This window comes from Bradyrhizobium ingae (genome assembly GCF_055791185.1).
Genome location: NZ_JBVUBB010000013.1, coordinates 1 through 54,921 on the forward strand (window position 1 = coordinate 1; position 54,921 = coordinate 54,921).

General features: G+C 63.7%; 58 protein-coding genes and 1 pseudogene (1 of these 59 only partly in view). 36 read left to right on the forward strand and 23 right to left on the reverse strand.

The window, feature by feature from the left end:
- Positions 1–106, forward strand: a 106-nt coding sequence (locus ACV1FX_RS19880; RefSeq protein ID WP_473119414.1) for an integrase core domain-containing protein, incomplete at its 5' end; no start/stop codon positions are given.
- A 31-nt stretch (positions 107–137) separates the two neighbouring features.
- On the opposite strand, the gene ACV1FX_RS19885 is transcribed toward ACV1FX_RS19880, so the two are convergent.
- The gene (locus ACV1FX_RS19885) at positions 138–1,631 is read right to left on the reverse strand and encodes an MFS transporter (RefSeq protein WP_473119247.1); all 1,494 of its coding nucleotides are present in this window, start codon (positions 1,629–1,631) and stop codon (positions 138–140) included.
- Positions 1,632–1,789: 158 nt separating this feature from the next.
- Between ACV1FX_RS19885 and ACV1FX_RS19890 the strand changes: the two genes are divergently transcribed.
- The 3 genes from ACV1FX_RS19890 to ACV1FX_RS19900 all read left to right on the forward strand — a co-directional run bounded on the left by ACV1FX_RS19890 (position 1,790) and on the right by ACV1FX_RS19900 (position 4,984).
- Positions 1,790–2,038 (forward strand): hypothetical protein, encoded by a 249-nt coding sequence (locus ACV1FX_RS19890; protein WP_473119248.1) that lies wholly within the window; start codon positions 1,790–1,792, stop codon positions 2,036–2,038.
- Positions 2,039–2,224: 186 nt separating this feature from the next.
- Positions 2,225–3,721 carry an IMP dehydrogenase gene (gene guaB, locus ACV1FX_RS19895; RefSeq protein WP_473119249.1) on the forward strand — a complete coding sequence of 499 codons (1,497 nt, stop codon included), beginning with the start codon at positions 2,225–2,227 and terminating at the stop codon, positions 3,719–3,721.
- A 288-nt stretch (positions 3,722–4,009) separates the two neighbouring features.
- Positions 4,010–4,984 (forward strand): SphA family protein, encoded by a 975-nt coding sequence (locus ACV1FX_RS19900; protein WP_473119250.1) that lies wholly within the window; start codon positions 4,010–4,012, stop codon positions 4,982–4,984.
- A gap of 68 nt (positions 4,985–5,052) precedes the next feature.
- Here the strand turns inward: ACV1FX_RS19900 and ACV1FX_RS19905 are convergent, their stop codons facing one another.
- Positions 5,053–5,961 carry a LysR family transcriptional regulator gene (locus tag ACV1FX_RS19905; RefSeq protein ID WP_473119251.1) on the reverse strand — a complete coding sequence of 303 codons (909 nt, stop codon included), beginning with the start codon at positions 5,959–5,961 and terminating at the stop codon, positions 5,053–5,055.
- A 168-nt stretch (positions 5,962–6,129) separates the two neighbouring features.
- Between ACV1FX_RS19905 and ACV1FX_RS19910 the strand changes: the two genes are divergently transcribed.
- From ACV1FX_RS19910 to ACV1FX_RS19965, 12 genes are all read left to right on the forward strand, one after another.
- The gene (locus ACV1FX_RS19910) at positions 6,130–7,287 is read left to right on the forward strand and encodes an alpha/beta hydrolase family protein (protein ID WP_473119252.1); all 1,158 of its coding nucleotides are present in this window, start codon (positions 6,130–6,132) and stop codon (positions 7,285–7,287) included.
- A gap of 26 nt (positions 7,288–7,313) precedes the next feature.
- Positions 7,314–8,267, forward strand: a complete 954-nt coding sequence (locus tag ACV1FX_RS19915; protein WP_473119253.1) for a VOC family protein — start codon at positions 7,314–7,316, stop codon at positions 8,265–8,267.
- Complete coding sequence (locus ACV1FX_RS19920; protein WP_473119254.1) at positions 8,251–8,616, forward strand: Rieske (2Fe-2S) protein; 366 nt, start codon at positions 8,251–8,253, stop codon at positions 8,614–8,616. The genes ACV1FX_RS19915 and ACV1FX_RS19920 overlap by 17 nt, the downstream gene beginning before the upstream one ends.
- Before the next feature lie 43 nt (positions 8,617–8,659).
- On the forward strand, positions 8,660–9,790 hold the full coding sequence (locus tag ACV1FX_RS19925) for an FAD-dependent oxidoreductase (protein WP_473119255.1): 1,131 nt from the start codon (positions 8,660–8,662) through the stop codon (positions 9,788–9,790).
- A gap of 34 nt (positions 9,791–9,824) precedes the next feature.
- Positions 9,825–10,988, forward strand: a complete 1,164-nt coding sequence (locus ACV1FX_RS19930) for an MFS transporter (protein ID WP_473119256.1) — start codon at positions 9,825–9,827, stop codon at positions 10,986–10,988.
- A 15-nt stretch (positions 10,989–11,003) separates the two neighbouring features.
- Positions 11,004–11,582, forward strand: coding sequence for a cupin domain-containing protein (locus tag ACV1FX_RS19935; protein ID WP_473119257.1), 579 nt, complete (start codon positions 11,004–11,006; stop codon positions 11,580–11,582).
- A complete protein-coding gene (locus tag ACV1FX_RS19940) occupies positions 11,579–12,586 on the forward strand; it encodes a fumarylacetoacetate hydrolase family protein (protein ID WP_473119258.1) in 1,008 nt (335 codons plus the stop codon). The genes ACV1FX_RS19935 and ACV1FX_RS19940 overlap by 4 nt, the downstream gene beginning before the upstream one ends.
- A gap of 4 nt (positions 12,587–12,590) precedes the next feature.
- A complete protein-coding gene (locus ACV1FX_RS19945) occupies positions 12,591–13,484 on the forward strand; it encodes an NAD-dependent epimerase/dehydratase family protein (RefSeq protein ID WP_473119259.1) in 894 nt (297 codons plus the stop codon).
- A gap of 91 nt (positions 13,485–13,575) precedes the next feature.
- Positions 13,576–14,346 carry a cyclase family protein gene (locus ACV1FX_RS19950; protein ID WP_473119260.1) on the forward strand — a complete coding sequence of 257 codons (771 nt, stop codon included), beginning with the start codon at positions 13,576–13,578 and terminating at the stop codon, positions 14,344–14,346.
- Between the two features lie 195 nt (positions 14,347–14,541).
- Positions 14,542–15,564: an NADP-dependent oxidoreductase gene (locus ACV1FX_RS19955; protein WP_473119261.1), complete on the forward strand. Its 1,023-nt coding sequence runs from the start codon at positions 14,542–14,544 to the stop codon at positions 15,562–15,564.
- Positions 15,565–15,737: 173 nt separating this feature from the next.
- On the forward strand, positions 15,738–17,612 hold the full coding sequence (locus tag ACV1FX_RS19960; protein WP_473119262.1) for a DUF3857 domain-containing transglutaminase family protein: 1,875 nt from the start codon (positions 15,738–15,740) through the stop codon (positions 17,610–17,612).
- A gap of 144 nt (positions 17,613–17,756) precedes the next feature.
- Positions 17,757–18,044: a hypothetical protein gene (locus tag ACV1FX_RS19965; protein WP_473119263.1), complete on the forward strand. Its 288-nt coding sequence runs from the start codon at positions 17,757–17,759 to the stop codon at positions 18,042–18,044.
- Between the two features lie 3 nt (positions 18,045–18,047).
- Here the strand turns inward: ACV1FX_RS19965 and ACV1FX_RS19970 are convergent, their stop codons facing one another.
- Positions 18,048–19,112: a LacI family DNA-binding transcriptional regulator gene (locus ACV1FX_RS19970; RefSeq protein ID WP_473119264.1), complete on the reverse strand. Its 1,065-nt coding sequence runs from the start codon at positions 19,110–19,112 to the stop codon at positions 18,048–18,050.
- Between the two features lie 41 nt (positions 19,113–19,153).
- Positions 19,154–20,182: a succinylglutamate desuccinylase/aspartoacylase family protein gene (locus ACV1FX_RS19975; RefSeq protein ID WP_473119265.1), complete on the reverse strand. Its 1,029-nt coding sequence runs from the start codon at positions 20,180–20,182 to the stop codon at positions 19,154–19,156.
- Between the two features lie 421 nt (positions 20,183–20,603).
- Between ACV1FX_RS19975 and ACV1FX_RS19980 the strand changes: the two genes are divergently transcribed.
- Both ACV1FX_RS19980 and ACV1FX_RS19985 read left to right on the forward strand, forming a co-directional pair.
- Positions 20,604–21,026 (forward strand): MAPEG family protein, encoded by a 423-nt coding sequence (locus ACV1FX_RS19980; RefSeq protein ID WP_473119266.1) that lies wholly within the window; start codon positions 20,604–20,606, stop codon positions 21,024–21,026.
- A 9-nt stretch (positions 21,027–21,035) separates the two neighbouring features.
- Positions 21,036–22,337, forward strand: a complete 1,302-nt coding sequence (locus ACV1FX_RS19985; RefSeq protein ID WP_473119267.1) for an RsmB/NOP family class I SAM-dependent RNA methyltransferase — start codon at positions 21,036–21,038, stop codon at positions 22,335–22,337.
- Between the two features lie 227 nt (positions 22,338–22,564).
- Here the strand turns inward: ACV1FX_RS19985 and ACV1FX_RS19990 are convergent, their stop codons facing one another.
- Both ACV1FX_RS19990 and ACV1FX_RS19995 read right to left on the reverse strand, forming a co-directional pair.
- Positions 22,565–22,774 carry a cold-shock protein gene (locus ACV1FX_RS19990; RefSeq protein WP_473119268.1) on the reverse strand — a complete coding sequence of 70 codons (210 nt, stop codon included), beginning with the start codon at positions 22,772–22,774 and terminating at the stop codon, positions 22,565–22,567.
- Positions 22,775–23,277: 503 nt separating this feature from the next.
- Positions 23,278–23,649 carry a nuclear transport factor 2 family protein gene (locus ACV1FX_RS19995; protein ID WP_473119269.1) on the reverse strand — a complete coding sequence of 124 codons (372 nt, stop codon included), beginning with the start codon at positions 23,647–23,649 and terminating at the stop codon, positions 23,278–23,280.
- Positions 23,650–23,800: 151 nt separating this feature from the next.
- On the opposite strand from ACV1FX_RS19995, the gene guaA reads away from it, so the two are divergent.
- Positions 23,801–25,399 (forward strand): glutamine-hydrolyzing GMP synthase, encoded by a 1,599-nt coding sequence (gene guaA, locus ACV1FX_RS20000; RefSeq protein WP_473119270.1) that lies wholly within the window; start codon positions 23,801–23,803, stop codon positions 25,397–25,399.
- Positions 25,400–25,473: 74 nt separating this feature from the next.
- Positions 25,474–26,373, forward strand: coding sequence for an HNH endonuclease (locus tag ACV1FX_RS20005; RefSeq protein ID WP_473119271.1), 900 nt, complete (start codon positions 25,474–25,476; stop codon positions 26,371–26,373).
- Positions 26,374–26,510: 137 nt separating this feature from the next.
- Here the strand turns inward: ACV1FX_RS20005 and ACV1FX_RS20010 are convergent, their stop codons facing one another.
- From ACV1FX_RS20010 to glnH, 7 genes are all read right to left on the reverse strand, one after another.
- Positions 26,511–26,921 carry an NUDIX hydrolase gene (locus tag ACV1FX_RS20010; RefSeq protein ID WP_473119272.1) on the reverse strand — a complete coding sequence of 137 codons (411 nt, stop codon included), beginning with the start codon at positions 26,919–26,921 and terminating at the stop codon, positions 26,511–26,513.
- 89 nt (positions 26,922–27,010) lie between these two features.
- Positions 27,011–27,508 carry a peptide deformylase gene (locus ACV1FX_RS20015; protein ID WP_473119273.1) on the reverse strand — a complete coding sequence of 166 codons (498 nt, stop codon included), beginning with the start codon at positions 27,506–27,508 and terminating at the stop codon, positions 27,011–27,013.
- 81 nt (positions 27,509–27,589) lie between these two features.
- Complete coding sequence (locus ACV1FX_RS20020) at positions 27,590–28,507, reverse strand: SIS domain-containing protein (RefSeq protein ID WP_473119274.1); 918 nt, start codon at positions 28,505–28,507, stop codon at positions 27,590–27,592.
- A 16-nt stretch (positions 28,508–28,523) separates the two neighbouring features.
- Complete coding sequence (locus ACV1FX_RS20025; protein ID WP_473119275.1) at positions 28,524–29,582, reverse strand: C45 family autoproteolytic acyltransferase/hydolase; 1,059 nt, start codon at positions 29,580–29,582, stop codon at positions 28,524–28,526.
- Positions 29,572–30,300, reverse strand: a complete 729-nt coding sequence (glnQ, locus tag ACV1FX_RS20030; RefSeq protein ID WP_473119276.1) for a glutamine ABC transporter ATP-binding protein GlnQ — start codon at positions 30,298–30,300, stop codon at positions 29,572–29,574. The genes ACV1FX_RS20025 and glnQ overlap by 11 nt, the downstream gene beginning before the upstream one ends.
- Complete coding sequence (gene glnP / locus ACV1FX_RS20035) at positions 30,297–30,953, reverse strand: glutamine ABC transporter permease GlnP (protein ID WP_473119277.1); 657 nt, start codon at positions 30,951–30,953, stop codon at positions 30,297–30,299. Before glnP ends, glnQ begins: the two co-directional genes overlap by 4 nt.
- 57 nt (positions 30,954–31,010) lie before the next feature.
- The gene (gene glnH, locus ACV1FX_RS20040) at positions 31,011–31,763 is read right to left on the reverse strand and encodes a glutamine ABC transporter substrate-binding protein GlnH (protein ID WP_473119278.1); all 753 of its coding nucleotides are present in this window, start codon (positions 31,761–31,763) and stop codon (positions 31,011–31,013) included.
- Between the two features lie 154 nt (positions 31,764–31,917).
- Here glnH and ACV1FX_RS20045 point away from each other — a divergent pair, with 154 nt between their 5' ends.
- On the forward strand, positions 31,918–32,163 hold the full coding sequence (locus tag ACV1FX_RS20045) for a PIN domain-containing protein (protein WP_473119279.1): 246 nt from the start codon (positions 31,918–31,920) through the stop codon (positions 32,161–32,163).
- 162 nt (positions 32,164–32,325) lie between these two features.
- The gene (locus tag ACV1FX_RS20050; protein ID WP_473119280.1) at positions 32,326–34,029 is read left to right on the forward strand and encodes a DEAD/DEAH box helicase; all 1,704 of its coding nucleotides are present in this window, start codon (positions 32,326–32,328) and stop codon (positions 34,027–34,029) included.
- 51 nt (positions 34,030–34,080) lie between these two features.
- On the opposite strand, the gene ACV1FX_RS20055 is transcribed toward ACV1FX_RS20050, so the two are convergent.
- On the reverse strand, positions 34,081–34,422 hold the full coding sequence (locus tag ACV1FX_RS20055; RefSeq protein ID WP_473119281.1) for a hypothetical protein: 342 nt from the start codon (positions 34,420–34,422) through the stop codon (positions 34,081–34,083).
- Positions 34,423–34,609: 187 nt separating this feature from the next.
- Here ACV1FX_RS20055 and ACV1FX_RS20060 point away from each other — a divergent pair, with 187 nt between their 5' ends.
- The gene (locus ACV1FX_RS20060) at positions 34,610–35,830 is read left to right on the forward strand and encodes an MFS transporter (protein ID WP_473119282.1); all 1,221 of its coding nucleotides are present in this window, start codon (positions 34,610–34,612) and stop codon (positions 35,828–35,830) included.
- Between the two features lie 22 nt (positions 35,831–35,852).
- Here ACV1FX_RS20060 and ACV1FX_RS20065 read toward each other — a convergent pair whose 3' ends face one another.
- The 3 genes from ACV1FX_RS20065 to ACV1FX_RS20075 form a co-directional block, all read right to left on the reverse strand.
- A complete protein-coding gene (locus ACV1FX_RS20065) occupies positions 35,853–36,239 on the reverse strand; it encodes an ester cyclase (protein WP_473119283.1) in 387 nt (128 codons plus the stop codon).
- A gap of 56 nt (positions 36,240–36,295) precedes the next feature.
- Positions 36,296–37,168 carry a bifunctional helix-turn-helix transcriptional regulator/GNAT family N-acetyltransferase gene (locus ACV1FX_RS20070; protein WP_473119284.1) on the reverse strand — a complete coding sequence of 291 codons (873 nt, stop codon included), beginning with the start codon at positions 37,166–37,168 and terminating at the stop codon, positions 36,296–36,298.
- Between the two features lie 88 nt (positions 37,169–37,256).
- Positions 37,257–37,940 carry a VOC family protein gene (locus ACV1FX_RS20075; protein WP_473119285.1) on the reverse strand — a complete coding sequence of 228 codons (684 nt, stop codon included), beginning with the start codon at positions 37,938–37,940 and terminating at the stop codon, positions 37,257–37,259.
- 201 nt (positions 37,941–38,141) lie between these two features.
- On the opposite strand from ACV1FX_RS20075, the gene ACV1FX_RS20080 reads away from it, so the two are divergent.
- Entirely contained in the window at positions 38,142–38,777 is a 636-nt protein-coding gene (locus ACV1FX_RS20080; protein ID WP_473119286.1) for a PadR family transcriptional regulator, read from the forward strand.
- Between the two features lie 204 nt (positions 38,778–38,981).
- Here the strand turns inward: ACV1FX_RS20080 and ACV1FX_RS20085 are convergent, their stop codons facing one another.
- A complete protein-coding gene (locus ACV1FX_RS20085; RefSeq protein WP_473119287.1) occupies positions 38,982–39,335 on the reverse strand; it encodes an MmcQ/YjbR family DNA-binding protein in 354 nt (117 codons plus the stop codon).
- A gap of 147 nt (positions 39,336–39,482) precedes the next feature.
- Here ACV1FX_RS20085 and ACV1FX_RS20090 point away from each other — a divergent pair, with 147 nt between their 5' ends.
- The 4 genes and pseudogenes from ACV1FX_RS20090 to ACV1FX_RS20105 all read left to right on the forward strand — a co-directional run bounded on the left by ACV1FX_RS20090 (position 39,483) and on the right by ACV1FX_RS20105 (position 43,656).
- The gene (locus ACV1FX_RS20090; protein WP_473119288.1) at positions 39,483–40,646 is read left to right on the forward strand and encodes an MFS transporter; all 1,164 of its coding nucleotides are present in this window, start codon (positions 39,483–39,485) and stop codon (positions 40,644–40,646) included.
- Between the two features lie 124 nt (positions 40,647–40,770).
- Positions 40,771–42,573 (forward strand): chloride channel protein, encoded by a 1,803-nt coding sequence (locus tag ACV1FX_RS20095; protein WP_473119289.1) that lies wholly within the window; start codon positions 40,771–40,773, stop codon positions 42,571–42,573.
- A 42-nt stretch (positions 42,574–42,615) separates the two neighbouring features.
- Positions 42,616–42,958, forward strand: a pseudogene (locus ACV1FX_RS20100) (Lin0512 family protein).
- Between the two features lie 5 nt (positions 42,959–42,963).
- Complete coding sequence (locus tag ACV1FX_RS20105) at positions 42,964–43,656, forward strand: GNAT family N-acetyltransferase (RefSeq protein WP_473119290.1); 693 nt, start codon at positions 42,964–42,966, stop codon at positions 43,654–43,656.
- 33 nt (positions 43,657–43,689) lie between these two features.
- Here ACV1FX_RS20105 and ACV1FX_RS20110 read toward each other — a convergent pair whose 3' ends face one another.
- The gene (locus ACV1FX_RS20110) at positions 43,690–44,235 is read right to left on the reverse strand and encodes a hypothetical protein (protein ID WP_473119291.1); all 546 of its coding nucleotides are present in this window, start codon (positions 44,233–44,235) and stop codon (positions 43,690–43,692) included.
- Positions 44,236–44,496: 261 nt separating this feature from the next.
- Here ACV1FX_RS20110 and ACV1FX_RS20115 point away from each other — a divergent pair, with 261 nt between their 5' ends.
- On the forward strand, positions 44,497–45,684 hold the full coding sequence (locus ACV1FX_RS20115; protein WP_473119292.1) for a serine hydrolase domain-containing protein: 1,188 nt from the start codon (positions 44,497–44,499) through the stop codon (positions 45,682–45,684).
- A gap of 75 nt (positions 45,685–45,759) precedes the next feature.
- On the opposite strand, the gene ACV1FX_RS20120 is transcribed toward ACV1FX_RS20115, so the two are convergent.
- The gene (locus ACV1FX_RS20120; protein ID WP_473119293.1) at positions 45,760–47,100 is read right to left on the reverse strand and encodes an RtcB family protein; all 1,341 of its coding nucleotides are present in this window, start codon (positions 47,098–47,100) and stop codon (positions 45,760–45,762) included.
- Between the two features lie 149 nt (positions 47,101–47,249).
- Between ACV1FX_RS20120 and ACV1FX_RS20125 the strand changes: the two genes are divergently transcribed.
- The 4 genes from ACV1FX_RS20125 to ACV1FX_RS20140 are packed head-to-tail and all read left to right on the forward strand — an operon-like array spanning position 47,250 to position 49,168.
- Positions 47,250–47,597 carry an ArsR/SmtB family transcription factor gene (locus tag ACV1FX_RS20125; RefSeq protein WP_473119294.1) on the forward strand — a complete coding sequence of 116 codons (348 nt, stop codon included), beginning with the start codon at positions 47,250–47,252 and terminating at the stop codon, positions 47,595–47,597.
- A gap of 11 nt (positions 47,598–47,608) precedes the next feature.
- The gene (locus tag ACV1FX_RS20130) at positions 47,609–48,142 is read left to right on the forward strand and encodes an SRPBCC family protein (RefSeq protein WP_473119295.1); all 534 of its coding nucleotides are present in this window, start codon (positions 47,609–47,611) and stop codon (positions 48,140–48,142) included.
- Positions 48,143–48,176: 34 nt separating this feature from the next.
- Positions 48,177–48,917 (forward strand): DUF899 domain-containing protein, encoded by a 741-nt coding sequence (locus ACV1FX_RS20135; protein ID WP_473119296.1) that lies wholly within the window; start codon positions 48,177–48,179, stop codon positions 48,915–48,917.
- A complete protein-coding gene (locus ACV1FX_RS20140) occupies positions 48,914–49,168 on the forward strand; it encodes a hypothetical protein (RefSeq protein ID WP_473119297.1) in 255 nt (84 codons plus the stop codon). Before ACV1FX_RS20135 ends, ACV1FX_RS20140 begins: the two co-directional genes overlap by 4 nt.
- A gap of 68 nt (positions 49,169–49,236) precedes the next feature.
- Here the strand turns inward: ACV1FX_RS20140 and ACV1FX_RS20145 are convergent, their stop codons facing one another.
- Positions 49,237–50,562 (reverse strand): vWA domain-containing protein, encoded by a 1,326-nt coding sequence (locus ACV1FX_RS20145; RefSeq protein ID WP_473119298.1) that lies wholly within the window; start codon positions 50,560–50,562, stop codon positions 49,237–49,239.
- A gap of 1,134 nt (positions 50,563–51,696) precedes the next feature.
- On the opposite strand from ACV1FX_RS20145, the gene ACV1FX_RS20150 reads away from it, so the two are divergent.
- The 3 genes from ACV1FX_RS20150 to ACV1FX_RS20160 all read left to right on the forward strand — a co-directional run bounded on the left by ACV1FX_RS20150 (position 51,697) and on the right by ACV1FX_RS20160 (position 53,724).
- Entirely contained in the window at positions 51,697–52,356 is a 660-nt protein-coding gene (locus ACV1FX_RS20150) for a DUF429 domain-containing protein (RefSeq protein WP_473119299.1), read from the forward strand.
- Positions 52,357–52,742: 386 nt separating this feature from the next.
- Positions 52,743–52,889, forward strand: coding sequence for a hypothetical protein (locus ACV1FX_RS20155; RefSeq protein ID WP_473119300.1), 147 nt, complete (start codon positions 52,743–52,745; stop codon positions 52,887–52,889).
- A gap of 130 nt (positions 52,890–53,019) precedes the next feature.
- On the forward strand, positions 53,020–53,724 hold the full coding sequence (locus tag ACV1FX_RS20160) for a glutathione S-transferase family protein (protein ID WP_473119301.1): 705 nt from the start codon (positions 53,020–53,022) through the stop codon (positions 53,722–53,724).
- Between the two features lies 1 nt (position 53,725).
- On the opposite strand, the gene ACV1FX_RS20165 is transcribed toward ACV1FX_RS20160, so the two are convergent.
- Both ACV1FX_RS20165 and ACV1FX_RS20170 read right to left on the reverse strand, forming a co-directional pair.
- Entirely contained in the window at positions 53,726–54,508 is a 783-nt protein-coding gene (locus ACV1FX_RS20165; protein ID WP_473119302.1) for a sulfite exporter TauE/SafE family protein, read from the reverse strand.
- A gap of 3 nt (positions 54,509–54,511) precedes the next feature.
- Positions 54,512–54,921, reverse strand: partial view of a TetR/AcrR family transcriptional regulator gene (locus ACV1FX_RS20170; RefSeq protein WP_473119303.1) — the 3' portion only. Its footprint extends 223 nt past the window's final position; 410 of the gene's 633 nt are visible here — the last part of the coding sequence; the start codon falls outside the window, past its right edge; it ends in the stop codon at positions 54,512–54,514.

Genomic DNA, 54,921 nt, shown 5'->3' on the forward strand with positions numbered 1-54,921 from the left:
GTATGTAATCTACTACAATAACTTCAGGCCTCATCAGGCCCTCGGCGGCAAGACACCAAAGGAATTTGCCGAGGTCCAGACCCAGACCATTCGATCAGCGAATTAGTGAACTTGCACAGCAATGACGAGCTGAGGGACTACCCCAGCCGCTGATCCCGCATATCCTGCGTATCTTCCGTCGCCGCCTTGACGGCGGCGCTCGCGGCGCTCTTTGCGGCGCCCTTGCGGCTGGCGATCTCTACCGCCTTGCGGCCCGAGATTTCGTGTCCGGCATCCTGCGGCATCTGCCAGAAGAACCAGCTCGAGGCAGCCGACGTCAGCGCGACGACGATGAAAGCGGGCCAGAACACGGTGGCGTCGAGCTCGGTGACGTGGCGCCACCACATCGTCGATTCGACCGAGAAGGCGCCGACCGCGACGCCGGCGGAGACCGCGAGTTGCTGGTTGACACTGACCAGCGTGGTCGCGCGGCTCATCTGCGGGGCCTCGACTTCCGCATAGGCGACCGTGTTGATCGCGGTGAACTCCAACGAGCGGAAGAAGCCGCCGACCACGAGGATGACCATGATGATAAGCAGCGGGGTCGTCACCGTGAACAGCGCGCACACGCCGAGGAAGAACGCGGAGATGATCGCGTTTGCGGTCATCAGGTTGCGGAAGCCGAAGGCGCGGATGAGACGCGCGGCCAGCGTCTTCATGCCCATGGCGCCGAGCGAGGAGGCGAAGGTCACGAGGCCCGAATGGAACGGCGTCAGCCCGAAGCCGATCTGCATCAGAAGCGGCAGCAGGAACGGCAGCGCGCCGATGCCGAGCCGGAACATGAATCCGCCGATGACGGCCGCGCGCAGCGTCGCGAGATTCAGCAGCGAAAAATCCAGCACCGGCGATCCGGTTTTTCGCGCATGCATGACGTAGAGCGTCATCGAGATCGCGCCGCCCGCGACCAGCGCGAGCACGGTGCTCCAGGGCAACAGATTGAGGCCTGCGACCGACAGGCCGAAGGCGATACCGGCAAGTCCGATGCCGGCGAGCAGCATGCCCTTGAGATCGAACGGCTCCTGCGCCTCGCTCTTGATCGGATCGATGTAGCGCAGCGCCATGAAGATGCCGAGCAGGCCGATCGGCAGGTTGATCAGGAAAATCCAGTGCCACGATGCATAGGTGGTGATGAAACCGCCGAGTGGCGGGCCGACCACGGGGCCGATCAGTGCGGGGACGGTCACCCAGGCCATCGCGTTGACGAGGTCGCTCTTGTCGATCGAGCGCAGCAGCACGAGCCGCCCGACCGGCGTCATCATCGCGCCGCCCATGCCTTGAAGAATACGCGCGAACACGAAGTCGGCGACCGAACCGGACAGCGCGCAGCCGACCGAGCCGACCATGAACACGCCCACCGCGATGGCAAACACCAGCCGCGCCCCGAAGCGGTCTGCGGTCCAGCCGCTCGCGGGGATGAACACTGCAAGCGATAACAGGTACGAGGTGATCGCGAGCTTCAGCGTCAGCGGGCTCGTGCCGATGTCGGCCGCGATCGCGGGCAGGGAGGTCGCGATCACCGTCGAGTCCATGTTTTCCATGAACAGGGCGGTCGCCACGATCAGCGGGATCACGCGTTGCTTGTTGACCGACATGACGGATATTTAATGGAAATCAGAAGGGATAGGGTGCGCGATGCGGCTTAACACCGTCGCTGCTCCGAGACCATTGCGGAACCGCGCATAGCACCTAAATCCTGCGTGACGGTGCGACCTTGACTGTGTCGGGGGCATCGGGCGCCGGAGATCCCGCGATGATCTACATCCTAGCCGTGCTTTTGCCGCCGATCGGGCTGCTCCTGAACGGGCAGCCTTTCTCGGCGATCTTCAACCTCGTCCTGTGCGTGGTTTGCGCGATTTTCGGCCTGTTTTTCCACATTTTGCTGCTGGTCCCGTCAGCGCATGCGGTCATCGCGGTGCACATGAAGCGGGAAGACCGGCGGCATCGGGAGGTCGTGGACGCGATCCGCCAGCACGGCCCGCCACGGGGTTATCCGCGCTAAAGGCGCAAAAAAGCCTGTGCATGGCTGGCAATCGGCCCGAATTGCTTTGATTCGTCACCCGGCCGTGCTATCGACCAGCGTCAACCCCACCGATGGGCTCCGATTCGACGGTGCTGCCGCAAGGTACGCCGAGGGCGGCGCTCATCCATAATCATTTGCGGCACGGCCGCAGGAAGGAGTTGGCATATGGCCACGGTGCAAGGTCTTCAAGGCATCCGCGAAGCCTTTACGTTCGACGACGTGCTGTTGAAGCCGGGCCTCTCGGACGTGCTTCCATCCGAGGTCGACATCCGCTCCCGCGTCACCCGCGCCATCCCGCTCAACATCCCGATCATGGCTTCCGCCATGGATACGGTCACCGAGGCGCGCATGGCGATCGCCATGGCGCAGGCCGGCGGCCTCGGCGTCATCCACCGCAATTTCGATCCGGAAGGGCAGGCCGCCCAGGTGCGGCAGGTCAAGCGATACGAGTCGGGCATGGTCGTGAACCCGCTCACCATCAGCCCCGACGCCACCCTGGATGACGCGCTCAAGCTGATGAGCGATCACGGCATCTCCGGCATTCCCGTCGTCACCGGCGCGGGCAAGACCACGCCAGGCAAGCTGGTCGGCATCCTCACCAATCGCGACGTGCGCTTTGCCACCGACCGCCGGCAAAAAGTCTCCGAGCTGATGACGCACGAAAATCTCGTCACGGTGCGCGAGAATGTCAGCCAGGATGAAGCCAGGCGCATGCTGCACAAGCATCGCATCGAAAAGCTGCTCGTCGTCGACGACCAGTATCGCTGCGTCGGCCTCATCACCGTGAAGGACATGGAGAAGGCGGTCGCCCATCCGCTCGCCTGCAAGGACGCGCAGGGTCGCCTGCGTGTTGCGGCCGCCACCACCGTCGGTGACACCGGTTTCGAGCGCACCGAGCGGCTGATCGACGCCGGCGTCGATCTCGTCGTCGTCGACACCGCCCATGGCCACTCCCGTCACGTGCTCCATGCCGTCAACCGTATCAAGCGTCTGTCCAACTCGGTGCAGGTCGTCGCCGGCAATGTTGCGACCGAGGACGGCGCGCAGGCGCTGATCGACGCGGGCGCGGACTGCATCAAGGTCGGCATCGGCCCGGGCTCGATCTGCACCACCCGCATCGTCGCGGGGGTCGGCGTGCCGCAGCTCACCGCGATCATGGATGCGGTGGAAGCGGCGAAAAAGGCGGACATTCCCGTGATCGCGGACGGCGGCATCAAGTTCTCCGGGGACCTTGCGAAAGCGCTCGCGGCCGGTGCGGACATCGCAATGGTCGGCTCGCTGCTCGCCGGTACCGACGAGACGCCCGGCGAAGTCTTCCTGTGGCAGGGCCGCTCCTACAAGGCCTATCGCGGCATGGGCTCGGTCGGCGCGATGGCGCGCGGCTCGGCCGACCGCTACTTCCAGCAGGACATCAAGGACACCTTGAAGCTCGTGCCCGAAGGCATTGAGGGGCAGGTGCCCTACAAGGGTCCGGTCGGTAACGTCATGCACCAGCTCGCCGGCGGCTTACGCGCCGCTATGGGCTATGTCGGCGCGCGCGACATGAAGGATCTGCATGAGAAGGCGCGTTTCGTCCGCATCACGGGCGCGGGCCTGCGCGAAAGCCACGTCCACGACGTGACCATCACGCGCGAAGCCCCGAACTATCCGGGCGGCGGCTAGGTTCACTCCGCCATTGCGGGACGATGCAAGACATAGAACCCGCAATCTCGATATGCCTCACTCATCTCGCGACCTCCCAATGCGCTATTGCGCATTGGGTTTTCGCGTCGCTAGCGTACACATTGATCTCATTAATACCTGAGATCATAAGGATCAATTTTACCGATAGTTCGGCCTGGGCCAATAATCACCGAGTCGATCTTCCGACGATGGAAGGTCGGTCCAAAAGGGGATGGTCGGCGCGCCGCTCGCGAAGCGACGCATATGCGCCGATTGCTTGGGGGAAACATGAACAGGCTACGGAATCTTTCTGCGGCATCGCTGCTGCTTGCGTGCGCAACGACCGGTGCATTTGGTGCTGAAAACGGCGTGATGAACTATCCTCCGGGAGCGCCCGGCGTGTTCATCGGCACTTTTCCGCCGATCCCCGGAATATTCATGCTCAGTCAGACCAACTACACGAGCGGAAGCGGGCTCTATGACGGGAGCGGCAACAAGGCTGCGATTCCGTTCAGCGTGTCCTCGTTCTCCGAGACGGCCCGAATCCTCGTGAGCTATCCGGCCGAATTTCTCGGGGCTCATGTCTACACGCAATTCGTGCTGCCTTATGTGCATCTGCACAGTTCGAATCCGGGCGGCACGTTTTCCGCCGACGGCTTTGCCGGCCTGACCGTATCCCCGGTGATTTTGCAGTGGTCGCTTTCGCAGTACCAGAGCCTCACGCTCGGACTGGATATCGCGACGAATACCGGCACCTATTCGCCCTGGGCGCCGCTGAACGTGGGCACCAACTACAACACCATCATGCCGACGCTGGCCTATCGCTACTTCGATCCCAAGGGATTTGAGCTGGGCATTTCGCCAAGGCTGATGTTCAACGACACCAACACGGCGTCGCTCAACACGTTCACGCAGTCGCTCCAGCGTTATCGAAGCGGCGACGCCCTGGTCGTCGACTTCAACGCCGGATACAATTTTGGTCCGTGGAAAGCCAGCGTCGTCGGCGCCTACACGCACCAGTACGGCGACGACACCGTGAATGGCGTGAAGGCCTTCAACGTGGCGGGTGTGCAGGACGGCAACCGACTCAGAACTTTCGCCCTGGGACCCTCGCTGACCTACGACGCCGGCAAGTTCCAGGTGAACCTCAACTATCAGCACACGTTCCTGGTCGAAAACGGCACGAAGTCGGAATCGGTCTGGGCGAACGTTGCCTTTCCGATCTGGGTGGCGGCTCCGCCTCCGGGCGCTCCCAGGCACTGAGAACGCGTTGACGCCGGCAGGCCTTGGTTGAACCCAAGGCCTGCTGCGCGCCTGCCGCTGTCTGGCGTTCAGCCCAACTCTTTTGCGGCGGCTGCAATCATCTTGCGCAGCCAGATCAGGCCTGCATCGTTCGACCTGTACCCGTGCCACTGCGCCGACTGCTTCATGGTCGGGAGTTGAAAGGGAAGCTCGACGAGCTTGATCGGCAACGTGCGCTGCGCCTCTCTTGCAAGCCGCCGGTGAACCGTCGCGATGCGGTTGGTCCCGGCGACGAGACCGGGCATCGAACAGAAATTGTAAGTAATCACGTCGATGCGGCGTTCGATGCCGCGCTGCGCCATGAACAGCGACTCGATCGACTGGCGCCCCTCCGACGGCTGCATGACCACATGTGGGGCGCTTGAAAATTCCTTTCGGGACAGCTTGCCGTTCGCGTAGCGTCCTTTGCTCCACACCACCGCGCAAAAGCCTTCTTCAAGGACCGTCTCTGAAGGGTGGTGCTTCGAGCAGAATTCGTTCGGGATGATCAGCAGATCGACCGAGCCCTGCTCGAGCAGCCGATCCGGCGCTGCGACCTGGTTGAGAAAATTGAACCTCACGTCCGGCGCGGTCCGCTCGCAACGGGCGAGCAGGGCGGGCGCCAGGACAGCGAGCGTATAGTCGGACGCCAGGATCGTGAAGCGGCGGTCCGATTGCGCGGGGTCGAACTCCGAGGTCGAGGCGACTGTCCACTCGATGCGGACGAGCAAGTCCCGCACCGAATCCTTGAGCGCTTCGGCTCTCGGCGTGAGTTCCATCTTGCGGCCGATCTTCACGAGCAGCTCATCCTCGAAATAGTCGCGCAGGCGCTGCAGCGCACTGCTCATCGCGGATTGCGTCACGTTCATTCGTCCCGCCGCGGCGCTCACGCTGCGCAGGTGCAGCAGGTGATCCAGTGCCACGAGAAGATTGAGATCAAGCCTGTTCTTGAAGCGCATCCGGTCCTCCCTGATCCATCAATTCTATCAATACCAAGAATGCGAACAATCGATTTTTGCAAAGTTCGAGGAGGCGCTAAACAGTATCGAGGGAGAACGCTCATCGGCCGACCAACGCGCCCTTTTGCCATCTCGGCGAAAGGCCCGGGTCCAGCCAGGGACGAGGGAATGTTCAGGTATTTTCCGAAGAACTACGTGTGGAATCTGTCGGTCGATCTCGCAATCGAGATGGGCGCCCGCATCGGCGAGATCGAGGAGATGTGCGCGCCTCTCCAGGCCGCGTCGGAGCAGCCCGACGCAGCCGGCGTGCAGGCCTTTCGCGAAACCTGGTCGCGCATGGCGGACAAGCTTGTCGCGCTTGCGGCCGAGGACGAGGCGTGCGGCCGATTGTTGTCGGCGGGCGAGAAATACAATCGCGCAGCGACGTATCTGATCACCTGCGAGCGGTTGCAGGCGCACGGCGCAGCCGGGCGTCTCGATCTCTATAAGCGCTTTCTCGACGTATTCGCGCGCGGTGTCGAACTCTCCAGGGAGAATTGCGAGCGGGTCGAGATTCCCTATGAAGGTCGGCACATTGCCGGTCTCTTCGTGCCGGCCGAGGGAGCGTCGAAGGCGGCGCCCCTGCTGGTGCAGGTCAACGGTCTCGATTCAACGAAGGAGATGAAGTACCGGGTGGGCCTGCCGGCGTGGCTCGCCAAGCGCGGTGTCTCCTCGCTCGTCATCGACCAGCCGGGCTCGGGCGAGGCCCTGCGCCTGCATGGCATGACGGCGCGCCATGACAGCGAGCATTGGGCCAGCCGTGTCGTCGATTGGCTGGAGACGCGTAAGGACGTCGACGCCAAGCGGATCGGGCTCGAGGGCGTTTCGCTCGGCGGCTATTTCTGTCCGCGCGCTGTCGCGTTCGAACCGCGTTTTGCCTGCGGCGTTGCCTGGGGCGCCAATCACGATTGGCGTGACGTGCAGAGGAAACGCCTCGAAAAGGAAGGCAATTTCCCGGTGCCGCACTACTGGGCGCATGTGCGCTGGGTGTGGGGCGCGAAAGATCAGGACGATTTTCTTCGCATCGCGGAAAACGTCCATCTCGATGGCATCCTGCAGCGGATCCAGGTGCCGTTCCTGGTCACGCATGGTGCGAACGATTCCCAGATCCCGCTGTCGTGGGCGCATCGTACCTACGATCAACTCGTCAACAGCGGCAAACGCGAGCTGAAGGTTTTCACCGAGCGCGAAGGCGGCTCCCAGCACGCGAGTTTCGACAACAGCATCAACGCGGGCCATTACATCGCCGACTGGGTTGCGGAGACCCTCGGCGGCCGCGTCGCATGAGGATGGAAGACCGGAGAAGAACAACAATGAAGATTATCGGATTGGACAGCGTGGTTTTCGGCGTCGACGACGTGGCAGGCGCTGCCCGGTTTCTCACTGACTACGGCTTGACGCCGGTGAACGTTTCGGAGAACGGCGGACGTTTCGAGGCCATCGACGGCACGTCAGTCGTAATTGCGCACGAAGGCAATCCACGGCTGCCCGCGCCGCCTAGACCGGGGTGCCGCTTGCGGAAGACCGCGATGGGCGTGGCCGACACCGCGACGTTACAGGCGATCGCGGCGGAGCTGCGGCGCGACCGCGAGGTTCGCCAGTTCGACGACGGCTCAATCGAATCGGTCGACGATTCGAATTTCGTGATTGGCTTTCAGGTCTCGGTCCGCCGGCCGTTCTCGCTGCCGGGCGAAATTTCGAACGCTCCGGGCGGTGCCATGTTCCGGCCGATCAACAGCCTTGGCGTGCCGTCGCCCGGCTCGGTCATTCGCCCGCGATCGCTCTCCCACGTGGTGTACTTCGTCCCCGACGTCCTCAAGGCCGAGGCGTTCTACGTCAATCGCCTCGGCTTCCGCTGCACCGACCGCTTCACGGGCACCGGTCCGTTCCTCCAGCCGGGCGGCAGCCTCGATCATCACACGCACTTTCTGATGGCCGCTCCGCCGCACATGCACGGGCTGGAGCACTTCACCTTTCATTTCGGTGGTCCGACCGAGATGATCGCCAACGGCTATCGGTTCGTCGAAAAGGGCTATCAGGCGTTCTGGGGACCAGGCCGTCACATCCTGGGCTCGAACTGGTTCTGGTATTTCAACAGCCCGTTTGCCTGCCACATCGAGATGGATGCGGACATGGACCAGCACGATGCGAGCTGGACGCCGCGCGAGACGGCGGCATCGGCGGACAATTCACAGACCTTCCTGCTGAAGATGCGGAAGAAGTGGTCTCCAGGTCCTGGAATTCACGAGAATGGCGACTACGCCTGAAACGGATTTGGAAGGTTGGATTCGGCTGTGCCGGTCGGAGGAGATCGGTGAAGGGCAATCACGCGGCTTCGATCTCGGAGATGAGGACCAGGACACGATATTCGTCGTTCGATGCCGTGGAGCCCTGCATGCGTGGCGCAACGCATGTCCGCATGTCGATGGCGCACCAATGGCCTGGCGCAGGGACGCGTACATGAACGCCGACGGCACGCGCATCGTGTGCCATGCCCACGGGGCTCAATTCATGCCCGATACCGGTCTCTGCGTTCAGGGGCCGTGTGTCGGGAAGCGGCTGATACCGGTAGGGTCCGTCACCGACGCGGACGGCGGACTGTTCGTAAAGAAATGAAATGGCGCCTCGAAGCGGCGCATGCTCAGGGGGAAAGAGCAACATGGCGGTGGTCAAGAGGGTTCTAACAATCGGCGGCGGGTTTTCCGGCATGGCCGCGTCGATCCAGATGCGGAAGGCCGGCATCAGCGTCGATCTGGTCGAAATCGATCCGAACTGGCGTCCGGAGGGGGCCGGCATCACCGTCAGCGGCCCGACGCTGCGCGCGCTCGATACGATTGGCGTGTATGGCGAGTTCGCCAAGCGGGGATTTACCGCCGACGGGGTCGATCTCTTCACGCCAACGGGACACAAGATCGGGGAGATTCCAACGCCGAAGGCCGCGGGCTCCGATGTTCCCGGCGGCGGTGGAATCATGCGCCCGGAGCTCGGCCGCATCTTGGCCGATGCAACGCGCGCCAGCGGTGTCTCCGTTCGCGTCGGATGCAGCTATGAACGGCTCGAACAGGCCGACGACCACGTCACCGTAACTTTCACCGACGGGACGGCAGCGAAATACGATCTCGTCGTCGCTGCCGACGGGGTTCATTCCAGGACCCGCGAATTGCTGTTTCCCGAGGTGAAGCCGCCGCAATATCTGGGGCAGGGGGTCTGGCGGGCTGTCCTGCCGCGCCCCTCGGATATCGTGCGCCCGCGGATGTGGTTGGGAGGGCCTGTGAAGATCGGCGTCAATCCGGTCTCGCAAAGCCACATGTACATGTTCATCACCGAAGCGCGTGCGGAAAAGCTTCAGGTCGATGCGGCGAGCCGGCCTCAGCTCGTTGCCGATCTCATCGCGCCCTTCGCCGACCCTGTTCTCGCGGCGCGTCGTTCCGATCTTTTCGCGCCGGATGCAGCGATCGATTATCGTCCGCTCTCGAATCTGCTCGTGCCACCGCCGTGGAATCGCGGCCGTGTGATCCTGATCGGCGATACGGTTGCGGCAACGACGCCGCATCTGGCATCCGGCGCGGGTATCGGCATCGAGAGCGGTATCGTTCTCGCAGAAGGGCTGGCGCGGGCCTCGACGCTCCAGGAGGCATTCGACAGCTTCCATCGTCGCCGCTGGGATCGTTGCCGGATGGTGATCGAAAATTCCGAGCGGTTGGGGCGCATCGAGATGGAAAACGGCGACAAGGCCGAGCATGCCAGGATTATGCGCGAGTCGGTGGCGGCCCTGACACAGCCGATCTGAAAAGAACGATACAAACGATCAACGGGAGGAGCAGATGAAGTCAACGACGGAAACATGGTCGGGTCGAATTCCCCTGATGGTGGCGCATTGCGCCGGCATGGTGGACCTCGTCGCGTTGCCGGTCTGGGTCGGAACGCTCATCGAACGGTACAAGTTCACGCCTCAGCAGGCCGGCGGACTTGCGACTTTGTTCTTGGTGGGAGCCGTGCTCAGCAGCGCGTTCTTCGCGCCGCGGTTCAATCGGCTGAATGCGCGCGTTGCGGCGGTCGTCGGCTTCGGCATCGCGAGCGTCGCTTTCCTCATCGCCAGCAGGATGTCCGACTATGCGTCGCTCGCTGGTTTGCATGCCGTGGCCGGTGCCGCGGCCGCCTGCGGACTGAGTTTCACCCACGGCACGATCGCCCGCAGCGCCAATCCGCATCGCTTGTTCGCGATCGTAGGCATGGCGCTCGGCGTCTTTGCGATCATGTTCCTCGGCGTCACGCCCAATCTCGTCGCCAGCCTTGGCGGGTTCGCGCTGTTTGCTGCCTTCGCCGCGATCATGGCGATTGCCGCGATCTTCGCCGCGATCTCGTTTCCGACCGGAGGCGCCAAGCGTGCGGACGATATTGTTGCCGCTGTGAGCCATCTCGGGCGCGCCGTGTGGTTCGGCATCGCCGGGATCAGCTGCATGGCCCTGACGCAGGCGATGATGTTCAGCTTCATCGAGCGCATCGGTATCGATCGTGGCTTTGGGACCCAGGCGGTTACCGGCGTCCTGATCGCCCTCGGTTTCGTGAATCTGCTTCCCGCGCCGCTCGCTGCATTGCTGGAGAAGCGGTTGCCGGCGAGGACCGTGCTGCTTGCCGGACCGGTCTGTCAGGCCGTGATTGCGGTTGCGATTACTTTCGGGACGGGATTCGCCGCCTATGCAGGTCCCACGGTGTTCTTCGCTGCGGTGATGATCTTTACCCACACCTTCGCGTTCGGGCTGCTGTCCCGGCTCGATCCCACGGCCCGCGCGCTTGCGGGCACGCCGGCAATGTTGATGATCGGCGCGGCCATTGGCCCGATCCTTGGCGGTACGCTCGTTCAGCTCTTCGGCTATCCGGCGCTCGGCCTGTGTGCGGTCGTCATCTCGACGATCGCGGTCCTGCTGTTCTCGAAGGTGTTTGCCTCAGTGGCTCGGCCTGTGCCAGGCTCGCTTGAAATCGCCTGAACCTGGAGATCATCCTTGTCCCTTCCGCCTATCCGTCGCGTCGTTACCGGCCATGCCGGTAACGGTGACGCAGTCGTAGCCTCGGATGGCGCGTTGTCGACCGTCGTGGAGCTCGCGGCCATCCCGGGGACGATCTTCCACGAGGTGTGGAGTACGGCGTCCACGCCGGCAACCATCGACAATGCTCCTGACCCGACCGTCGGCGGTCTGCGATTGCCGCCGCCGCCCAATGGCACGCGCATCCGCATCGTCGACATTCCTCCCGATACCGAGGACTTTCTCCGCGACGGGGCCGCGAAGATGGCGGCTGCCTTCGGTGAGATCGGCGATGTACATGCCTCGACTGTCAAACCGGATTCGCCGCATCCTCTGATGCATCGCACGGAAACCGTCGACTACGGGTTCGTCATCTCGGGCGAACTCACGCTCGTGCTCGACAACGGAGCGGTCGATCTGAAGACCGGCGATGTCGTCGTTCAGCGCGGCACCAATCACGCATGGGCCAATCGGAGCGGCAAGCCGTGCCGCATGCTGTTCGTTCTGGTGGACGGAAGGTTCGGCCCGGAGATCAATCTGGAGAAAGAGGGCCAATGAGGTTTGCAACCTACGACGATGGGAGCATCGACGGTCGTCTGGTCGTCGTGTCGAAGGATGGGACGCGGGCGGTCGAGGCAAGCGGCGTCGCGCCGAGCCTTCTCGCCGCGCTGCGCATCTGGTCGCAGGTCGAGACACCTCTGCGTGCCCTTGCGGACCAGCTCGAGAGCGGCAAGGTCGAGGGTGAGTTCGCTTTCGATCCCACCCGCTGCCTCGCACCGCTCCCGCGCGCGCCGCAATGGTGCGACGGGTCGGCTTTCCTCAATCACGGATGGCTGATGGACGTTGCGCTCAAGAAGGCGCCGATTCCCGATTTCGAGACCATCCCCGTCATGTATCAGGGGGCAAGCGACGATTTTCTCGGCCCGCACGCAGACGTTCCCTTCGTGTCGGAGGCCGATGGCATCGATTTCGAGGGTGAGTTCGGCGTGATCGTCGACGAGGTCGCGATGGCGACGCCGGCAGCTCAGGCTGGCGATCGAATTCGCCTGCTTGTCCAGATCAATGATTGGAGCCTGCGCATCCATGCCGGGCGCGAAGTGCGAACCGGATTTGGATTTCTGCAGTCGAAACCATCGACCGCCTTCGCGCCGCTTGCCGTGACGCCGGACGAGTTGGGCGAAGCCTGGCGTGATGGCCGCATCGACATGGCTCTTCATGTCGCGCTCAACGGAACGCGGGTCGGCTCCGCCTCCGGTCGGGAAATGACATTCTCCTTCCCGCAATTGATCGCCCATGCGGCCAAGACCCGTCGTCTGACGGCGGGGACGATCATCGGATCGGGAACGGTTTCCAATGCGGACCGTGCCGCCGGGTCGAGCTGTCTCGCCGAGGTGAGAGCGATCGAAACGATCGATCACGGTGCACCACGAACGGCGTTCCTGAAATTCGGCGATCGCGTGACCATGCAGGCCCGCTTTGCCGATGGGCGTGAGGGGCCGTTCGGTCGCGTCGATCAGACCGTGGTCGAGGCGGGCGCCGCTCGAGACAATCTGAAAACCTGAGCTCATGCGGATTTTGGTGACGGGGGCGGCGGGTTTCATCGGAAGTGCCCTGCTGAGGGCGCTGCTCCAGGATGGCGCCTTGTCCGAGATCACCGCTGTCGACCTTGCCACCGGGCCGGCCTCGGCATCCGACGGGCGATTGCGCTGGCTTACCGGTGGGCTCGACGATCGTGCGATCCTGGACGAGATCGCTCGCGCCCCATACGACCGCGTCTTCCATCTGGCGAGCGTTCCCGGAGCACGCGCCGAGGCGGACCCGGTCCTTGGGCGCCGCGTCAATCTGGATGCATCCCTCGATCTCCTCGGGGCGATCGCAGCCGGAGGGCGGCGTTCGCGCGTCGTTTACGCCAGCAGCATCGCGGTCTACGGGCAGATGTCGGGGACTGCAGTGAGTTGGCGGACGGAGCCGCGGCCGGTCACAACCTATGGCGCGCACAAGCGCATGGTCGAGATTGCTCTTGCCGATCACACACGGCGCGGAGAGATGTCGGGCATATCGCTGCGGTTGCCGGGAATCGTCGCGCGGCCGGGCCCCGCGACCGGGTTCGGATCAGCGTTCATGAGCGAGCTCTTGCGTGCGGGTTCGGTGGGTGAGCCTTACGTCTGCCCCGTGTCGCGGGCGGCCACCGCCTGGTGGTTGTCAGTCGCGGCGACAGTGAAGAACCTCATCCATGCCGGTTCGATCGATCATCGTGGCGAAGTTCAGCTTCCCGCGCTCCACCTTTCCGTCGACGACGTCATCCAGGTGCTGATCGAGGTTTACGGATTTGAATGGCGCTCACTCCTTCAATTTCGTCCGGACGAGCGCATCGAGGCCATCTTCGGGACACACCCGGATCTGGATACGCGCAAGGAGCAGGCGATCGGTTCACGCATGATGGCTCTGCTGCAACCATGATCAGAAACGCGATGCCACCCGGGTCTCTGTCCTCGTCGCAAAATGAGCGCGTGGCCGAGACTTAATCCTCTACCTGAGAGAGACGCTCACAATGACGAAGCGCTTTGTCGATATCTCCGTGCCGCTGCAGGTCGGGATCAAGTCCGATCCGCCTGGGCTCGAGCCTCACATCCAGTATTTCGGCCACAAGGATGGGCTGCACGAGGTCGAGGCCATGATGGGCTTGAAGCCCGATCAACTGCCGGATGGTGAGGCCTGGGCGTTCGAGAAGGTACAGATGAGTACGCATAACGGCACTCATCTCGATGCGCCATGGCACTACCATTCGACCATGGACGGGGGACGACCGTCCGCCACGATCGATCAGATCCCGCTCGACTGGTGCTTCAGGCCGGGCGTGAAATTGGATTTTCGCGGCAAGCCTGACGGCTATGTCTGTACGGCCACCGACGTAGAAACCGAGCTCGCACGGGTGGGGCACGAACTGCGCCCCCTCGACATCGTCCTCGTGAACACAGCCGCAGGCACGCGCTACGGACATGACGACTATATCGGGCGGGGTTGCGGCATGGGGCGGGAGGCGACGCTCTATCTACTGGAACGCGGAGTGCGCGTTGCGGGAACGGATGCATGGAGCTGGGACGCGCCGTTCGCTTTCACGCGGCAACGGATTGCGGAGACCGGCAACAGCGCACTGTTCTGGGAAGGGCACAAGGCCGGGCGCGAGATCGGTTATTGCCATCTCGAGAAATTGCACAACCTGGAGGCCTTGCCGGACCACGGCTTTACGGTGTGTTGCTTTCCGGTCAAGGTCGAGCGCGCATCGGCCGGCTGGACGCGAGCCGTGGCGATCGTCGAGTAAGGGGCCGACCTCCGGGCGAAGTGGGACACGCGAAGCGCGAACCCGACGTCTCGAGAGACGCATCTCCAAATTCCACATTGCGAAATTGTGCAATGAGCGCGGCTCTTCGAGTCGCCACGGAATGACCGTGCGCGGGTTTGCGTCGCGTTGGTGCGCCTCCTAAATGACAGCGATAACCTGTCAGGAGGAAGCATCATGTCCCAAGGCAAGCGCATCGTTCTCGCCGCGCGTCCCGTCGGCGAGCCCAAGCCGTCTGATTTCCGTATCGAGGAATTCGCCGTGCCGACGCCAGGCGCGGGCGAGGTGCTGTTGCGCACGGTCTGGCTGTCGCTCGACCCCTATATGCGCGGGCGGATGAGCGAAGGTCCGTCCTATGCCGCGCCGGTGCCGATCGGCGGCGTGATGGAGGGCGAGACGGTCAGCGAGGTGATGGCCTCCAACAATGCCGATTTCGCCAAGGGCGACATCGTGCGCACGCGCGCCGGCTGGCTGACGCATGCGGTCTCGAACGGCAAGGGATTGATCAAGGTCGATCCGAAGCTGGCGCCGATCTCGACCTCGATCGGTGTGCTGGGCATGCCCGGCATGACTGCCTATACGGGCCTCCTCGACATCGGCAAGCCGCAAGCCGGTGAGACTGTGGTCGTGGCGGGTGCCTCGGGCGCGGTGGGCTCGGCCGTCGGCCAGATCGCGAAGATCAAGGGCGCCCGAGCGGTCGGCATCGCCGGCGGCAAGGACAAGTGCGACTACGTCGTCAAAGAACTCGGCTTCGATGCCTGCATCGATCACCGCGATCCCGATCTTGCGGCCAAACTGAAGGATGCCTGCCCGAAAGGCATCGACGTCTATTTCGAGAATGTCGGCGGCGCGGTGTTCGAGGCGGTCTTCCCGCAGCTCAATGCCTTCGCGCGCGTGCCGGTCTGCGGCCTGATCGCGCATTACAACGACACCGAGGCCAAGCCGCCGAAATGGGCAGGCAGCATGATGCGCGCGATCCTCACCAAGCGACTGACCTTCCGCGGCTTCATCGTCAGCGATTTCGCCGCACGCCACGGTGACTTCCTGCGCGACATGTCCGCCTGGGTCCGCGAGGGCAAGGTCAAGTACAAGGAGTTCGTCACCGAGGGCCTGGACAGCGCGCCCGGCGCCTTCATGGGCCTCCTGAAGGGCGCCAATTTCGGCAAGCAACTCGTCCGGGTCGGACCGGACAAGGCTTAAGCCGCCACCTTCTGCGCGGCGCACGACATCAGGGGCGGGTCGGTCGGGAATCCGGTTGACTCATCCCTGGATTGTGCAGAAAAAATGCGCTCGTTAGGGGAACTGATCGGATCGGGCCGCGAGTTCGCCGTGGCAATCCGAAAAGGGGCGGGCGACGAACGATGAAGATAGGCGTGAGACTGCATGTCGTCGCGATCGTCCTGACGTCTGCCCTCGCTGCCCCTGCCTTGGCTGACGACGCGCCGTTCTCGATTCGCTTGTCCATGGCAACGACGGTGCTGCCCGGAGATCTCCTCGAAGCGGTTTCGACGGTCGATGTCGCGATCCGCTCCGAAGTGGCTGTCGCTGGGTTTGGCCAGACCACGCTTCAAGTCAATGAACATTTCGCCGATCTGGAGATCCTCGAGGCAACGACCGTCAAGGCAGATGGGCGCCGCATCGACGTCCCCGCCGACAAGATATTGACGTCCAATCTCCCGAACGCATCTCAGCTCGGCATCTTCGAGGCGGACGTCAGGAATCGGACCATCGTTTTTCCCGACGTCGCCGTCGGCGACAGCGTGCATTACAAGACGCGCAGGCGCGAACGCCAGCACGGCATCTCGGGCGGGTTCAGCGCGACGTACGTCCTGCCGCGCTCGGGCCGTTTCGAGGATGTGAAGATCACGCTCGATGCGCCCAAGAGCTTGATCGTCGCGGAACAGTCGGATGGCTTTGCCCGCGCGGTGGAAGAGCAGGGCGAGCGCCGGATCGTGGCATGGACGCTTGGACCACTGACCTATCTGGCCGATGAGCCCGGTGCGACCGCGGCCATCGATCACAGTCCGTACCTCGTAGTTTCGAGCTACGGGAGCTGGCAGGCGATCGGCCAGAGATTTCTGGACGGCGCGGCTCCGATGAGCATGCCGACGCCGGACTTGAAAGCGCTGGCGGAGGACCTCACCAGGGGCATCACGGATCGCCGCGAGCAGGCGCGCGCCATCTTCGACTGGGTCTCGAAGAATGTGCGTTATTTCGCGATCTTTCTCGGGCAGGGTGGCTTCGTGCCGCACGATGCGGCAAGCGTGCTCGCCAACAAGTACGGCGATTGCAAGGATCACGTCACGCTGATGCGCGCCCTGCTGGCAGCCAAGGGCATCGAGGCGGACTACGCGCTGATCTCCACCCAACCGGTCTATCGCGCCTTTGAAGTACCGGCCCCGGATTGGTTCAACCATGTGATCCTGTGGCTGCCCGAGTTCGATCAGTACGTCGATCCGACCGCGAGCACCTCGACCTTCGCAAGCTTGCCGGGCGTCGAGGCCGACAAAACCGTGCTGCGGATCGGCACCAAAGGCATCGTCGTGGTGCGGACGCCTCCGCTTGCCGCCGAGAGCAATCGACTGACGGTCGCGGCCGACGTCACCATCGCAGCGGATGGGACGGCCAAAGGCACAGCCACCGTCGCAGCCCAGGGCGCGACAGGCGCCAGCTTGCGCGGGGTCATGACCCAGGTCGCCCTGAAGGGGGGCGACGTGCTTGCGAAGGAGCTGCTTGGCAAGCAGAACTGGCGTGGCACCGGCAATATCGAAGCCCGCGCGGCGACCGATCACAGCGAGCCGTTCGTCGTGAAGACCAGCTATGACTTGTCGAGCAAGTTCTTCGGCGATGAAGGCAACCGGAGCGCCGTCCCGGTGGGGCCGCGTTTGGTGCTTCCGGCCCTGATCCCGTTCGACCAGGCCGCCAAGGGTAAGCACAGGCAGAACTTCGTGTGCCAGGCGCAGAGCTACGATCAGATCATCGATCTTCATCTGCCCGAGGGACGGACCCCGACGAATATTCCCGGTAGCGTCAATGTGAGCCTGCCTCTCGCAGACTTCGAAGCCCGTTATGAGCTGAGTGGGCAAACGCTGCATATCGAGCGCCGGACCGTGATCCGGGTGCCTGCGCAGTCGTGCTCGCCCCAGATCGCGACCGATATCGCGCCGGTCATTGCAGCCGCCACGAAGGAGTTCGGTTGGCGGCCGCAATTTGCCCGCAAGGACAACAATCCGGGGCAGAGCCCCTAGCAGGGCCGGCCCCGAGGGTCGGCGATTGGTTAACAAAGAGTTACTCATCGGCAACACCGGCCCGCAAAAGACGCAGGCGTGACCGTCCGTTCATTGACGGGCCGGCGAAGGCATTGAATCATCGCGCATATTTTTGGTGCTGCGATGTTAGAGATTGGTATTTTCAGCGTAATCCTTCTGGCTGCCGGTTATTGGGCGACGATGTTCCTCATGGGCCGCCACGACGACGTGCTGCACGGCAAGTTCGTTCGCAGCGACAATGAGCCCGAAAGCACGGCCGCTGCGGCGCCGGCTCCGCCGTCATTTCCCGCCCGGCCGGCCTTTCCCAAGCGCCCCGCGCCGCGGGTGGTCGCGAGCGCAAAGCCCATGGACAGCGACGCCCTGCAATCGCTGCTGGCCGCGATCCAACAGGATCTGAGGGACGTCGCGTAAGCGTTAGACGCTGCCGCGTTCGACCAAGGTGAGTTCGATCGCGCGTCGTTGCTCGGCGCTCGGTGTGCCGGACAGGCGCGCCAGCAAGAGTTCGCCGGCGATGCGCCCGATCGCGGCGGAATCGAAGGTGATGGTGGTGAGGCCCGGCGTGATCTGGTCCGCCACGTCGTTGTCACCGAAACCGAGCACGGCAAGATCGCGGGGGGCCGACAAGCCGCGCGACCGCGCCTCGATCAGCGCACCGGTCGCCAGCAGATCGTTGGCACAGAAAACGGCGTCAACGCTCCCGCCGTGGTCGAGCAGGGCGGTGAAGGCTGCGCGGCCGTCGACGAGGCCCGTGATCTCACTGACGCCGATCTCATGGACGATTTCGAGACCCAGCCTTGCCGCCGCGGCGCGAAACCCGTCGCGGCGGAGTGCACCGCGGCCGCTGCTGCGCCCGATGAAGGCGACGCGGTGATGTCCGGCGTCCGCCAGCCGGCGTGCTGCCATCGCGCCCGCGTCGGTGTTGGAGAGGCCGACCAGCATATCGATGGGATCGCGCGGAAATGCCCAGGTCTCGATCACGGGAATGCCGAGCTCGGCGAGCGCTGTGCGGTTCTCCTGAAGCTCGATCACGCCGGTGAACATCACCGCTGCAGGACGGATGCCGCGCAGCGACTGGATCATCGCGACCTCCTTGGCATAGGAGTAGGAGGTCTGGCCGACCAGTACCTCAAAGCCTGCCGGCTCGAGCGTGGCGGCGAAGCTGCGCACGGCGAGCCCGAACTGCTGGCTGAGGATGTTGGAGACGAAGGCGACCACAACGTTCGACCGGCCCGAGCGCAGCGCGCGGGCATGCGGGTTCGATGCATATCCGGTCGCCTCGATCACCTCGAGGATTCGGTCACGCGTCTCGCGATTGACCTTCTCGGGATGGCGCAGCACCCGCGACACCGTGATCGGCGCGACACCGGCGCGCTCCGCCACCTCTTCGATGCGCGGCGGCCGTCCACCCGCGGTGCCGCGGCCGGCCGGTGCGGGAATGCGCAGAACGTCGTCGTAGGTCGGCTTTGCCGGAGCGGTCATCGAATCCCGAGTGTGGTTGAAGTCAGTGTCGTCACCAAAGCTTAGCGCGCCAGCACCTCCTCGCGTGTCAGGGCGCGGCCAACCTGGACCAGGCAGTCGCCACTCTGGCTATCGGTGTGCAGGCGCTGCGAGATCACGATGCCGTCGGTGGGGAAGCGCAGCACCTCTTCAGGCACTTCCGGTCGCTCGAAGTCATGGTACCAGCCGGCGACGTCGCCGGCCTTGACCCGCGCGCCGACTGCGACGGCCGGCTCGAACCAGCCGCGCCGCGTCGCGAACACCGCTTGGGCGTGGCTTTGCAATGCCAGCAATTCGGTATCGCGCTCGACCGGCGCATGAGGTCCGAGCACGGGTGCCTGCACGATGCCGAGCGCGAGCAGCAACCGATCGACGGCGCGGGCGGTGAGCGCCATCGTCTGCGGCGTGACGGTGCCGCCGCCGCCGAATTCGCCTGAAAGTCCGATGGCGCCGGCGCGCGCTGCCGCCCCCATCGAGGTCGGAGCAGTAGCGCCATTCTCGGCGACGAAGGCGAAGGGCATACCCAATCCTTCCATCAAGCGAAGGGCGCCGCCGAACATCTCGGGCGGTCCCTGCCTCTCGATGAGCGCGCAGGGCACATGCGCCATCGAGGTGCCGCCGGAATGGATGTCGAAGACGACGTCGTGGCGCGGAAACAGCTCGTGCTCGAGGAAGTGAGCCAGGCGAAACGTCGGCGTGCCGCTGGCATCGCCCGGGAAGGCGCGGTTGAGATTACCCTCGTCGAGCGGTGAGCGCCGCCGCGCCGCCATCACGGCGGGCAGGTTGGCAAAGGGCAGGATGGTGATCTCGCCCCTGATGGCGGCACGATCGAGCCGGCGATACAGCCGCGTCAGCGTGATCTCGCCCTCATATTCGTCGCCGTGATTGCCGGCCATCAAAAGAAGTTTTGGGCCGGCGCCATTCCTGATCCGGAAGATCGGAATCTTGAGCTGGAAGTAGGGGGAGCGATCAATCGAGAAGGGAATGCCGAGATGGCCTGACCATTTCTGGTCCTTCTCGAAATCGATCTCGTGAAAAAGTCCGGTATGCATGGGTGGCCTCATGTCTGCATCGTCGCCGACGCCGGTTCGATCGCCCGCGCCGACGATATGACGCAGATGACAACGTTGTCATCAGGGAGTTTTGCCGTGTCGATCGTGCCCTCGGCCTTTGCGAACCGCTGGTTTCGGTTTGGAGCTCGATCCGGGTGTCAAACGCCTCAACTAAGATCCCCTTCGGCAAGCGGATTTCGAACTCGACCGTCGGCTTGGACGGATTGAGCCCGAGATAGGCGAGGGCAGCGATAAAAGGGCATGGTGGTTTGCGGGGCCCGCGGGAGAGGAGAGCCAAAATCGCTTTATCTCTCGATGGTTGGTCGCTGATGCGGGAACGGCGGTTGAAGTCGTTGATTGTCAGAGCCAGCGGTGGCGGCTAATGACGCTCTCGCCTCCGCACCAAGCGGGAAGGATTCCGATGTCCGTTCAAATGGTTTTGCTGCCGGTCTTCGTTCAGGTCGCGCTGACTTTCGCGCTCCTGATCTGGATGGCGCTGGCGCGGCGCGAGACGCTGGTCTCCGGCGAGACCAAGATCCGCGACATTGCGCTCGGCGAGCCGAACTGGCCGAAGCGCGCCACGCAGATCGCCAACTGCTTTGCCAACCAGTTCGAGCTGCCGGTGCTGTTCTACGTGCTGATCGCGCTGGCGCTGCCGCTGCGCCATGCGGATCTCTTCATCGTGCTGATGTCCTGGGTGTTCGTGGTGGCGCGGTTCGCCCATGCCGGCGTCTTCGTCAACTCGAACGACCTCGGCCGGCGCTCGACCGTCTGGCTCGCCGGCATGCTTGTGTTGCTGGCGATGTGGATCTACTTCGCGCTGAAGATTTTGTTGCTGATCTGAAAGAGTCAAATGACCCCTGCTGCCCGGCTGTCCGCGGCCATCGAACTGATCGACACCATCGAGAAAGACCGCGTGCCCGCCGCCAAGGCGCTGAAGGAGTGGGGCACCGCGCATCGCTTTGCCGGCTCCGGCGACCGCGCCGCGATCGCCGGCCTCGTCTGGGACGTGCTGCGCCGCTATGCCTCGAGTGCGTATCTCATGGACGCAGACACGGCGCGCGCGCGCCTGATCGGCATGCTGCGCCTGGAGCGCAACATGGATACCCCGACCATGGCCGCCCTGTTCGACGGCAACCGCTATGCGCCGGAGCCCTTGAGCGAGGCCGAGCAAGCCGCGCTCGCCTCGCGCTCCCTCAAGAACGCACCGGCCGCGGTCGCCGGCGACTATCCCGACTGGCTCGATCCGTACCTCGCAAAAGTCTTTGGCGAGGACCGTGCAGCGGAAGCCACCGCGATGGCGAGCCGCGCGCCGCTGGATCTGCGCGTCAACACGCTCAAAGGCAGTCGTGACAAGGTTCTCGGCCGGTTATCTCACTTGAAGGCGCAGCCGACGCCGTGGTCGCCGAACGGCCTGCGCATCGAGCTTGGCGCCGACGCGCGCAATCCGGGCATCCAGTCGGAAGAGGATTTCATCAAGGGCGCCATTGAAGTGCAGGACGAAGGCTCGCAGCTTGCGGCCTTGTTCACGGCCGCAAAACCCGGCGAGCAGGTGATCGACCTCTGCGCCGGCGCCGGCGGCAAGACTCTGGCGCTTGCGGCCCTCATGCAGGGCAAGGGACGGCTGATCGCGACCGACCGCGACAAGCGCCAGCTCGCCCCGATCCATGAGCGGCTGTCGCGCGCGGGGGTCCACAATGCGGAGATCCGTACGCCCAAGGGCGAGGCCGATCCGCTCGGCGAGATCCGCAGCACCGCGGACCTCGTCGTCATCGATGCGCCCTGCACGGGAACCGGCACCTGGCGTCGCAACCCCGACGCCAAATGGCGCATGCGCCCCGGTGCGCTGGAGATCCGCCTGAAGGACCAGACCGAGGTGCTCGAGCGCGCCGCGCCGCTGGTGAAGGCGGGCGGCCGCATCGCCTACATCACCTGCTCGGTGCTGTCGGAGGAGAACGGCGAGCAGGTGAGGGCCTTCGTGGCGCGCCATCCCGAGTTCTCGGTCGTGCCGAGTGAGCAGACCGCGGGTGTGCTCTGGGACAAGGCGGAGGATTTTGCGCAGGCTGCGCTGCAGACGCCCGAAGGCTGGCTGATGACGCCAAGGCGCACGGGGACGGATGGGTTCTTCGTCTCGGTGCTGAAGAAAGCCGCGTAACCACACCGCCGCGGCGATCCGGTACTCCGAGACGTCTGTGATGAATCGATAAGACCGCAGCGTACTAGATTCCCCGCCTTCGCGGGGAATGACTGGGGAGAGGGAGGCGGCACTGTCCCGCTCCAAAAGCAAAAGCCCCGCGCACCGAATCCCGGTGGCGGGGCCTGATCGCTTACGCTCTGCCAGTACGTCCGTGGACAGAGCGCTCTGGCGCTTTGCGCGGCCGACTAGCCGGCGCGGAGGTTATCGGCCGAAGACTTGCCGCTGCGGCGGTCTGCGACGATGTCGAACGACACCTTCTGGCCTTCGTTGAGGGTGCTGAGACCAGCGCGCTCAACCGCGCTGATGTGAACGAAGACGTCCTTGTCGCCGTCGTCCGGCTGAATGAAGCCGTAGCCCTTTTGACTGTTGAACCACTTCACGGTGCCCATGGCCATGGGAATATCCTTTGTTTGATAGTACGCACGTGGATCGGTACGCAGCGGTGCGCCCATGATCCGGATTGGTCGATGTTTTGGGGAAATCATCTGAAGCGTGCGCGCCCGTCAAAAAAACGAGGCGAAGCGGCCCAGTCGTTCGGCCAAGTATCGATCGTGCCGATATAGCGAAATAATAGGGCTACTTCAAGGCGCTGCACGCGTGTCGCGAATCGTATGACTTTTCAATTTCGCGCTGCGGTGTACGACAATCCACGTGAACAGCACCAGCCTGTCGTCGATGAGCGGTGCGCAGCATCGCCGAAGTTCCGAGGCCTGCCAGCTCGTTCCCGGCGTGAGCTTGAACCTGCGCCCATCGCGCAGCTCGGGCGGTGACGGGATACGGAGGAGCCGCGGCGCACTGGCTTCCCCGCCCGCGCGGGGAATGACGGCAGCGGTGTCCCAGGCCAATCAAAATGGCATGCGCCGGCTGAGAGAGCAGAGACATCGATGCGCACAAGGCATCAGCGCTCCAAATGGTTCGCCGATCCCTGCACGATCAGCCCCTCCGCGTTCACCCGCAGATACTCGCAAATCTTCTTTCCGCGCTCGTTCTGGTAAAACACCACGGCGCTGTCCGGGCTCACGAACACATCGATCGGCGTGAAGTGCAACTCCGGCACAAGCGCCAGCGCCTTGCTCCAATAGGCGCGCAGGCTCTCCTTGCCGTGCAGGGTTCCGCCGGCGTCGATGCCGAGCGCCTGGATGCGGTCCGAGGTCATCTCGGCCGCATCGTCATAGAGCGCGAGCACGCGCTCGAGATCGCGCGAATTCCAGGCCTCGATCCATGTCCGCCCGAGGGCGACAAGCTCCGATGGTTGATGGTGATGTGGCATCGCGTCCTCCCTGATCCGCCCCTGTATGAAGCGGGAGCAAAATTAGGTCAATAATACTTACCTATATAGCTCCTGTCCATGCCCAAAGAAGAATGTGGGCGCGCGTGCGCGTGCGGTTGCGGGCTGGACGGGGGTCGCGTATTTGCTTGCCATGACAGCAGCACAGCACGACCGCTCCCCGTCGTCGCCCCATGTGGCCTCGGCGCACGACAAGATTCTCATCGTCGACTTCGGTAGCCAGGTGACGCAGCTCATTGCGCGTCGCGTGCGCGAGGACGGCGTGTATTGCGAGATCGTCCCGTTCAACAAGGCCGAAGAGGCCTTCAAGGAGATGAAGCCTAAGGCGGTGATTCTCTCCGGCGGACCGGAATCGGTGCACGAGGAGGGCTCGCCCCGCGCCCCCCAACTGATCTTCGCCTCCGGCGTGCCCGTGATGGGCATCTGCTACGGCCAGATGACCATGGCGGCCCAGCTGGGCGGCGAGGTCGAGGGCGGCCATCACCGCGAGTTCGGACGCGCCGATGTCGAGGTGAAGGCCGAGAGCAAGCTGTTCGAGGATACCTGGAAGCTCGGCGGCAAGCACCAGGTCTGGATGAGCCATGGCGACCGCATCACCAGGATGCCGCCCGGCTTCACGGTGGCCGGCACCTCGCCGAATGCGCCGTTCGCGATCATCCAGGACGAGAAGCGCAAATATTACGGGTTGATGTTCCATCCCGAGGTCGTGCACACGCCCGATGGCGCGAAACTCATCCGCAACTTCGTGCGCAAGATCGCAGGCCTTAGCGGCGACTGGACCATGCGCGCCTTCCGCGAGGAGGCGATCCAGAAGATCCGCAACCAGGTCGGCAAGGGCAGGGTGATCTGCGGCCTCTCCGGCGGCGTCGATTCAGCCGTCGCTGCGGTGCTGATCCACGAGGCGATCGGCGATCAGCTCACCTGCGTGTTCGTCGATCATGGCCTGCTTCGTCTCGATGAGGCCAAGACAGTGGTCGACCTGTTCCGCCACCACTACAACATCCCGCTCGTGCATGTGGATGCGTCAAAACAGTTCCTCGGCGAGCTCGAAGGCGTCACCGACCCCGAGGTGAAGCGCAAGACCATCGGCCGTCTCTTCATCGACGTGTTCGACGCCGAGGCGAAGAAGATCGGCGGCGCCGACTTCCTCGCGCAAGGCACGCTCTACCCCGACGTGATCGAGAGCGTCTCCTTCACCGGCGGCCCCTCGGTGACGATCAAGTCGCACCACAATGTCGGCGGCCTCCCTGAGCGCATGAACATGAAGCTCGTCGAGCCCCTGCGCGAGCTCTTCAAGGACGAGGTGCGCGAGCTCGGCCGCGAGCTCGGCCTGCCCGAAATCTTCGTCGGCCGCCACCCGTTCCCGGGCCCGGGCCTCGCCATCCGCTGCCCCGGCGACATCACGCGCGACAAGCTCGACATCCTGCGCAAGGCCGATGCCGTCTACATCGACCAGATCCGCAAACACGGCCTCTACGACGAGATTTGGCAGGCCTTCGCCGTGCTGCTTCCGGTGAAGACCGTCGGCGTCATGGGCGACGGCCGCACCTACGACTACGTCGTGGGCCTCCGCGCCGTCAACTCCACCGACGGCATGACCGCGGACTTCTACCAGTTCGACATGAAGTTTTTGGGCGAGACCGCGACACGCATCATCAACGAGGTGAAGGGCGTGAACCGGGTGGTGTACGACGTGACCAGCAAGCCGCCTGGGACGATTGAGTGGGAGTAGGGGGAGTGCCTATTCAATGTCGGGCATCGCTCTATCGCGGAGCGACCTGCCGGAGAGGCCGCGCCGCGTAAGTCATGGGATTTGGGGTATTCATCCATCGATCGGACTCGATCTACGATGACAGCCCCGCTGAACGGTATCAATTTCCCAGTCAGTATTTGCGTCGCGTTGAAGCCTGCATCGGCGATTGGATCATCTATTACGAACCAAGCAAGGTTGCCGAGACGCGCGGCTATTTTGCGATTGCTCGGGTTCAGCGGGTTATCCCCGATCCCGGTACTTCAGGGATGTATCTCGCTCTGATCGAGCCCAGAAGTTATCTCGATTTTGCCAATCCGGTCCCTTTCAACGGGCCGACTGGCCCTGTGGAGCGGGGCGTCCTAAATGAGCAAGGACGAATTTCAGGACGCGCTCAGTCGGCAGTCCGTCCAATCTCTCCCGACGATTTCAATGAAATATGCGAACTTGGTTTGGCGGAGAATGCGCCGCTGCTGCCGCGGCGCGATGACGACGTCCGACCGCTCGATCTCAACGAGAAGCAGGAGCCATTCACCTTCGAGCAGCAGCGCGACCGTGTTAGCCTGACGGTATCGAGAGTTTTGCGCGATCGAGTTTTTCGCCGCATCGTGCTCCGTGCCTATGATGAGCGCTGCGCAATCACCGGGCTAAAGCTCATCAATGGGATGGGGCGCGCCGAAGTCGCGGCCGCTCACATACGGCCGGTCGAGGCAAACGGCCCAGACATCATCAGCAATGGCATCGCTCTTTCAGGCACCGCGCATTGGATGTTCGATCGCGGCCTCATTAGCCTAACGGACAATTTGGAGATATTGATTTCACGTCAGACAAACGATCTGGACGGTGTCCGATCGATAATCAACAAGACCGGTCACGCTCTTGAGCCGAAGAGGCCATCGGATCGGCCGCATCCACATTTCTTGAAGTGGCACCGCGAGCATTGTTTCAAGCAATGAGTAGGATCGGTAGAGCGCAGCGAAACCCATCGCGCTTGAAAAACCGGATTGATGGAATCGCTTCGTCCATCCTTCCTGTAAGCTGCCCTCGCGCAAACAGCCTTATTAAGGTCAGATCGCGTCGACTGCGGTCATTGCTACCAAAGGCGGGAAACGAAGAAATCAAAGGCTTCGTGAAAAATGGGGTGCCAATCTTGGTCTAGCGGTAAGTCGATTGAATGCCAGAAAAACGCGAACGAATGACCGTAGTCGTCTTCCGTTGTGTGCAGCCAAGTGTCGGGCAACTTCGAAGATTTACAAGCGAAGAAGTGCCAGAGTGCTTTGTCGGCTCCAATTTCGTGCGTTCCCAAAAACCTCATCGGCGACTGAAGCGTCAACCCACTCTCTTCCCGAAGCTCGCGCGCGGCAGCATCTTGCGGCGTCTCGCCGCTCTCAATCGTCCCCTTTACAAATTGCTTGCCTGCCGTTGGATGTTTGAACGCGAGAAACTCTGTTGCTCCGTTAGAGGTTCTTATGACGATAGGGCAGGCTTTCTTTGTTTTTCTCATTAAAGCTTTCCGCCACAAGGTTTATCAATAATCGGATTGTTAGCGCGTAGGATGGGTAGAGCGTTCGCGCCACCCATCCTACGAACTGTTCAACCTCGCGCCATCTTCTCAAATCTCTTGATCAGCCGCTCCCGCTTCAGCCGCGACAGCCGCTGGATCCAGAACGTCCCGTCGAGCTGATCGATCTCGTGCTGGTGGCAAACAGCACGCAAGCCATCCGACTCCTCGGTCAGCACGTTGCCGTCGACATCCTGATAGCTGATCCGCACGCGCGCGTGACGCTGGACTTCGTCGTTGACGCCGGGCATCGAGACGCTGCCTTCGCGGTGCAGGATCATCTCGGGCGAGGCCCATTCGATCTCAGGGTTGACGTAGGTGCGCGCGCCATCCTTGTCGCCGAGCTCGAGCACCACGACCCTCAAGGGAATGCCGATATGCGGCGCCGTGATCCCGATGCCGGGCGCGGCGTGCATCGTCTCGAGCAGATCCCTTGCAAGCTCCCGCAGTGCGTCGTCGAACACGGTCACGGGCCGTGCCGCGATCGCAAGCCGGCGGTCGGGATAGCGGACGATCGGGCGAATGGTCATGATCTCTGGGGTTCGACGGTGACGATTCCAAAGCAGCGTAGCGCAAGTGGCGTTGCTGCCATAAGCAGACTGCCGCGCGGGTCAGCCGACCTCGATGTTCATCTCCGCGATCAGCCGCTCGCGACCCGCCAGGGAGTTTAGCGCCTTGTCGCCCAATTCCTTCGCGACGAGGTTGAGCAGCGCTTCACAGAACACGACATAGGCGCCCATGCTGTTCGAATAGAAGCTGCTGGCGTGGGGAATGAAAAAGGCATGCGCGGCGGGAGGAACGAGCGGTGAGGACCGGGAATCCGTAATCGCGATAACCGTCTGGCCGTTCGATGCTGCGACCCGGGCCACCTCCGCGACGCTGCGCGTATAGGGCGCGCAGCTCGCGACGATGACGACGTCGCCCGAGTCGAGCTGCGACAATGCCTCGGCGACGCCGAGGCGTGGCGCGTCGAGCAGCGCGACGTCCGAGCGCACCATTCCCAGGCAATAGGTGAGAAAGCTCGCCAGCGAATGGAATTGGCGAACGCCATGGACACGAATACGGCGGGCGCTTGCCAGGAGCCTCACAGCCCCTTGCAGAGCGGCTCCGTCGAGCTGTCCGAGGAATCCGTCGACATTCGCTGCCGTTTCCCGCGCCAGTTGCTCGAAGGCCTGGATTTCGGCATTGCCGACCGAGGGCGCGGCCATGAGGCGGCCGGCCTGGCGGCTATAGAAATACTGCTGGTCGTTGGCGATGGCCTTGCGGAAGACCGCCTGGAAATCGCTGAAGCCTTCAAAGCCGAGTCGTTTCGCCAGCCTCGTCAGCGTCGACGGATTGATGCCGAACTGATCGGCAAGCTCCGAGATCGAGCGTACCGCCGACTGTTCCGGCGCTTCCACCAGCTTTGCGAAGACATCATGCGCTTTGGAGCCAAGCGAAAAGCCTGCCTCGTCGCGGCCGACCGAGAGCGCGAGTGCCCTGAGATCCTCGATGGTGCGCGGCGGCTCCGCGACGGCTTCCTCTGGCATCACCTTAAGATCCTGTTCACGCCGCGAAAGGCACCAGCCCATCCCGCATGTCGAAGCGAGCTGCTTCGCGCGCTCCATCGTAGACAGACCACTCGACCTTGTCAGCCCCGACCCGGAAGACGGCGCTTGCGAGCGTGTTCTCGACGTCGCTGTCGGCCGGGTCCGTGCGGTAGATCGGCAATTCCGCGTCGACTGCGTCCCACAAGATGCCGAGCGCGCGGCCCTGCGGCTCCGACGGGTGCGTCTGGCCGAGCAGCATCTCGCCGCGACGTTGTCGCACGCCGGACGAACCGGTCACGATCTGCGAGATGCGCCCGGTGTCGGCATGGATCAGGTGATTCGAATGGACACGCGGCGTCCGGACCCGATCGACCGACAGGGCGCGGGCGGTGAACTCGACGCTGAGAAGCCGCTCGTCGCCGGCTTGCGCCAAAGTCAGGTGAAAGGCGCCGGCGCGCGGCGCGGATTTGAGGAGGGTGAGCGCGCCGTCGATATCAGGTGCGTCGAGTATCGCGCGTGCCAGCACCATGCGCGGCGCGCCGGCGCCGCCGGCCAGCGGCCTGATGTTGTTGACGGTCTGGACCAGTCCCTTCGATGTGGCCGCAAACGTATGTCCCGGTAACGAGCCCGGGTACACAAAGGCGGTGAACGCCGTGCCCCCTTCCGATGCTATATGGGCGAGGGCACAGTGGCCGGCGAAATCCGGGTCGCCATCCTCGTTGTGGCCGACCACATGCGGTGGGCCGGGCAATTGCACGGTCGTGCAGCCATCCGGCGCCATCGCCCAGATATCGCCGCGGCAGTTCCACAGGAAGACGTCGTCGAACGGCAGCGCCAGCCCGACGGCGAGGCCCTGCAGCTCGGCCCAGTATCTTGGAAACCGTTCCCGGACGATGGCCGCCATCTCGCCGATCAAGGGATCGCCGCGGCGCGTGGTGAGTTCGCGCCACGCAGCGGAGGTACGGAAATGATCCTGCAGCGCCGCTTGGCCGAAGCGCCCAAGGGCAGTGCCGACATCAAATGGCGACCCTGCGACATCGATGAAGGAAAGCCGGCGTCCGGCGTCAGACGACATGTTGCAGAAACTCTTTCAGGCGAGGGTTTTGCGGATTGGCCAGCAGCTCCCGTGGCTCGCCGTCGACGGCGATCGTGCCGCCTTCCATGAAGATCAGCCTGGTGCCGACCTTGCGTGCGAAGGCCATCTCGTGGGTAACCACGATCATGGTCATGCCTTCCTCGGCGAGGGACTGCATGACGCGCAGCACTTCATGCCTCAGTTCCGGATCGAGTGCGGATGTCGGCTCGTCGAACAGCATCAGCTTCGGCTTGACGGCAAGCGCGCGGGCGATCGCGACGCGCTGCTGCTGGCCGCCGGAAAGCTCGCTTGGATAGTGGTGCGCGCGCTCGGCGAGGCCGACCTTGGCGAGCATTTCCAGCGCCCGCTTTTGCGCATCCTGCCGCGACTCGCCGCGCACGCGGCGCGGGCCGAAGGCGACGTTCTGGAGCGCCGTCATTTGCGGAAACAGGTTGAATTGCTGGAAGACCATGCCGGCTTCCTGGCGGATCATGCGGACCATGCGGCCGCCGGCCTTGACGCTGATGCCGTCGACGATGAGATCGCCGCCATTGATCTCCTCCAGCGCGTTGATGCAGCGGAGCAGCGTCGACTTGCCGGAGCCGGAGGGACCGATCAGCACGACCTTCTCGCCGGCCTCTATCGACAGGTCGACCTCGTTGAGGATCGTGACCTGGCCGAACCGCTTGGTGACCTTCTTGAACTCCACGATGCTCACAGGATGCGCATCCTCTTCTCGGTCATCCGAAGGATAAGCGTCAGCGCGCCGGTCATGATCAGGTAGAACATCGCCACGGCGGACCAGATTTCGACGGCGCGAAAGTTGGCCGCCATGATTTCCTGGCCTTGCCGCGTGAGTTCGCCGACACCGATGACGATGAAGAGCGACGTATCCTTCAGGCTGACGATGAACTGATTGCCTAACGCCGGAATCATGCGGCGGAAGGCGAGCGGGCCGATGATGTAGAGAAGCACCTTCCAGAGCGGCAGGCCGAGCGCCAGACCGGCTTCCCGCAATCCCCGGTGGACGGAGAGAAACGAGCCCCGCACGATCTCGGCGATATAGGCCCCGGCGTTGACGACGATGGCCATGATTGCCGCCGCGAGCGGGTAGATGCGGACATTGGCGAGGATCGGCAACGCGAAATAGATGAACATCACCTGCACGATGATCGGCGTGCCGCGTATCAGCTCGACATAGGCGAAGGCTATGGCGTTGAGGACGGCATTGCCGTAGGCGCGCGCGAGGCCAGCCGCGAAGCCGATCACCAGGCCGCCGGCGAGCCCGGCCAGCGCGATCAGCACGGTGAGGCGGGCACCCTTCAGGAGTTCAGGCAGGGCCTGCCAGATAACCGACCACTCGAAATCCATGAGAGCATTCCTCTAGGGAAGGCGCGCCGGACATACCGGCGCGCCACGGAACGTGGATCAGCTCTTCGGCGGCTCGGCGCCGAACCACTTCTTGTAGATGGCTGTGTAGGTGCCGTCGCCCTTCAGCTTGACCAGCGAGGCGTTGACCTTGGCGATGAGCTCGCTGCCCTTCGGGAAGGCCATGCCATATTGCTGGGCCATCATCTGGGGACCTACGGTCTTCACTTTCCCCTGGCCGTTGGTCTTGATGTAGTAGAGGACGTTGGGGGTGTCGTGCATTGCGGCGTCCGCGCGTCCGGTCGCGACTTCGAGATAGGCGTTGTCGCTGTTGGGGAAGAGGCGGAGCTCCGTTCCCTTGAAGTGCTCCTTGGCGTAGTCGGTTGCCGACGTCCCGGTCTTTACGGCCAGCGTCTTTCCGACAAGGTCTTCCGGACCTTTGATGGTGCTGTTGGTTGGCACCATCAGCAGGAAGCCGCTGTCGTAATAGCCGTCCGAAAAGTCGATGACCTTCTTGCGCTCGTCCTTGATGGTGATGCCGGCCAGCCCGACGTCGACCTGCTTGGTCTGCAGCGCCGGGATGATGCCATTGAAGTCCATCGGCTGCAGCGTGTAGGTCACGCCGATATCCTTGGCGATGGCGGCCCACAGGTCGATGTCGAAGCCGACATACTTGTCGCCCTCCTTGAACTCGAACGGCACGAAGGCGGTGTCGGTTGCGACGATCAGGTCGCCGGCACGGGCAGGTTGGCCGAAGGCCAGGGTTGCCGCGAAGGCCGCGGCGGCGGTCAGGCTGGCGAGCGCGAACTTCATCTGAGGGGTCCCCTTTGTTGGGATTGCCACGAAACCCCCACATCGTCGCACAAATTTTGAAAATTTAAAGTGCATCTTTTTGTGCAATGCATTGGAAATTTGCGCAATTTAGTGGCGGTTAAATCCGGCCGTTTCGGCCGCAGGCGGAACCTCCGTGCCGGCCAGGCGGACATTGTTCGTTCCCGTCCCTTCGCTGGAGCCCATCATTGCCCGATGCGAGGACGCGCTTCGCGACGCGGTGCCGAGCCGCAACGGTTCGGTACGCGATGCCCATGTGCTTGCACTGGCCTGGAGCGTCGAGGCCGATGTCTGGACGACGGACCGGGATTTCGCTGGAACCGGCGTCGCCACCCGGTCGACGCCGAATTTCGTGCGAGCGTTGGTCGAAGCAGCCGGGTAATGGGCCGAGCAAGACCGAAGACGCTGCCCTCATTGAATCATCTTGTTGGCGAGCATGATCTTGCGGCTATGAGGAACCGAGTGGAGAGGCTGGTTCGAGCTGGCGCTCGGCATCGATATCGACGGCGAGCGTCACGATCTCGCCCCGCACGTGGCCGCCCTGGTGTCGGCACCCAACTTCACGCCTGAACGCCTGAAGAAACTTGCCGAAAAGGGTGATAGCTTCTACCTGCCACTTGCCGACGGCCGTCAGCTCGTGCTGTCCGCCGACCGCTTCCTTCCGTTGGTGCTGGCGCTGCATAGCCTGCATATGAGCGGCACTCTCGCCGACGGTTCGAAGAAGATCAGGCTGTCGCACGCGGACGTCGTTCCGCTGCTGGGAGTGGAGAACGAGAGCTTTGCCTTTCGCGGGGGCGGCAATCTCCGTCGTCTCGCCAGCTTGCTTCGGCTGCGTGGATTGACCGCACCGGATCTCCCGCCGACCTTTCGTGCAACCCTTCGGCCTTATCAATCGCAAGGCATGGCATGGCTCGATTTGCTCCGCGAGAGCGGATTGGGCGGCGTCCTGGCCGACGACATGGGCCTCGGCAAGACGGTCCGCGCTGGAGAAGGAGCGGGGGCGCCTCACGCGTCCGGCGCTAGTGGTTGCGCCAACGAGCCTGATGACGAGCTGTCTGCCGAGGCGCAGAAGTTTGCCCCGGAATTGAAAGTGCTCATCCTGCAAGGGGCGGATCGCAAGCAGAAGTTTCCAGCCATAGCCGAAAGTGATCTGGTCTTGACCACTTATCCGCTGATCGCGAGGGATCGGGAGGTGCTTCTGGAGCAGGAATGGCACATGGCCGTGCTGGACGAAGCGCAGACGGTCAAGAATCCCGATGCGACGACCACCCGCGCGCTGCGGGAGATCAAGACGGGCCACCGCTTCTGTCTCACGGGTACACCGATGGAAAATCACCTCGGCGAGCTCTGGTTGATCATGAGCTTCGCAAATCCAGGCTATCTCGGCGACAAGACGGCGTTCTCGCGCCGGTGGCGTGGGCCGATCGAAAAACGTGGTGACAAGGCACGCGCAGCGGCGCTGGCGCAGCGCGTGAGGCCCTTCCTGCTGCGTCGGACCAAGGCCGAAGTGGCCACTGAACTGCCTCCCAAGAGCGAGATCCTGGAGGCAATCGCACTCGAAGGACCGCAGCGCGATCTCTACGATTCGATTCGGCTGTCGATGTCGCGCAAAGTCCGCGAGGCCATCGCTAAACAGGGGCTCGCCAAGAGCCACATCGTGGTGCTCGAAGCCCTGCTCAGGATGCGGCAGGTCTGCTGCGATCCTGCGCTGCTGAAGCTGAGCGACGGTATCGAACGGCCGTCGGCCAAGCTCGATCGGCTGATCGAGATGGTGTCGGAACTGCTGAGCGAGGGACGAAAAATCATCGTTTTCTCGCAATTCACCTCGATGCTCGCTCTCATTCGGCAACGCTTCGACGCCGATGGCCTGCTTTACAGCGTTCTGACCGGCGAGACCAAGGACCGCAAGACGGCGATCGAAGCGTTTCAGGATGGCTCGTCGGACATATTCCTCATCAGCCTGAAGGCGGGTGGTGTCGGCCTCAATCTGACCGCGGCTGACACCGTCATCATCTTCGATCCCTGGTGGAATCCTGCCGTTGAGGAGCAGGCGATCGATCGCGCGCACCGGATCGGACAGGACAAGGCCGTTTTCGTCTACAGGCTCGTTGCCGCCGGTACGATCGAGGAAAAGATGGACGAGCTCAAGGCCAGAAAACGCGCGCTCGCCGATAGCGTGTTCGACCGCGATGGACGGATCGCTTCGGCACTGACCGAGGATGACGTGAAGGCCTTGTTCGAGGCGTAAGCGGGGCCTCGGGGTACTTTCTCAAAATACTTCTTGGCTGTGCGACCGGGATCACGAGATCCGACGCGCCCGCCGTTGCACGGCGCTCAGCACGGATGCCATGAGCACGATCGCTTCGGACGCGGCGATAGCCTCATAGACGGCAAATTGGCGGTCGTGATAGTCGACGGCTGATCCGTCCCGGACACGGCCGGAGATCAGCATGCCCCAGAGCGGGGCCGAGAGAAGCACCGAGGAGAGGACGAGGATCAGGGCGACCCGGCTGGCGGCGAGGCTTCGCGCCGCATTGCGGACGAAAAGACTGTAGATCAGGAACGTAGTCGCGCCGATCACGAACAGGAAACCGAGAAACGGCCCTAGCAACGCCCAGAGAAAATACCCATCTACGGCCACTCCTACCGGCTCCCTCGGAAGGCATCTGCTTGCTGCCAGGGAAACACGATTGGAGTCCCCACGCCAACAACGTCCGCACGGCTTATTCCGCCAATTCTGATATTTTGCCGACAAGTGGGTAAGGCCTGTCGGCCCCCGCTGTTCCCATTCGTCTTCCACCCAGAGAAACCTCTTCGGGAGATCTGGAATGAGCAATCCGCACTATCGCTGGGTGATCGTCGCCGCCGGCGGCCTGCTTGGCTGCGTCGCGATCGGCGGCATGTTTTCGTTGCCGGTGTTCCTGCAGCCGATTGCAAAGGACACCGGGTGGTCGGTGACAGGCATCTCCAGCGCAATGACGATCGGCTTTCTTGCGATGGCCTGCACCAGCATGGCCTGGGGCACGCTGACTGACCGGTTCGGGCCGCTGCCGGTGGTGCTGACGGGATCGACGGTGCTGGCTTTGAGCCTGTTTCTGGCCAGCCACGCGACCTCCCTGATCGCGTTCCAGTTCATGTTCGGGCTCCTGGTCGGCGCGTCCTGCGCGGCGATCTTCGCGCCGATGATGGCGACCGTCACCGGCTGGTTCGACACCCACCGCAGCCTTGCGGTCTCGCTGGTGTCGGCGGGCATGGGCATGGCGCCGATGACGATGTCGCCGCTCGCGGCCTGGCTCGTCTCCAACCACGATTGGCGCACCTCGATGCAACTCGTGGCGCTGGTGGTCGGCGCGATCATGATCCCGGCCTCGCTGCTGGTGCGCCGTCCGCCGGCGCTGGCGAACCCGCCGGCTGTAACATCCGATGCCGGCGCGCCGCAGGCCGAGATGTCGCTGTCGGAGGCGCTGCGCTCGCCGCAATTCCTCATCCTGGTCGCCACCAACTTCTTCTGCTGCGCAACGCATTCCGGCCCGATCATCCACACCGTCAGCTACGCTGTGAGCTGCGGCATTCCGCTGATCGCGGCGGTGACCATCTACAGCGTCGAGGGCTTTGCGGGCATGGGAGGCCGGATCGCCTTCGGTCTCATGGGGGATCGCTTCGGCGCCAAGCGGGTGCTGGTCGCGGGCCTGCTCGCGCAAGCCTTCGGCGCGCTCGCTTATGTCTTCGCGCACCAGCTCGTCACCTTCTACGCGGTCGCTGCCGTGTTCGGCTTCATCTATGCCGGCACCATGCCGCTCTACGCCTCGCTGGCGCGCGACAATTTTCCGCTGCGCATGATGGGGACGGTGATCGGCGGCACGGCGATGGCCGGCAGCCTCGGCATGGCGACCGGCCCGCTCGCGGGCGGCCTGATCTATGATGCGTTCTCGAGCTACGCCTGGCTCTATATCGGCTCCTGGGCGATGGGTCTCGGCGCGTTCCTGATGGCGATGACGTTCCGCCCGTTTGCAAGGCCGCAACCGCAGCCTGCACCTGCGACGGCGTGAGAGAGGCCGCCGAGGCACGGCGCTAGAGCTGCGCCTCGATTGCCGCCTTGTCGATCACCGACCACACCTTCCAGATCTTCCTGTCTCGGAATTCGTAGAAGACGTTCTCGCAGAAGGACACGCGCTTGCCGTTGATGCCGAGCCCGAGAAAAGTCCCCACAGGCGCGCAATCGAATGTCAGCCGACTGGCGATGCGGGGCGGTTCGGATATCAGCAGCTCGATATTGAAGCTGAGATCGGGAATATCCCGAAAATCCTGCTCCAGCATCGCGCGGTAGCCGGCGAGCCCAAGTGTCTTCGCGTTATGGGAGACGTTGTCGTGAACGAATTGTCCGAGCGCCGGCCAGTCCTGCCGGTTCAGGCAGGCGATGTAGCTGCGATAAACGTCGGCGAGCTCGGTCCCGGTCATGGCGATGCTCCTGCGGCTGCGACGATAACGCAGCAGGAGCCAGAACCGGCACTCCCTTAGAGGCGCTTTTCGAAGAACAGGTCGGGGTAAGGGTCGTCATTGAAGCGCGGGATCTCGCGCCAGCCGGTTCTGCGGTAGAGCTGGCCCGCTTCCGGCAGCGCGCTGTTGGTGTCGAGCCGCAGCACGGTGATGCCGAGCTCGCGCGCTGCGCCCTCGATCGCTTCCATCAGGCGACGGCCGAGCCCCAGACCGCGCGCGGACGGAGAGACCCACAGCCGTTTGATCTCCGCATAGCCGTGGTCCGTTCCCTTCAGCCCGACGCAGCCGATCGGCAAGCTATCGGACATCGCGACGATGAAAGTACCGCGCGGGCGCACCATGTCCTTGGCGTCGGGGTCGCGCGACAGCTTGACGTCAAAGCCCTGTTTGAAGCGGCGTCCGAGCTCGGCGTAGTATTCGCCGAGGCAATAGCGCGCCTCGTCGCTACGTGGATTCATTTCCGTCAGCGTGGTGTGGCTCTGTCCAAGCGCGGAACCGACTAGGTCCATCGCGGCCAGCAGCGCGTCTTTTTGCGAATGCTGGGCAAGGAGGGTCTCGGCCTGCGCATTCGACAGCGCCTCATAGGCATTGAACTCGCGCCGGCCCGCACGCGTCAGGCGGGCGACGCGGCGACGCGCGTCGTCCTCATGCGGGCTCGTCTCGATCATCCCTTCCTCCTCGAGACTGCGGAGCAGGCGGCTCATCAGGCCGGAATCGAGGCCGAGATAATCGCGGATCTCGGCGACGTCAGAGCGGCCATGGCCGATCGCATTGAGCACGCGCGCGGCACCCAGCGGCCGGCCGCGCCCGAGGAACGAGGTATCGAGCGCACCGACTGCGGAGGTGACGGCGCGGTTGAAGCGGCGGACGCGGGAGATGGGATCGAGCATATATCTGACCTTAGTCAGATAATATCTGGAGGTCAACCGTGCCCGTCACTGTCATGCATCGCGCAAATGAAGGCGACCGCGCCGGCCTTCAACTCGGCAGCGGTTGGCCTGCCTGCTCCTTCACGATGTAATCGGCGTACCAATCCGGCCAATTGTCGTCGTGCTTGCCGCCGGTTCTCTTCTCGTGCTCGCCATGTGCTGTGGCCGCGCGCCGCAGCGCGTTTGCGAGTTCGGTCGTCGAGTTGAACGTCGTCTCAGTCTCGACGCGGCCGGGCAGGCGCGTCGTGATCTCCTGGAGCAGCCAGCCATTTCCGTCGGGATCGCGGAACGAAGCGAACGAGCGGTAGCTGCCGCGCGCAGGATCCGGGCCGCTGACGCGGCGCGAGCCTGAGATGTAGGGCTCATCCGTACCGCCATGCGTATCGCCGCTGCTGTGAAAGATCTCGCCGACCTCGATGCCACGGCCAATCAGCGCATCGCGGGCGGCCTCGATGTCGGAGACGATCAGGTACAGGCCCTGCGCGGAGCCGGGCTTGGCCGGCGTGACATTCCTGCCGAAGATGACCGAGGCGTTCGAGCCCGGCGGGGTGAACTGGATCACGCGCCAGTCGTCGCCGGCGGCGAAATCGGCATCGAGCCGCCAACCGAGTTTTGCGTAAAATGCCTTGGCGCGATCGACGTCGGAGACCGGCACGACGACAATCTCGAGCTTGAAATCGACGCTCCGCAGCTTCGGGGTGCCGGCAGCCTTGTTGTTCTCAGCCGTGGGCATGGGTGTTCCTCCCTTGATGTTGGCGGCGCCCCATCTTGCGCGCCAAATGTGACGGCTTCCGCGATCCGGCCTCTGACCCGCGGGGGCGTTGCATTTCCACAAATCTGGATGGGCGAGGCTGGAGGCGATCACGAAGACGTGCCTTGCGCTTATCAACTTAAAACATATCTTACGATATATCTAACAGAGGAGACGTAAGATATGTTTCGAGACAAACATCACAATCGACAGGAGAGAGAGGACCGGGAATTCCGCTTCGCCTTTGCCATGGGCCGCCATGGCGGGCGGCATCGCTTCGGGCGCGGCGGGCATGGCTTCTTCGGACGCGGCGGTGGCGCCGACTTTCCGGGCGCGCGGCGGCTTTCGTCGCAGGACCTCCAGCTCGTCATCCTCGCCTTGCTCGCCGACCAACCGGCGCACGGCTATGAGCTGATCAAGACCATCGAGGAGCGTTCGGATGGCTTTTACAGCCCGAGCCCCGGCGTGATCTATCCGGCTCTGACCTATCTCGAAGAGGTCGGGCACGCCAGCGTCGAGCAGGACGCCGGCCGCAAGCGCTACAGCATCACCGCGCAGGGCCAGGCCCATCTCGCCGAGCATCGCGCTACCGCGGATGCGATCCTTCAGGCGCTGTCGCGGATCGGACGCCGCATGGACGAAGTGCGCGAAGCCTTTGCAGGCGTCAGCGATCTCGATGGCGATGCCTCCGACGAGCTGCATCGCGCCCGGCATGGCCTCAAGCGCGCACTGCGCGCCAAGCACGGCTGCGATGCCGATGAAGCGCGGCGCATCGCGAAGATACTCGATCGCGCGGCGGCCGAGATTCTACGGAGCTGAAGGGAATACGATCATGCAGCCAAGCGATCCAGACCGCCGCAGCTTCGCATCGGCGACTACGTCATGAACGACAAGGCCGAACCGGATGTTCCCGAGTTCGTTCGTGATTCAAAAACGGCTTCGTCTCGATGACGCTGCCGCTCAAGGGCGGGACGAAGCTCAGCCTGAAGTTGGCGTGACGCGGCCATAGCGCGTTCGTGATGGTCACCCCAACAGCAACTCCTTGCGTGCCTTGCGCGTCAGCTTAGCGACGATGAGCGCGTGAGCCTGGTCGAGATAAGCAGCGAGCTCGGGATCGGATAGGACGTCGTTGTCGACGAGCTGCACCCATCTGGCACGGGCGAGATAGGGCGCGGGGCGCGCAACGCCCTGCTCTATCAGCATCGCGTAAGCCACGTTCGACGTCTTGAACATGAAGCCGCCAGACTGCTCGACGAAGCCGCGTGCGAGCGCGAACATCTTGCCGCCCACCTTGAACACCGAAGTGCCTTCCCATTGCACAATCTTGGTTGCGGCGGGCAGTCGCAGGCAGTGGGCTTCGAAGCGTCTGGGAGTCATGCCAGGGTCAAACGTGAAAGGGATCGACACGATCATTGGCTGAGTGCGCGAAGTCCGACAAGGCGAAACTTCCGTGCAACTTCACAGTTTTGCCCGAGGCACGCATTACCAGCAGCTTTTCGAATCCCCAGCCCCTGCGGAGTTCCCATGCATACGCTGTCAGCCGACCGGCCGGCCACCCGGCTCGCGACACGGCTGTCTTTCCTCGTTGCGGGCTTCGGCATCGCCTGCTGGGCGCCGCTGGTGCCGTTTGCCAAGCAGCGGCTCGCGGTGGATGATGGCGTCCTCGGTTTGCTGCTGCTCTGTCTCGGCATCGGCTCGGTTGCGGCGATGCTGCTGACGGGGGCCTTGAGCGCGCGCTACGGCACCAAGCCGATCATTCTCGCCGGCGGCTTTGGCCTCGCAGTGATTCTGCCGTGGCTCGTCGTCGCGAGCACACCGGTCGCGCTGGGCCTTGTCCTGTTCGTCTTCGGCGCTGCGCTCGGCTCGATCGACGTCGCCATGAATATTCACGCGGTTGAGGTGGAACGCGCTGCAACGCGTCCGCTGATGTCGGGGTTCCACGCGTTGTTCAGCATTGGCGGATTTGCCGGATCGAGCCTGATGACGTTGCTGCTCTCGATCCATCTTGGCCCGCTCGCGAGCACGCTGATCGCGTCGGGTCTGATGCTGGTCGCGATGGTCGCGGCCTGGCCGCTCCTGCTGCGTCGTGCGCAGGCGCAGGATGGGCCGTTGTTTGTTTTGCCCCATGGCATCGTGCTGCTGCTCGCGCTGCTCGCCGCCGTTACCTTTCTCGTCGAAGGCGCCATGCTCGATTGGGGGGCGCTGCTCATCGTCGGCGCGGGTCTCGTGCCGGAGACGCAAGGCGGGCTCGGCTACATGCTGTTCTCGATCGCGATGACCGTGGGCCGGCTCGGCGGCGATGCCGTGGTGGCGCGGGTTGGTGATCGCGCCACGCTGATCGGCGGCAGCCTGTGGGCGATTGCCGGCTTCGTCGTGTTGCTGGTCTCTCCCTTCACCAGCGTCGCGATGGCCGGATTCGTGCTCATCGGCCTCGGCGCCTCGAACCTGGTGCCGGTGCTGTTTCGCCGCGCGGGCTCGCAACGGGCCATGCCCACGGGTCTTGCCGTCGCTGCAATCACGACCGCGGGTTACGCCGGCGTTCTGGTCGGGCCTGCCGGTGTCGGCTTCGTGGCGCGGATCGCGAGCCTTCCGACGGCGTTTGCCATTCTCGGCGCGCTCTTGTGCCTCGTCACGTTCTCGGCGGGCATTGTGACGTCGAGCGATCGCTCCAGCGGACGCAGCCGCTAGCGCGGCGCGCCGAATTTTCGCGAAGCCGGGCGGACGGGATGAGAAATCATGCCAGCCATTCCCTTGATATATATCGCATCACGATATATTGGCGTGGCGTCATAAACCTCCCAAAAGAGTAGTCATGCGCCAGACCCTCGACGTAGCCCGCGGGCTTCCGCGTCATCGCGGCAAGCCCGGAGATTTCACGGCGGACGCCCGCGTGCTGGTGCTGATCGGCATGGCCTTGGCTGTCGGCAGCCTCGGGGCAGGGGCCGCATGGGTGCTCTTGAAGCTGATTGCCCTGGTGACGAACCTCATCTGGTTCGGTCATATCAGCACCGAGAGCGTCTCGCTGGCGAACGCCCGGCCGGGTCTGTGGATGGTGCTGGCACCCGCGCTCGGCGGCCTTGCGATCGGGCTGATGGCGCGTTTCGGCTCGGAGAAGATCCGCGGCCATGGCATTCCCGAGGCGATCGAAGCGATCCTGATCGGTGGCAGCCGGATGCAGCCGAAAGTGGCCATCCTGAAGCCGCTGTCATCAGCCATTTCGATCGGCAGCGGCGGGCCGTTCGGCGCCGAAGGGCCGATCATCATGACCGGTGGCGCAATCGGCTCGATCTTCGCTCAGTGCTTCCATCTCACGGCGGCCGAGCGCAAGACGCTGCTGGTTGCAGGCGCCGCCGCCGGCATGACGGCGATCTTCGGCACGCCGATCGCGGCGGTGCTGCTCGCGGTCGAGCTGTTGCTGTTCGAATGGAAACCGCGCAGCTTCCTGCCCGTGGTGACGGGCGCGGTGGTCTCCGCGGCTTGGCGTCCGCTGCTGTTCGGGACGGGTCCTCTGTTTCCGTTCGCGGATCGGCTGGATCTGCCGTGGTGGGGACTGGCAGTCGCGATCGGCGTCGGTATCGTTGCCGGTCTCCAATCCGGGCTGATGACGAGACTGCTCTACGCTGCCGAGGATCTGTTCGACCATGTGCCGTTGCACTGGATGTGGTGGCCGATGCTCGGCGGCCTCGTGGTTGGGCTCGGCGGTCTCATCGATCCACGCGCGCTCAGTGTCGGTTACGACGTCATCGCCGATCTCCTCTCGGGGCACATGATGCGCGAGGAGGCGATCAGGATATTGCTGGTGAAGTCGGTGATCTGGGTCGTTGCGCTGGCCTCGGGGACGTCGGGCGGCGTGCTTGCGCCGCTCCTTATTCTCGGCGGAACTGCCGGTTGGCTGGAGGGGCAGGTGCTGCCCGGCGGCGGGTCATTCTGGGCGCTGGTCGGCATGGCCGCGATGATGGGCGGAACGATGCGCTCGCCGCTGACAGGCGTGATGTTCGCGGTCGAACTCACCGGCAATCACGACATGCTGTTGCCCCTGCTGGCCGCGACCGGAGCGGCGCACGCCGTGACGGTGCTGCTGCTCAAGCGCTCGATCCTCACCGAGAAGATCGCGCGCCGCGGCCAGCACATCACGCGCGAATACACTGTCGATCCGTTCGAATTGTTGCGTGTCGCTGATGTCATGGTGAGGAGCGTCGACACCCTGCCTGTCGACATGCCCGTCGACGCAGCGGTCAAACATTTCACGTCGGAGGAGCGTCGACACAAGTCTTATCCGGTCGTGACCGCGAATGGCCGTCTCGCCGGAATGGTGACGCGCGCCGACGTGTTGCGCTGGCGCACCGAGGGCGATCACCAGACCGCGACTCTCGACGACGTCGTGTCGGATACATCGGCCGCGGTCGCCTATCCCGATGAAGTGCTGGGGCGCGTCGCCGATCTCATGGTCGCCTCCGATCTCGGCCGCATCCCCGTCGTCGATCGCGAGGCGCATCGGGTGGTCGGCCTCCTCGCGCGCAAGGACCTGTTGCGGATTCGCGCCGTCGTCAATGCGCAGGAGGAGGACCGCAACGCTTATTTCCCGCGTGAAAAGTCGCTTGTACCGACCGGCTAGATCGCCGAAGCTTGCGCGTCGAAGCTAACAACAGGACTGGAAATGACCCGCGTACGCTGTATCACCGAGATGGGCATGGGGGTCGACGTCCACGGCAAGGATGCGACCAAGGCGGCCAGGCGTGCGGTGTCGGATGCAATCAGGCATTCGAGCCTCGGATTCTTTCGTATGCTCGGCAAGACCGCCAACGACATGTTCGTCGACGTCACGATTGCGGTGCCGAATCCTGAAGCGGTCGACAAGGACGCGGTGGCCAGGGAGCTGCCTTACGGCACCGTGACTGTCAATGCAGTCAAGGGCGGTCTCGAAATTCCGGCCGAGCAGGGCAGCGACGCCATCATCATCGCCAATGCGGCGGGTGATTGTAAGCCTCGACAAGGAATAGAGCGCGTGTCCGATTCCGATTTGGCGCTGCTGGACCGGCCGATCTGGAGCGCGCTGACGACACGACAGCGGAATCTGGCGCAAGGCGGTGCGCGGGCGCTGCGCTTTCCCTCGGCGATCGGACCCTTCGCCGACATGGTCGATCTGTCGCCGGAGAGCTATGCTGAGCTCGGCGCGTTGATGTTGCCGTCCGAGCATGTCGTGCTGTTCACGCATGACGCGGTAGCCGCGCCGGCCGGATTCAAGGTGCTCCTCGCCGAGACCGGCGAGCAGATGCTCGGCACGCCCATCGAAAGCCCGCTCCATGATGCCGAGATCGTCACGCTCGGGGTCGATGACGTTCCGGCGATGGTGACGTTGACCGCGTTGACCAAGCCTGGCCCGTTCGGCAAACGCACGCACGAACTCGGAACGTTTCTCGGCATCCGGGTCGGCGGCGAACTGGTCGCGATGGCCGGGGAACGGATGAAGCCCGGCACCTATACGGAGATGACGGCGATCTGCGTGCATCCCGATCACCGTGGACGCGGTTATGCGCAGGCGCTGCTTGGAGCGATCGCGCGCCATATCGTGGCGCGCGGTAAAACTCCGTTCCTGCACGTGTTTTCCAACAACGCGTCGGCGATCGCGCTCTACCAGCGGCAGGGGATGAGCATTCGTCGTCGCCTGCATGTCACCGTGCTGCAGAAAGATAGGTGAGGCCCGGTGGCCTTTGCGACCGGGCCCCTTGGCTCAGGTCTTGTAATCGACGAGCAGTGAGCTTGATGAGGAGGACGATGCGGTGCCGTTGGAGCCGTAGGAAGTCGATTGGCTGGTCGCATTCTGAAGCAGCGCGATCAGCTCCTTCATCAGGTCTGCCGTGGTCGTGGAAGACGAGCTGGACGAGGAGCTGGAGTCCGTGCTGCTCGTGCTCGAGCTGTCGCTGCTGTCATCCGGCGGCGGGGGAGGCGGCGGAGCGCTTGCATCGCTGGAAGAGAATGTGTTGGCAAACACGTTCTTCAGCTCGCTCGCCTGGTCGCTGGTCAGCTTGCCGCTCGACACCTCGCTCTGGATGAGATCGTCGATCTTGGACTGCATCTCGTCGGACGATGGCGGCGTCGAGGAGCTCGAGCTGGATGCGCCGCTCTTGAGCGACGAATCGATGTCGTCGAGTGCGGACGAGAGTGCAGACTCGTCGCTCGAACTGATCGTGCCGGCAGAGACTTCCTTGGTGAGCTCGCTCTTGAGGCGATCGAGCGGCGAATAGGAGCTGGTGGATGTTGCAGAGATCGAGGTCATTGCGGGTCACCCGTGATCGTGAATGGATTGAGATACGCCTAACATGGGTGTGAGGCTAAAGGTCGCGCCCTTAACGAGCCCTTGCTGCAGGGGTGCCTGGACGGTTGCGGGACTTTTCGTTGTGTTGCTCGCACCCGGATGAACACGGGGCGAAACAAAAAAGTCCGCGCTCGCGAGTGCCGGCATCGGCTCGAAGGAAGGGCTTTCCTGCTGGGGATTCGGCGTTATACCGATGTCCGCCAGTTCAGGAGACAGCAGCAGATGGACGCCAGGACACCCAAGTTTTCCGCCGCACGGACGGCGATGCAGCGCTACGTCGATCAAGAGATCGTCGCGGGCGTGTCCTGGGCGGTGCTGCATGGGCGGGAGGTCGTCGACCAGCAATGCGTGGGGCTGGCTGATCGCGAGGCGAATATCGCGCTTCGGCCTGATCACATCTTCCGTGCGTTTTCCAGCACCAAGATCGTCGTCACCTGCGCGATCATGCTGCTGGTTGAGGAGGGCCGCCTCGGCCTTGACGACGCGATCGAGAAATTCCTGCCGCAACTCGGCAATCGCAAGGTGCTGAAGCAGGGGGCGACGAGCCTTGCCGATGTCGAGCCGGCGCTCAGCCCGATTACGATCCGCCAGTTGCTGACGCATACGTCGGGACTGAGCTACGGATTATTCGATCCCGGCACGGTGCTGTTCAAGGGCTACAACGAGGCGCGCGTCCTCAATCCGCTGACGTCGCTCGGCGACATGATCGATGGGCTCGCCAAGCTTCCGCTGTCCTATCATCCCGGCGCTGGCTGGGAATATTCAGTTGCGACCGACGTGCTCGGCCGTGTCGTGGAGGTTGTCTCCGGCAAGGCCCTCGATGCCTTCTTAAAGGCGCGCATCTTCGATCCGCTCGGCATGGTCGATACCGGTTTTTCCGTGCCGGAAGCCGAGCAGGGCAGGCTGGTCGCCTATTATCGCGGCGCCGATGTGCTCGATCCCATGAAACCGGGCCTCTGGCGGTTCGACGATCAGCCCTATCCGCAAGCCTATCGCCGGCCGTTCCCGCGATTGTCGGGCGGCGGCGGGCTGGTCTCGACGCTGCCGGATATGCTCGCGCTGGTTCGGGCGCTGCTGCCGGGATCGGGCGAGCTCTTGAAGCCCGAGACGCTGCGGCAGATGATGACGAACCAGCTCGGCAGCGGCCAGACCATCCGTTTTGCGAACCTCGGGACCATTCCCGGCAAGGGATTTGGGCTCGGTGGCGCCGTCACCTTCGCGCCGACGCCTTTTGATCCCCCGAATTCGACCGGCGAATTCCAGTGGGGCGGCGTCGCCGGCACGCATTGGTGGATATGCCCGGCGGCTAATACGGCCGGCGTGCTGATGGCGCAGCGCGCGATGGGCTTCTGGAATCCATTCTTCTTCGAATTCAAGCGCCTCGCTTACGAGGCGCTTGGGACAGGCTGACGCGCCCCGCGAAGATCGCCGGAAGCGAACGGCACAAACGAAGTGGGAGGCATCGCCTCCCACTTACTGTTTGCATCAATCCTTCCAGGGATCGAACTCGCCTTCGCCGGCCATGGCGACGGCGAACGGCCGCAGCGTGTGCAGCACCTTCACGGTGCCGGCATGCTGCGCGAGCACCTCGGGCAGGCGCCGGTAGGCCATCGGGCTTTCATCGAGGTCGGCACCGATCAGGGTGACGCCGCGCTCGTTCAGCCAGCGGTCCATCTCCTCGCGCGTGAAGCGCCGCTTCGCCTCCTTGCGTCCGAACAGGCGGCCGGCGCCGTGCACGGTCGAGTAGAGCGAAGCCTTCGCCTCTGGACTGTCGACACCTTCGAGGATGACGGCGTCGTCGCCCATGGAGCCGCCGACGAATCCCTTCTGACCGGGGAAGGCCGGCGTTGCGCCCTTGCGCACCACCCACAAGTCCCGGCCGTTGTGCGTCTCGCGCCAGGCATAGTTGTGGTGGTTGTGGATGCGCTCGGTAACGCTGCCGCCGATGATCTGGCGGACGCGCTCCACGACCCACTCGCGGTCCGCATAGGCATAACGCCCGGCGAGCTGCATTGCCGCGATGTAGCGGCGGCCGAGCTCGGAGTCCTCGTCGACGACGGCGGGTGGGACGTTCATGCCGTCCTTGCCGCCGGCGGCCTTGAGATAGCGCGTCGCCGAAGTATGCCCGAGACCGCGGCTTCCGAAATGGACGCCGATCCAGACAAAGCCGTTCTCGTCGCGCATCAGGTCGACATAGTGGTTGCCGGACCCGACCGTCCCGAGCTGCGTCACGGCCTTCTGCCGATACGCCTCCATGTCGCTCTCGCGCCAGGCATCGCCGTCGTCGAACAGCTCGTGCTCGGCGCGCTCGGCATTGGCCCGGCCGATCCCGAAGGAGATCGTCTTCGCGACGTCGCGGATGATCGTAGGCACGAGGCCTGCGATGTCCTTGAAGCGCGTATCAAGGCGCGCGGCCATGTTGCCACAGCCGATATCGAAACCGACGCCGGAGATGCTGATTTGCTTCTCATAGGCGATGACCCCGCCGACCGGCTGGGCGTAGCCGAGATGGCCGTCGGCGCAGATCACCCCGGACACGACATTGCCAACCGCCATGCAGTTGCGCATCTGCGCCACGGTCGCCTCGTCGTGCTCGCCGAAGATCTTCAGCGGCGCATTCTGATAGCGCGCCTCCTGCGGGCGAAGGTTGGCGATCTCGCTCGCGGCCGCACTGGTCTCGCGGGCAAGATGCTCCTTCCGCGCGGCATCTCGATAGAGACACCAGGCGGGCTGGCCGCGTCCTTCGCCGACGCGCGAATCCGGATTCACGCCGGCGGCGAGGCACAGTTCGCGGGCACGTTCCTGGTAGGGGTCGGGTCGTCGCATGGTCTTGCTCCTACTTCATTCCGCGCGCGCCGTCCGGCTCGCGCGGGTCATTGCCGGCTGGCTCGAGTCGTTCGAAGCCGCCGGAACTCGGCCAAAAATAATTAAACCGATTGGTTGACAATCGGGGCCGGACGCGTATGTTTAACCACATGGTTGAACAATTTGCGCATCTCGACGCCGTTTTTCATGCCCTCGCGGATCCAACCCGACGGGCAATGCTTGGACATCTGGCGGAACGGGAGCTCACGATCGGGGAGCTTGCGACACCGTTCAGCATGAGTTTCGCGGGTGCCTCCAAGCACGTTCGTGTGCTGGAGAATGCAGGCCTCGTCACACGCACGATCCGCGGCCGTACCCATCTGTGCCGGCTGCAGGCCGCGCGGCTCGCGGAAGCCGATGCCTGGCTGCGACGTTACGAACGCTTCTGGAACGACAGGCTCGACTCGTTGGAGGCGCTGCTGCGCGCCGAAGACGAAGCGCAGGCAAAGAAGAAGTGAGGAGTAGAACGATGGATGCAACGACCAAGCCCGATGCCTATGGCGTGCTGACCGAACCTGCGACGTTGAGGATCCAGCGCCTGCTGCCCGGACCGATCGAGCGTATTTGGGCCTATCTCACCGACAGCGAGCTTCGCCGCAAATGGCTGGCGGCGGGCGTGATGGAGACGAGCGTCGGTGCGCCCTTCGAGTTCGTCTGGCGCAACGATGAGCTCAACGATCCGCCAAGCAGGCGCCCGGACGGCTTTCCCGAAGAGCATCGGATGCTGAGCCGGATCACCGAATGTGATCCGCCGCGAAAGCTTTCGATTGCCTGGAGCAACAGCGGCGACGTGACCTTCGAACTGGAGCCGAAGGGAAAGGGCGTTGTGCTCACCGTGATCCATCGTCGTCTGCCCGACCGCCCGACAATGCTCAAGGTCGGTGCCGGCTGGCACATGCATCTCGACATTCTGGTCGCGCGCATCTCCGGCGAGGAGCCGGCGCCGTTCTGGGATGGCTGGGCTCGGCTCCAGCAGGAATATGACCGGCGTCTGCCGGCCTGACGGAACGCACCATACAACAAACAGGAGGCTAGCTATGCAGACTCATGTCGTTTCGGCGCAGGAGTGGGAAGCTGCGCGCCAGCGGTTGCTCGTCAAGGAGAAGGCTTCAACCCGAGCCCGTGACGCACTGGCCGCTGAGCGGCGGCGGATGCCGTGGCTCGCGGTGGAGAAAAGCTACGCGTTCGAGGGACCGGAGGGCAAAGCGAGCTTGCTCGACTTGTTCGCGGGCCGCCGTCAGCTCATCATCTACCGCGCTTTTTTCGAGCCGGGTGTGTTTGGCTGGCCCGATCATGCTTGCCGCGGCTGCTCCATGGTGGCCGACCAGGTCGCCCATCTCGCTCATCTGAACGCACGCGATACCACGCTCGTGTTCGTCTCGCGTGCGCCGCAGGCGGACATCGCGCGCCTCAAGGCGCGGATGGGATGGGAGATACCCTGGTACACGATCACGGACAGCTTCGACGCCGACTTCGGCGTGGGCGAGTGGCACGGCACCAACGTGTTTTTCCGCGACGGCAGCAAAATCTTCCGCACCTATTTTCTCAACAATCGCGGCGACGAGCAGATGGGAGGTACCTGGAACTACCTCGACATCACCCCGCTCGGCCGGCAGGAGGTGTGGGAAGATTCGCCCGAAGGCTATCCTCAGACGCCGACCTACAAGTGGTGGAACTGGCATGACAATTACGAGGCGGGTGCGGCGCCCGACAAGAGATGGGTCGAGGTATCGGACGCCGGAGAGGCGGCGTTCCGGAAACAGAGCGCAAAGTCGTGAGCAAGACCGCGGCGATCGGCGCGGCCAATTGGCTGCGCCTCGCGGCCGCGCCCACTTTCGGGACCATGGCGCTGCTGACGGCCGCGCTCGGCGGCGGGTCGCCGGATTTGTTGTGTTCGACTGCGGGGACGTCGCCGTTCGGTGGAATGGTCCCGATGTACCTGCTGATGAGCGCCTTCCATTTGGCGCCCTGGCTGAAGTTGATCGGCAGTCGCGCCAGGCTGTCTCGCGCGGGTGAACGCGAAGCGTAAGAGCGCAAGCTCGTAAAACCGAGTGATCCGGGCGCGGCAGGCCGCGTCCGGATCGTTCGTATGACGCATCAGTGCAGCGTCGCCTCCGATGCCGCGATCCACGCGACTACGGACTCCGAGAAGCCGTTGACGCGAGTCCAGCCGTCGTGGCCGACGCCGTGCTGATACGAGGCGATATTGACCAGCGTTCCCCGCGCCGCAGGGTCCGGCACGCGGTCGTGGCTCTGGTCGTCGGTGAAGACGATCAGGCGGTCGCCCTTGCGGTCGATCTCGGATACCGCCTTGCCGAGATAGGTCCCGCTATGGGCCTGCGAGTTGATGATCGCATCCCTGAGCGCAAAGCCGCGGCGCGGCGGGACCTTCACGACTTCATTGCTGAAGGTGAAGATCTCGACCTCATCGCAGATCTCGCGGGCGAGGATCGCAAGCCCGCACGCCGCCTCCGCGCGCGTCATTTCCGACTGTGCGGAGAGGGCCGCGAACATCGAGCCCGACACGTCGATCAGGAGTCGCGTACGGCCGGGCAGCCGCACATGGTCCTTGATCGACTTCAGCATCGCACCTTCGAGCTCGGGCTCGAAGTCCGGGGCATAGCGCGCCGCCGTGATGAAGCGATAGGGCAGGATACGATCCGTCCGCATCGCCTCGATCGCGCCCGCGATCACCTCGGGCGGCACCTGCGCATTCTGCAACAGGCGCAGATTGCGCAGCAGGGCCATGCCGCCGAGCTTCTTCTCGGCGATCAGCCGCTCGAAGCTCTCGCGCTTGCTCTTTCCGGCCGAGAGCGAGACCTCCCAGGTGTCGGGGGAGGCGAGCTCGCCATCGACGAGCTGCTTCCACACCTTCTCCTGCGCGGCGTCCTTCGGCTTGGCGTGCACCAGGAACAGCACGTCCCTGATCCGCACCGCGCCGTCGCGGTCGTACTTGGCGAGCTGATAGGCGTCGAACCTGGTCAGCGCGCGGGCAAGTCCCTTCTTGATCTGCGCGGAGATCGGCTGGCGCTTGCGCTGCTGCTGCGGGCCGAGTGCGTCCGCCCAGTAGATCGCGAGAAGCTCCGTCATCTCGTCGGGACGCTGGATCACCTGCGCGAGCGTGTCGGCAACGAGGGCACGATGCTTCTCGCTACGCGCCATCTCGCGAACCACGAGGAGCGGTGCATGCCGCAGCTTCATGGCTTCGCGCGCCTCGATCGCGAGCTGCGCCACGCGGGCAGGAGCGACCTTTGGCACGAGCGCCTTGATGCGGTCGGCGATCGCAACGCCGTCCTCGTAGAACTGGTCCTCCCAGAGGAGGCAGTTCATCAGCGCGCGCTTCAGCTCCATCTCGGGCGTGAAGCGTGTCGCACGCGCGCCCTCATGCGTGAAGGCGCGAACGATCTTGTTGAGCCTGACCATGACGGCCTCCTCTTGAGTTGATGATGGATGGAAACGGGTGCCGGGGAACAGACGAGAGCTGAACCGCCCTTGCGGGCCAGACGTGCTCTACCACTGAGCTACGGACTTGCGTCCGGGAGGATTCGAACCTCCGACACCGAAGTAACAGCGCTCTTCACCACCGGCGGTGGGGACGAGAATGACACGATCCGGGAACAGGCGATGCTGAAACCCCAGCTTGCAGCTTACCCTGCAAGCCGGGTAGCGCTCTGGCCACTGAGCTACCGGTGCATGGTACACCGGGCGGGATTCGAACCCGCGACCTCTCGATTATCAGTCGAAGTAACAGCTATCTTCACCACGGATCGTGATCAGGTTGGCGGGGAACGGGCGATGCTGTGAGTCTGAGCTACGGCATTTCAGCCGGCGGGATACGAACCCGCGACCTCCGTTCCGGCAAACCAGCACGGCGCTCTACCCGATGTAACAGTCATCTTCATCACCGCCAGGCCTGTGCATTTGCATCGGCCCTTGATGGGTACGCTGGGGAACGGTTGATATCGGCTTGTTGGGATGGTGCGTAGCGTTTTTCCTCACCCGCTCTTCCATCGTGCGAAGTATCCGACGTCTTCACCACCAGCGTCGGTTGAGCCGCGAAGGTTCGCGGCAAACCGGACTATGAAATTCTTGATTGCGGCGCTGTCGACGCGCCGCTGCTTGCGAACCCTTGCAAGGTTCGCTCTGCCATCGGTGTCCGGCTCATCGCCTCGTTCCCTCCGGCAGGCCCCGCGCGCTTGGGCGCGCGCCTCTCCAGCGCGAGCCCCGGGATCCGGGTCTCCCGTTCCGGCCATGCCGGGATGTTCGAACGGGCCGCGCGGCGGGCAACAAAAAACCCTCCGGAGCGGCTGGCTCGGGAGGGTCCGTGAGAAGCGGACTTTCGATCTTGCGGTCAGGCGAGATCGCTCCCATGAGCCGGGCATGCGCTATCGATCGGTCCGAGACCGTTCGACAGTCGTGCAAATCTTTCGTAGCGATGGTTCATCGGCGGATTCATGGTCCTTTCGCGGACGGAAGTGTTCGCGAGGGCGCGGGACATACGCCCGCAACCTGCGGATGTCAAGCGTGCTCGAAGACGTGCAGCAGACGGAAGAGAGGATGCCAAGCTATCTCGGCCTCGACGGCTTTCGGTTCGGCTGGGTCGCAGCCTGGATCGACGGGCGCGGCGATCACGGTTTCGACTGTGCGCCGGAGCTCACGCGCTTGCTCGCCATCCCACACAAGCGGGCGATGATCGACATGCCGATCGGATTGAAGATGAGAGGCTATCGCGTCTGCGATCTTCGCGCACGTGAACTGGTCGGCGCTGCCGTCTTCCTCGGCGCGCGTCGCAATCTCTGGACGTTCGCGGACATGGCAGCCGCGAACCGGCATTATTGGGAGCAGGGTGACAAGGGCGTGTCGTGCCAGCTCTGGAACATCAGGGACAAGATCAAGGAGCTCGACGACGTCATGACACCGGAGCGTCAGATGACGATCGGCGAAGCGCATCCGGAGTTGATCTTCTGGACTCTCGCGGGCGAGCGCAGGCTGGAACGAAAGACGTCAACGACCGGGCGCGAACAGCGCATCAAGCTGCTTGAGCAACAGGGCTTCGCCAAACTCCGGAAATGGCTGACACAGCGTCACGGCACCGGCATCGGACGTGACGATCTGATTGACGCCTGTGCTTGCGCGATCGCCGCGCGCGACAGCACCAGATGCCTCGATGGTGAAGATCCTGATCCGCGTGGGTTGCGGATGGAGATCAACTACTGAGAGCGATCAGCGCCGTCATCTCCGGTGCGGACGGGACGCGCAGGGCGCTGCTTGAGGTGCTGCCGAAGTTGATCTTCCTGGTGCTCCAGCCTCGAAGCTCTGTGTTCATACTCCTCAGCCATTGCCCGCAGCCGTCGCGCGGCTTCGTTGTGGGTGAGGTCATCCGCGACCCGGCGACAACGTCCGGCGTGATCCAGCAAGGCGCGCTTTTCGATGTTCATCATCCGACAACGCGGGCGTGGCTCAATGGTCCCTCGCTCTGACCTTGGAATAGAGCGCCCGCGCAGTGTTCGAGGCGGGAAAGAGTGGCAATCTTTTCCTGGGAGTAGGGAACTTGGTGAATGCACCGACGTTTAGAGATCAAGTTTTGCTGAGGGACAAATGCAATGAACGATGTCAGCCAATTGGCGACCGCGATGCTTGCGATCGCCTTTACGGCGATGCTGCTGGTGACGGGGCAATGGTTCATGGAGTATCGGCTGCAACATGAGGCGATGGTGCCGAGCGCGGCGATGATGACGTTGCCGCCATAGATGCGTCCGACAGGCTCGCGCCGAACTTCGTCGTCATGATCGGAACGTGCAGGTGGCATAGCTTGTGATCTTGCGTTGTTCTGCGCCGCGCCTAGATTAGATGCGCTTCAAACACGCATCCAAGGTCCTGATGTCCGATCTCTCAGTCTTCCCCATCACCAAGCGTTGGCCCGCGAAGAATCCCGAACTCCTTCAACTCTACTCCCTGCCGACGCCGAACGGCGTCAAGGTTTCGATCATGCTTGAGGAGATCGGGCTGCCTTACGAGGTCCATCTCATCGATTTCGGCAAGGATGACCAGAAATCGGCGGAATTCCTTTCGCTCAATCCGAACGGCAAGATCCCGGCGATCCTTGATCCCAACGGCTCCGGCGGCAAGTCGCTGCCGTTGTTCGAATCCGGTGCGATCCTGCAATACCTCGCGGAGAAGACCGGCAAGCTTCTGCCGCAGGACGCGGCGCGCCGCTACCAGACCATCCAATGGGTGCACTTTCAGATGGGCGGCATCGGGCCGATGTTCGGCCAGGTCGGCTTCTTCCACAAATTCGCCGGGAAGGATTTTGAGGACAAGCGGCCGCTCGAGCGCTACGTGGGCGAGTCGAAGCGCCTGCTGGGCGTCATGGAAACGCATCTCGCCGACCGGAAATGGGTGATGGATGAAGAGTACACGATTGCCGACATCTCCATGCTGGGCTGGGTCCGCAATCTCGTCGGTTTCTATGGCGCGGGCGAGCTCGTCGAGTTCAATAAGTTCAAGGCGGTCGCGGCCTGGCTCGAACGGGGACTTGCGCGCCCGGCCGTGCAGCGCGGGTTGAACATTCCGAAGCGGCCGTGAACTAGCTCAGCGCCTTATGGGTCATGTAGAGCGCCATCAATGCGACGAGCCCTATCATGACCCGTCGCAACACTGATTTGCTCACCCCATTGGCCATGCGTGCGCCGAGATCGGTGCCGATCCAGAGGCCGGCAAGGATGCCGAGGATGGCGGGCCAGCCGACCATGAGCCCCTTGCTCCAGTAGATCCAGGCTGCCGGAACGTTGGTCGGGATGACCGAGAAGACGAGGCTGACGAGTTGAGCCTGATGCTGCGGCACGCGAAGGCCCGCGGCGAGGCCGACCGTGATCGCGAGGCCGCCACCGATGCCCATGAAGCCGGAGGAAAAGCCGGCCAGCGCGCCGATGAGGAGCAGGGGGAGCGCGGGCAATGTGTCGGGATTGCCGACCTCGCCAACGGCGTCCTTGCGGTCACGCCGCAGAACAAGCGCTGCGATCAGCGCAATGAGGTAGACGACGTAGGTCCATTGCAGGACTGAGTCGGATACCGCGGCCGCGGCATAGCCGCCGCTCGCGCCACCCACGAGAAATCCGATGCCGATCCAGGTGATCCATTGCAACGGGCTGCGATTGCCGCTCTGCCAGTAGCGGCGCACGCCGGCGAGGCCCGTGGGAGGCACCTGGGCGATCAGCGAAGTGCCTTGGGCGATGTGCTGCTCCGCGCCGAGCAGCAGCACGCAGAAGATCACGAGACCGCCGCCGGGGCTTGTGCCCATGAAGCCCGATGTCAGCCCCCCGACGAGGCCAACGCCGACACCAGCAAGCAGGTCATGGATCGCGGACATCGTTCAGGCCTTGGTCCTTCGTTTGACATCGGGTTTGGTCGTACGGAAGCCGTCGATCACGCCAGTGACGGCCGCCATGCAGGATTTGATGTCGAGCTCTTCGCCCCAGCATTTTTGCAGCACAAAGCCTTGGAAGATCGCGATCAGCAGGCGTGCGATCGCATCCGCGCCGAGATCGCGCTTGATGAGGCCATCGTGCTGGGCGCGCTCGACCAGCGCGGCGATCAGCGCGCGCGGCATGTCGATGCCTTCGACGACGCTGACGCGGACTCGGCGGTTGCGCAGGGCTTCGGCCCAGCCATGGATTCCGACACGGCGGCGCGCCTCGCCGGCGGGATCGGTGAGCCATTGCGCGTAGGCGCGGACCAGCGCCTGCAATCGTTCCAGCGGATCGCCGGACCCTTGCGCGACCG

Coding starts and splice junctions, on each gene's coding strand:
- glnH (WP_473119278.1), bottom strand. CDS start 31,763: ATGAAGTTCGCGCTCGCCAGCCTGACCGCCGCCGCGGCCTTCGCGGCA.
- ACV1FX_RS20130 (WP_473119295.1), top strand. CDS start 47,609: ATGGATGCAACGACCAAGCCCGATGCCTATGGCGTGCTGACCGAACCT.
- ACV1FX_RS19990 (WP_473119268.1), bottom strand. CDS start 22,774: ATGGCCATGGGCACCGTGAAGTGGTTCAACAGTCAAAAGGGCTACGGC.
- ACV1FX_RS19915 (WP_473119253.1), top strand. CDS start 7,314: ATGAAGATTATCGGATTGGACAGCGTGGTTTTCGGCGTCGACGACGTG.
- ACV1FX_RS20095 (WP_473119289.1), top strand. CDS start 40,771: ATGCGCCAGACCCTCGACGTAGCCCGCGGGCTTCCGCGTCATCGCGGC.
- ACV1FX_RS20155 (WP_473119300.1), top strand. CDS start 52,743: ATGAACGATGTCAGCCAATTGGCGACCGCGATGCTTGCGATCGCCTTT.
- ACV1FX_RS20060 (WP_473119282.1), top strand. CDS start 34,610: ATGAGCAATCCGCACTATCGCTGGGTGATCGTCGCCGCCGGCGGCCTG.
- ACV1FX_RS19885 (WP_473119247.1), bottom strand. CDS start 1,631: ATGTCGGTCAACAAGCAACGCGTGATCCCGCTGATCGTGGCGACCGCC.
- ACV1FX_RS19890 (WP_473119248.1), top strand. CDS start 1,790: ATGATCTACATCCTAGCCGTGCTTTTGCCGCCGATCGGGCTGCTCCTG.
- glnP (WP_473119277.1), bottom strand. CDS start 30,953: ATGGATTTCGAGTGGTCGGTTATCTGGCAGGCCCTGCCTGAACTCCTG.
- ACV1FX_RS19950 (WP_473119260.1), top strand. CDS start 13,576: ATGACGAAGCGCTTTGTCGATATCTCCGTGCCGCTGCAGGTCGGGATC.
- ACV1FX_RS20150 (WP_473119299.1), top strand. CDS start 51,697: ATGCCAAGCTATCTCGGCCTCGACGGCTTTCGGTTCGGCTGGGTCGCA.
- ACV1FX_RS20020 (WP_473119274.1), bottom strand. CDS start 28,507: ATGCCAGAGGAAGCCGTCGCGGAGCCGCCGCGCACCATCGAGGATCTC.
- ACV1FX_RS19940 (WP_473119258.1), top strand. CDS start 11,579: ATGAGGTTTGCAACCTACGACGATGGGAGCATCGACGGTCGTCTGGTC.
- ACV1FX_RS19975 (WP_473119265.1), bottom strand. CDS start 20,182: ATGCATACCGGACTTTTTCACGAGATCGATTTCGAGAAGGACCAGAAA.
- ACV1FX_RS20115 (WP_473119292.1), top strand. CDS start 44,497: ATGGACGCCAGGACACCCAAGTTTTCCGCCGCACGGACGGCGATGCAG.
- ACV1FX_RS20025 (WP_473119275.1), bottom strand. CDS start 29,582: ATGTCGTCTGACGCCGGACGCCGGCTTTCCTTCATCGATGTCGCAGGG.
- ACV1FX_RS19925 (WP_473119255.1), top strand. CDS start 8,660: ATGGCGGTGGTCAAGAGGGTTCTAACAATCGGCGGCGGGTTTTCCGGC.
- ACV1FX_RS20135 (WP_473119296.1), top strand. CDS start 48,177: ATGCAGACTCATGTCGTTTCGGCGCAGGAGTGGGAAGCTGCGCGCCAG.
- ACV1FX_RS19955 (WP_473119261.1), top strand. CDS start 14,542: ATGTCCCAAGGCAAGCGCATCGTTCTCGCCGCGCGTCCCGTCGGCGAG.
- ACV1FX_RS20010 (WP_473119272.1), bottom strand. CDS start 26,921: ATGAGAAAAACAAAGAAAGCCTGCCCTATCGTCATAAGAACCTCTAAC.
- ACV1FX_RS19970 (WP_473119264.1), bottom strand. CDS start 19,112: ATGACCGCTCCGGCAAAGCCGACCTACGACGACGTTCTGCGCATTCCC.
- ACV1FX_RS20085 (WP_473119287.1), bottom strand. CDS start 39,335: ATGACTCCCAGACGCTTCGAAGCCCACTGCCTGCGACTGCCCGCCGCA.
- ACV1FX_RS20145 (WP_473119298.1), bottom strand. CDS start 50,562: ATGGTCAGGCTCAACAAGATCGTTCGCGCCTTCACGCATGAGGGCGCG.
- ACV1FX_RS20125 (WP_473119294.1), top strand. CDS start 47,250: ATGGTTGAACAATTTGCGCATCTCGACGCCGTTTTTCATGCCCTCGCG.
- guaB (WP_473119249.1), top strand. CDS start 2,225: ATGGCCACGGTGCAAGGTCTTCAAGGCATCCGCGAAGCCTTTACGTTC.
- ACV1FX_RS20110 (WP_473119291.1), bottom strand. CDS start 44,235: ATGACCTCGATCTCTGCAACATCCACCAGCTCCTATTCGCCGCTCGAT.
- ACV1FX_RS20065 (WP_473119283.1), bottom strand. CDS start 36,239: ATGACCGGGACCGAGCTCGCCGACGTTTATCGCAGCTACATCGCCTGC.
- ACV1FX_RS19910 (WP_473119252.1), top strand. CDS start 6,130: ATGTTCAGGTATTTTCCGAAGAACTACGTGTGGAATCTGTCGGTCGAT.
- ACV1FX_RS19920 (WP_473119254.1), top strand. CDS start 8,251: ATGGCGACTACGCCTGAAACGGATTTGGAAGGTTGGATTCGGCTGTGC.
- ACV1FX_RS20005 (WP_473119271.1), top strand. CDS start 25,474: ATGGGATTTGGGGTATTCATCCATCGATCGGACTCGATCTACGATGAC.
- ACV1FX_RS20080 (WP_473119286.1), top strand. CDS start 38,142: ATGTTTCGAGACAAACATCACAATCGACAGGAGAGAGAGGACCGGGAA.
- ACV1FX_RS19980 (WP_473119266.1), top strand. CDS start 20,604: ATGTCCGTTCAAATGGTTTTGCTGCCGGTCTTCGTTCAGGTCGCGCTG.
- ACV1FX_RS19905 (WP_473119251.1), bottom strand. CDS start 5,961: ATGCGCTTCAAGAACAGGCTTGATCTCAATCTTCTCGTGGCACTGGAT.
- ACV1FX_RS20015 (WP_473119273.1), bottom strand. CDS start 27,508: ATGACCATTCGCCCGATCGTCCGCTATCCCGACCGCCGGCTTGCGATC.
- ACV1FX_RS20075 (WP_473119285.1), bottom strand. CDS start 37,940: ATGCCCACGGCTGAGAACAACAAGGCTGCCGGCACCCCGAAGCTGCGG.
- ACV1FX_RS19900 (WP_473119250.1), top strand. CDS start 4,010: ATGAACAGGCTACGGAATCTTTCTGCGGCATCGCTGCTGCTTGCGTGC.
- ACV1FX_RS20120 (WP_473119293.1), bottom strand. CDS start 47,100: ATGCGACGACCCGACCCCTACCAGGAACGTGCCCGCGAACTGTGCCTC.
- ACV1FX_RS19965 (WP_473119263.1), top strand. CDS start 17,757: ATGTTAGAGATTGGTATTTTCAGCGTAATCCTTCTGGCTGCCGGTTAT.
- ACV1FX_RS20070 (WP_473119284.1), bottom strand. CDS start 37,168: ATGCTCGATCCCATCTCCCGCGTCCGCCGCTTCAACCGCGCCGTCACC.
- ACV1FX_RS20165 (WP_473119302.1), bottom strand. CDS start 54,508: ATGTCCGCGATCCATGACCTGCTTGCTGGTGTCGGCGTTGGCCTCGTC.
- ACV1FX_RS20160 (WP_473119301.1), top strand. CDS start 53,020: ATGTCCGATCTCTCAGTCTTCCCCATCACCAAGCGTTGGCCCGCGAAG.
- ACV1FX_RS19985 (WP_473119267.1), top strand. CDS start 21,036: ATGACCCCTGCTGCCCGGCTGTCCGCGGCCATCGAACTGATCGACACC.
- ACV1FX_RS19945 (WP_473119259.1), top strand. CDS start 12,591: ATGCGGATTTTGGTGACGGGGGCGGCGGGTTTCATCGGAAGTGCCCTG.
- guaA (WP_473119270.1), top strand. CDS start 23,801: ATGACAGCAGCACAGCACGACCGCTCCCCGTCGTCGCCCCATGTGGCC.
- ACV1FX_RS20090 (WP_473119288.1), top strand. CDS start 39,483: ATGCATACGCTGTCAGCCGACCGGCCGGCCACCCGGCTCGCGACACGG.
- ACV1FX_RS19995 (WP_473119269.1), bottom strand. CDS start 23,649: ATGCCACATCACCATCAACCATCGGAGCTTGTCGCCCTCGGGCGGACA.
- ACV1FX_RS19930 (WP_473119256.1), top strand. CDS start 9,825: ATGAAGTCAACGACGGAAACATGGTCGGGTCGAATTCCCCTGATGGTG.